This is a genomic window from Intrasporangium sp. Soil_C_50, assembly GCF_057656595.1.
The window spans coordinates 1-56269 of the sequence record NZ_JBDGKB010000005.1 but is presented as its reverse complement, the minus strand read 5'-3'; the positions used below and the strand labels follow the sequence as shown (position 1 = coordinate 56269).

54 protein-coding genes and 1 pseudogene (1 of these 55 cut by a window edge) are annotated in these 56269 nt (G+C 73.7%); 32 read left to right on the top strand and 23 right to left on the bottom strand.

Annotated features, from left to right (window positions below; translation table 11 throughout):
- From AC3A5R_RS13370 to AC3A5R_RS13360, 3 genes are all read right to left on the bottom strand, one after another.
- A protein-coding gene (locus tag AC3A5R_RS13370; RefSeq protein ID WP_487621253.1) for an MmcQ/YjbR family DNA-binding protein crosses the window boundary here: on the bottom strand, positions 1-195 show its beginning. 213 nt of this gene lie to the left of the window's left edge; the window shows 195 of its 408 coding nt (coding positions 1-195); the start codon lies at positions 193-195; its stop codon lies off the left edge, out of view.
- 20 nt (positions 196-215) lie between these two features.
- Entirely contained in the window at positions 216-935 is a 720-nt protein-coding gene (locus tag AC3A5R_RS13365; protein ID WP_487621252.1) for a DsbA family oxidoreductase, read from the bottom strand.
- A gap of 67 nt (positions 936-1002) precedes the next feature.
- On the bottom strand, positions 1003-1848 hold the full coding sequence (locus AC3A5R_RS13360; protein ID WP_487621251.1) for an alpha/beta fold hydrolase: 846 nt from the start codon (positions 1846-1848) through the stop codon (positions 1003-1005).
- 136 nt (positions 1849-1984) lie between these two features.
- Here AC3A5R_RS13360 and AC3A5R_RS13355 point away from each other — a divergent pair, with 136 nt between their 5' ends.
- Positions 1985-3679: an alpha/beta hydrolase gene (locus AC3A5R_RS13355; protein ID WP_487621250.1), complete on the top strand. Its 1695-nt coding sequence runs from the start codon at positions 1985-1987 to the stop codon at positions 3677-3679.
- Here AC3A5R_RS13355 and AC3A5R_RS13350 read toward each other — a convergent pair.
- Complete coding sequence (locus AC3A5R_RS13350; RefSeq protein WP_487621249.1) at positions 3663-3932, bottom strand: hypothetical protein; 270 nt, start codon at positions 3930-3932, stop codon at positions 3663-3665. The genes AC3A5R_RS13355 and AC3A5R_RS13350 overlap by 17 nt on opposite strands.
- Positions 3933-3955: 23 nt before the next feature.
- Between AC3A5R_RS13350 and AC3A5R_RS13345 the strand changes: the two genes are divergently transcribed.
- The 4 genes and pseudogenes from AC3A5R_RS13345 to AC3A5R_RS13330 all read left to right on the top strand — a co-directional run.
- Entirely contained in the window at positions 3956-5269 is a 1314-nt protein-coding gene (locus AC3A5R_RS13345; RefSeq protein WP_487621248.1) for a cation:proton antiporter, read from the top strand.
- A 77-nt stretch (positions 5270-5346) separates the two neighbouring features.
- A complete protein-coding gene (locus AC3A5R_RS13340) occupies positions 5347-6087 on the top strand; it encodes a dienelactone hydrolase family protein (protein WP_487621247.1) in 741 nt (246 codons plus the stop codon).
- Positions 6088-6171: 84 nt separating this feature from the next.
- Positions 6172-7917, top strand: coding sequence for an alkaline phosphatase D family protein (locus AC3A5R_RS13335; RefSeq protein WP_487621246.1), 1746 nt, complete (start codon positions 6172-6174; stop codon positions 7915-7917).
- 264 nt (positions 7918-8181) lie between these two features.
- A pseudogene (locus tag AC3A5R_RS13330) lies at positions 8182-8547 on the top strand (DUF4037 domain-containing protein); the annotation flags it as partial.
- A 204-nt stretch (positions 8548-8751) separates the two neighbouring features.
- Here the strand turns inward: AC3A5R_RS13330 and AC3A5R_RS13325 are convergent.
- Positions 8752-9816: a LacI family DNA-binding transcriptional regulator gene (locus AC3A5R_RS13325; RefSeq protein ID WP_487621245.1), complete on the bottom strand. Its 1065-nt coding sequence runs from the start codon at positions 9814-9816 to the stop codon at positions 8752-8754.
- A gap of 153 nt (positions 9817-9969) precedes the next feature.
- Between AC3A5R_RS13325 and AC3A5R_RS13320 the strand changes: the two genes are divergently transcribed.
- The 7 genes from AC3A5R_RS13320 to AC3A5R_RS13290 all read left to right on the top strand — a co-directional run bounded on the left by AC3A5R_RS13320 (position 9970) and on the right by AC3A5R_RS13290 (position 17189).
- Positions 9970-10842, top strand: coding sequence for an ABC transporter permease (locus AC3A5R_RS13320; RefSeq protein WP_487621244.1), 873 nt, complete (start codon positions 9970-9972; stop codon positions 10840-10842).
- 75 nt (positions 10843-10917) lie between these two features.
- The gene (locus AC3A5R_RS13315) at positions 10918-11946 is read left to right on the top strand and encodes an ABC transporter substrate-binding protein (protein ID WP_487621243.1); all 1029 of its coding nucleotides are present in this window, start codon (positions 10918-10920) and stop codon (positions 11944-11946) included.
- A 5-nt stretch (positions 11947-11951) separates the two neighbouring features.
- Positions 11952-12770: an ABC transporter ATP-binding protein gene (locus AC3A5R_RS13310; RefSeq protein WP_487621242.1), complete on the top strand. Its 819-nt coding sequence runs from the start codon at positions 11952-11954 to the stop codon at positions 12768-12770.
- Positions 12771-12843: 73 nt separating this feature from the next.
- Entirely contained in the window at positions 12844-14001 is a 1158-nt protein-coding gene (locus AC3A5R_RS13305) for a Gfo/Idh/MocA family protein (RefSeq protein WP_487621241.1), read from the top strand.
- Positions 13998-15179: a dihydrodipicolinate synthase family protein gene (locus tag AC3A5R_RS13300; RefSeq protein ID WP_487621240.1), complete on the top strand. Its 1182-nt coding sequence runs from the start codon at positions 13998-14000 to the stop codon at positions 15177-15179. Before AC3A5R_RS13305 ends, AC3A5R_RS13300 begins: the two co-directional genes overlap by 4 nt.
- 71 nt (positions 15180-15250) lie before the next feature.
- Positions 15251-16057: a sugar phosphate isomerase/epimerase family protein gene (locus AC3A5R_RS13295; RefSeq protein ID WP_487621422.1), complete on the top strand. Its 807-nt coding sequence runs from the start codon at positions 15251-15253 to the stop codon at positions 16055-16057.
- Positions 16058-16067: 10 nt separating this feature from the next.
- Complete coding sequence (locus AC3A5R_RS13290) at positions 16068-17189, top strand: glycerate kinase (RefSeq protein ID WP_487621239.1); 1122 nt, start codon at positions 16068-16070, stop codon at positions 17187-17189.
- Here the strand turns inward: AC3A5R_RS13290 and AC3A5R_RS13285 are convergent.
- Complete coding sequence (locus tag AC3A5R_RS13285; protein WP_487621238.1) at positions 17182-18462, bottom strand: PQQ-dependent sugar dehydrogenase; 1281 nt, start codon at positions 18460-18462, stop codon at positions 17182-17184. The genes AC3A5R_RS13290 and AC3A5R_RS13285 overlap by 8 nt on opposite strands.
- Before the next feature lie 220 nt (positions 18463-18682).
- Here AC3A5R_RS13285 and dnaK point away from each other — a divergent pair, with 220 nt between their 5' ends.
- From dnaK to AC3A5R_RS13255, 6 genes are all read left to right on the top strand, one after another.
- Positions 18683-20599 carry a molecular chaperone DnaK gene (gene dnaK, locus AC3A5R_RS13280; RefSeq protein WP_487621237.1) on the top strand — a complete coding sequence of 639 codons (1917 nt, stop codon included), beginning with the start codon at positions 18683-18685 and terminating at the stop codon, positions 20597-20599.
- The gene (locus AC3A5R_RS13275) at positions 20596-21258 is read left to right on the top strand and encodes a nucleotide exchange factor GrpE (RefSeq protein WP_487621236.1); all 663 of its coding nucleotides are present in this window, start codon (positions 20596-20598) and stop codon (positions 21256-21258) included. Before dnaK ends, AC3A5R_RS13275 begins: the two co-directional genes overlap by 4 nt.
- A 101-nt stretch (positions 21259-21359) precedes the next feature.
- Complete coding sequence (locus AC3A5R_RS13270; protein WP_487621235.1) at positions 21360-22391, top strand: DnaJ C-terminal domain-containing protein; 1032 nt, start codon at positions 21360-21362, stop codon at positions 22389-22391.
- Positions 22392-22437: 46 nt separating this feature from the next.
- Complete coding sequence (locus AC3A5R_RS13265) at positions 22438-22890, top strand: heat shock protein transcriptional repressor HspR (protein WP_487621234.1); 453 nt, start codon at positions 22438-22440, stop codon at positions 22888-22890.
- Positions 22891-23010: 120 nt separating this feature from the next.
- Complete coding sequence (locus tag AC3A5R_RS13260) at positions 23011-26175, top strand: ATP-binding protein (protein WP_487621233.1); 3165 nt, start codon at positions 23011-23013, stop codon at positions 26173-26175.
- A gap of 33 nt (positions 26176-26208) precedes the next feature.
- Complete coding sequence (locus AC3A5R_RS13255) at positions 26209-26508, top strand: ribonuclease E inhibitor RraB (RefSeq protein ID WP_487621232.1); 300 nt, start codon at positions 26209-26211, stop codon at positions 26506-26508.
- A gap of 20 nt (positions 26509-26528) precedes the next feature.
- On the opposite strand, the gene AC3A5R_RS13250 is transcribed toward AC3A5R_RS13255, so the two are convergent.
- On the bottom strand, positions 26529-26933 hold the full coding sequence (locus AC3A5R_RS13250) for a DivIVA domain-containing protein (protein WP_487621231.1): 405 nt from the start codon (positions 26931-26933) through the stop codon (positions 26529-26531).
- 152 nt (positions 26934-27085) lie between these two features.
- On the opposite strand from AC3A5R_RS13250, the gene clpB reads away from it, so the two are divergent.
- Both clpB and AC3A5R_RS13240 read left to right on the top strand, forming a co-directional pair.
- On the top strand, positions 27086-29647 hold the full coding sequence (gene clpB / locus AC3A5R_RS13245; RefSeq protein ID WP_487621230.1) for an ATP-dependent chaperone ClpB: 2562 nt from the start codon (positions 27086-27088) through the stop codon (positions 29645-29647).
- Between the two features lie 168 nt (positions 29648-29815).
- Positions 29816-30268: a hypothetical protein gene (locus tag AC3A5R_RS13240; RefSeq protein WP_487621229.1), complete on the top strand. Its 453-nt coding sequence runs from the start codon at positions 29816-29818 to the stop codon at positions 30266-30268.
- 273 nt (positions 30269-30541) lie between these two features.
- On the opposite strand, the gene AC3A5R_RS13235 is transcribed toward AC3A5R_RS13240, so the two are convergent.
- From AC3A5R_RS13235 to AC3A5R_RS13225, 3 genes are read right to left on the bottom strand one after another with little or no spacing between them, the layout of a single operon-like run.
- Positions 30542-31426: an ABC transporter permease gene (locus tag AC3A5R_RS13235; protein WP_487621228.1), complete on the bottom strand. Its 885-nt coding sequence runs from the start codon at positions 31424-31426 to the stop codon at positions 30542-30544.
- The gene (locus AC3A5R_RS13230; RefSeq protein WP_487621227.1) at positions 31419-32387 is read right to left on the bottom strand and encodes an ABC transporter ATP-binding protein; all 969 of its coding nucleotides are present in this window, start codon (positions 32385-32387) and stop codon (positions 31419-31421) included. The genes AC3A5R_RS13235 and AC3A5R_RS13230 overlap by 8 nt, the downstream gene beginning before the upstream one ends.
- Positions 32384-33601: a LolA family protein gene (locus AC3A5R_RS13225; RefSeq protein WP_487621226.1), complete on the bottom strand. Its 1218-nt coding sequence runs from the start codon at positions 33599-33601 to the stop codon at positions 32384-32386. Before AC3A5R_RS13225 ends, AC3A5R_RS13230 begins: the two co-directional genes overlap by 4 nt.
- 105 nt (positions 33602-33706) lie before the next feature.
- Here AC3A5R_RS13225 and AC3A5R_RS13220 point away from each other — a divergent pair, with 105 nt between their 5' ends.
- On the top strand, positions 33707-34357 hold the full coding sequence (locus AC3A5R_RS13220; protein WP_487621225.1) for a response regulator transcription factor: 651 nt from the start codon (positions 33707-33709) through the stop codon (positions 34355-34357).
- The gene (locus AC3A5R_RS13215) at positions 34354-35808 is read left to right on the top strand and encodes a sensor histidine kinase (protein WP_487621224.1); all 1455 of its coding nucleotides are present in this window, start codon (positions 34354-34356) and stop codon (positions 35806-35808) included. The genes AC3A5R_RS13220 and AC3A5R_RS13215 overlap by 4 nt, the downstream gene beginning before the upstream one ends.
- Here AC3A5R_RS13215 and AC3A5R_RS13210 read toward each other — a convergent pair.
- Positions 35805-36407 carry an HAD family hydrolase gene (locus AC3A5R_RS13210; RefSeq protein ID WP_487621223.1) on the bottom strand — a complete coding sequence of 201 codons (603 nt, stop codon included), beginning with the start codon at positions 36405-36407 and terminating at the stop codon, positions 35805-35807. The two genes, AC3A5R_RS13215 and AC3A5R_RS13210, sit on opposite strands and share 4 nt — an antisense overlap.
- Complete coding sequence (locus AC3A5R_RS13205) at positions 36404-37144, bottom strand: hypothetical protein (protein ID WP_487621222.1); 741 nt, start codon at positions 37142-37144, stop codon at positions 36404-36406. The genes AC3A5R_RS13210 and AC3A5R_RS13205 overlap by 4 nt, the downstream gene beginning before the upstream one ends.
- A 141-nt stretch (positions 37145-37285) precedes the next feature.
- On the opposite strand from AC3A5R_RS13205, the gene AC3A5R_RS13200 reads away from it, so the two are divergent.
- Both AC3A5R_RS13200 and AC3A5R_RS13195 read left to right on the top strand, forming a co-directional pair.
- The gene (locus AC3A5R_RS13200) at positions 37286-37993 is read left to right on the top strand and encodes an LppX_LprAFG lipoprotein (RefSeq protein WP_487621221.1); all 708 of its coding nucleotides are present in this window, start codon (positions 37286-37288) and stop codon (positions 37991-37993) included.
- A 20-nt stretch (positions 37994-38013) separates the two neighbouring features.
- On the top strand, positions 38014-39729 hold the full coding sequence (locus AC3A5R_RS13195; RefSeq protein ID WP_487621220.1) for an MFS transporter: 1716 nt from the start codon (positions 38014-38016) through the stop codon (positions 39727-39729).
- A 28-nt stretch (positions 39730-39757) separates the two neighbouring features.
- Here AC3A5R_RS13195 and AC3A5R_RS13190 read toward each other — a convergent pair whose 3' ends face one another.
- Positions 39758-42547: an AAA family ATPase gene (locus AC3A5R_RS13190; protein WP_487621219.1), complete on the bottom strand. Its 2790-nt coding sequence runs from the start codon at positions 42545-42547 to the stop codon at positions 39758-39760.
- Positions 42548-42908: 361 nt separating this feature from the next.
- On the opposite strand from AC3A5R_RS13190, the gene AC3A5R_RS13185 reads away from it, so the two are divergent.
- The 3 genes from AC3A5R_RS13185 to AC3A5R_RS13175 are packed head-to-tail and all read left to right on the top strand — an operon-like array spanning position 42909 to position 44282.
- Complete coding sequence (locus tag AC3A5R_RS13185) at positions 42909-43562, top strand: hypothetical protein (protein WP_487621218.1); 654 nt, start codon at positions 42909-42911, stop codon at positions 43560-43562.
- Between the two features lie 35 nt (positions 43563-43597).
- Positions 43598-43996 carry a GNAT family N-acetyltransferase gene (locus AC3A5R_RS13180; RefSeq protein WP_487621217.1) on the top strand — a complete coding sequence of 133 codons (399 nt, stop codon included), beginning with the start codon at positions 43598-43600 and terminating at the stop codon, positions 43994-43996.
- Positions 43911-44282: a GNAT family N-acetyltransferase gene (locus AC3A5R_RS13175; RefSeq protein WP_487621216.1), complete on the top strand. Its 372-nt coding sequence runs from the start codon at positions 43911-43913 to the stop codon at positions 44280-44282. The genes AC3A5R_RS13180 and AC3A5R_RS13175 overlap by 86 nt, the downstream gene beginning before the upstream one ends.
- Before the next feature lie 189 nt (positions 44283-44471).
- Here AC3A5R_RS13175 and AC3A5R_RS13170 read toward each other — a convergent pair whose 3' ends face one another.
- The 5 genes from AC3A5R_RS13170 to AC3A5R_RS13150 form a co-directional block, all read right to left on the bottom strand.
- Entirely contained in the window at positions 44472-44963 is a 492-nt protein-coding gene (locus AC3A5R_RS13170; protein ID WP_487621215.1) for an SRPBCC family protein, read from the bottom strand.
- Complete coding sequence (locus tag AC3A5R_RS13165; RefSeq protein ID WP_323096337.1) at positions 44960-45277, bottom strand: ArsR/SmtB family transcription factor; 318 nt, start codon at positions 45275-45277, stop codon at positions 44960-44962. The genes AC3A5R_RS13170 and AC3A5R_RS13165 overlap by 4 nt, the downstream gene beginning before the upstream one ends.
- Before the next feature lie 89 nt (positions 45278-45366).
- On the bottom strand, positions 45367-45720 hold the full coding sequence (locus tag AC3A5R_RS13160; protein ID WP_487621214.1) for a VOC family protein: 354 nt from the start codon (positions 45718-45720) through the stop codon (positions 45367-45369).
- Between the two features lie 48 nt (positions 45721-45768).
- The gene (locus AC3A5R_RS13155; protein WP_487621213.1) at positions 45769-46659 is read right to left on the bottom strand and encodes an alpha/beta fold hydrolase; all 891 of its coding nucleotides are present in this window, start codon (positions 46657-46659) and stop codon (positions 45769-45771) included.
- Positions 46656-47456: an exodeoxyribonuclease III gene (locus AC3A5R_RS13150; RefSeq protein WP_487621212.1), complete on the bottom strand. Its 801-nt coding sequence runs from the start codon at positions 47454-47456 to the stop codon at positions 46656-46658. The genes AC3A5R_RS13155 and AC3A5R_RS13150 overlap by 4 nt, the downstream gene beginning before the upstream one ends.
- 53 nt (positions 47457-47509) lie before the next feature.
- Between AC3A5R_RS13150 and AC3A5R_RS13145 the strand changes: the two genes are divergently transcribed.
- Positions 47510-48346: an SDR family NAD(P)-dependent oxidoreductase gene (locus tag AC3A5R_RS13145; protein WP_487621211.1), complete on the top strand. Its 837-nt coding sequence runs from the start codon at positions 47510-47512 to the stop codon at positions 48344-48346.
- A gap of 68 nt (positions 48347-48414) precedes the next feature.
- Positions 48415-48981, top strand: a complete 567-nt coding sequence (gene pyrE, locus AC3A5R_RS13140; protein WP_487621210.1) for an orotate phosphoribosyltransferase — start codon at positions 48415-48417, stop codon at positions 48979-48981.
- A gap of 30 nt (positions 48982-49011) precedes the next feature.
- Here the strand turns inward: pyrE and AC3A5R_RS13135 are convergent, their stop codons facing one another.
- The gene (locus AC3A5R_RS13135; RefSeq protein ID WP_487621209.1) at positions 49012-49704 is read right to left on the bottom strand and encodes a hypothetical protein; all 693 of its coding nucleotides are present in this window, start codon (positions 49702-49704) and stop codon (positions 49012-49014) included.
- Positions 49701-50006: a DUF1905 domain-containing protein gene (locus tag AC3A5R_RS13130; RefSeq protein WP_487621208.1), complete on the bottom strand. Its 306-nt coding sequence runs from the start codon at positions 50004-50006 to the stop codon at positions 49701-49703. Before AC3A5R_RS13130 ends, AC3A5R_RS13135 begins: the two co-directional genes overlap by 4 nt.
- Positions 50007-50215: 209 nt before the next feature.
- Between AC3A5R_RS13130 and AC3A5R_RS13125 the strand changes: the two genes are divergently transcribed.
- On the top strand, positions 50216-50956 hold the full coding sequence (locus AC3A5R_RS13125) for a LemA family protein (RefSeq protein ID WP_487621207.1): 741 nt from the start codon (positions 50216-50218) through the stop codon (positions 50954-50956).
- Between the two features lie 19 nt (positions 50957-50975).
- Here the strand turns inward: AC3A5R_RS13125 and AC3A5R_RS13120 are convergent, their stop codons facing one another.
- Together AC3A5R_RS13120 and AC3A5R_RS13115 are read right to left on the bottom strand one after the other, a co-directional pair.
- Positions 50976-51974 carry a TIGR03086 family metal-binding protein gene (locus tag AC3A5R_RS13120; protein WP_487621206.1) on the bottom strand — a complete coding sequence of 333 codons (999 nt, stop codon included), beginning with the start codon at positions 51972-51974 and terminating at the stop codon, positions 50976-50978.
- Between the two features lie 165 nt (positions 51975-52139).
- Positions 52140-52856 carry a DedA family protein gene (locus AC3A5R_RS13115; RefSeq protein WP_487621205.1) on the bottom strand — a complete coding sequence of 239 codons (717 nt, stop codon included), beginning with the start codon at positions 52854-52856 and terminating at the stop codon, positions 52140-52142.
- 109 nt (positions 52857-52965) lie between these two features.
- Between AC3A5R_RS13115 and AC3A5R_RS13110 the strand changes: the two genes are divergently transcribed.
- Positions 52966-53622: a TrmH family RNA methyltransferase gene (locus AC3A5R_RS13110; protein ID WP_487621204.1), complete on the top strand. Its 657-nt coding sequence runs from the start codon at positions 52966-52968 to the stop codon at positions 53620-53622.
- Between the two features lie 4 nt (positions 53623-53626).
- Here the strand turns inward: AC3A5R_RS13110 and AC3A5R_RS13105 are convergent, their stop codons facing one another.
- Complete coding sequence (locus tag AC3A5R_RS13105; RefSeq protein ID WP_487621203.1) at positions 53627-54853, bottom strand: citrate/2-methylcitrate synthase; 1227 nt, start codon at positions 54851-54853, stop codon at positions 53627-53629.
- Between the two features lie 121 nt (positions 54854-54974).
- On the opposite strand from AC3A5R_RS13105, the gene AC3A5R_RS13100 reads away from it, so the two are divergent.
- Positions 54975-56180 carry a citrate/2-methylcitrate synthase gene (locus tag AC3A5R_RS13100; RefSeq protein ID WP_487621202.1) on the top strand — a complete coding sequence of 402 codons (1206 nt, stop codon included), beginning with the start codon at positions 54975-54977 and terminating at the stop codon, positions 56178-56180.
- Positions 56181-56269: the final 89 nt, after the last annotated feature.

Genomic DNA, 56269 nt, shown 5'->3' with positions numbered 1-56269 from the left:
CAGGAGGGCCTGACGGTAGGGCTCGGGGTCGTGGTCGCCCTTGATCACCCCGCCGTAGACGGCGAAGACCTTGCGGGTGAAGAAGTTGGGGCGGCCGTGCGACACCCTCTCGTCGGCACCGGGCAGCGCGAGGCAGATGGTGCGCAGCCGGGTCAGGTACGGGTCGGCGTCCTCGTACATCGTCGGGTGGGCCATGGACCCACCGTAGGCGCCGGTCAGCGCCCGCAGGCGCCTCCGCACCCGCCGGCTCCGCAGCCACCACCGCACCCGGCGCCGGCCGCGACCGGCGCGCGATCGTCGTCACGGTGCTCCCACGCCGTGCGCAGCGCTTCGGCGAAGACCTCGACGGGCTGCGCCCCGGAGACCCCGTAGCGGCGGTCGAGGACGAAGAAGGGGACCGACTCGATGCCGAGCATCTTGGCGGTGGCCTCGTCGCTGCGCACGTGGTTGCCGTAGTCGTCCGAGTCGAGCATGACGCGGACGGCGTCGGGGTCCAGGCCGATCTCGGCCGCAAGACGCACCAGCGTGTCGCGGTCGCCGACGGCGAGGCCGTCGGTGAAGTACGCCCGCATGAGCCGCTCGTGCGCGGCGTCCGCGAGGCCCTGCTCCGCGGCCAGGTGCACGACCCGGTGGGCGTCGAAGGTGTTGCCGTACCGGGCCTGCTCCCAGTTGAACTCGAGCCCGACCCCCGCGGCGGCCGCGGCGAGCGAACGGTGCTGCTCGACCGCCTGCTCGCGGGAGGTGCCGTACTTGGCCGCGACGAGGTCGACGAGGGGCGCGTCGGACACGGGTTCGGCGACGCGGTCCAGCTCGAAGCTGTGCCAGCGCACCGTCACCTCGCCGGCGTGCTCGAAACCGGCGAGCGCCGCCTCGAGGCGACGCTTGCCGACGTAGCAGAACGGGCACACGATGTCCGACCAGATGTCGATCTCCACGGTCGTGCAACCTACCCCGGCGCCGGTCTCTTCCCCGCATCGCGAGCGTGGTCGCGATGCGGGCACGTCAGGCGGCCGAGGCCCGGGCGACGCTGCGCACGACCGCCGCAGCGCAGTCGGCCGCCCGCGTCTCGGGCAGCCAGTGGCCGGCGTCGAGCTCGACGAGCTCGTACGGGGCCTCGACGTGCTCGGCGGTGAGGTGCGCGGCGTCCGGGCCGAGGAAGGGGTCTCGGCGGCCCCAGACGTAGGTCGTCGGCACCCGGACGCGGTGGGCGGGCACGTTCGAGCGCCGCGCGGCCCGGTACCAGTCGATCGGGCCGGCGATGGCTGCCGGGGTGGCGAGCCGGTCGGCGTAGCGCCGGCGGTCCTCCTCGGGCAGCCCGCTGCGGCGCATGAGCGCCTCGAAGCGGCGGGCCATGACCTGCTCGGGCAGCCTCGGCAGCTGGAACGCGGCCATGTACCAGGAGCGGCGGCGCTGGTCCCAGCCGCCGCGCCAGGCGCGCCCGAGCGCGGCCGGGTGTGGGGTCGACAGGGCGGTGAGCGAGGCGACGCGCCCGGAGTGGTTGGCGGCGAGCAACCACGCGATGCCACCGCCCCAGTCGTGCCCGACGACGTGGACGCGCTCGCGGCCCGACGCGTCGACGAGCGCCAGCACGTCGGCGACGAGCTCCTCGAGGCGGTAGGCGTCGACACCCGTGGGACGCGCGCCGGGGGAGTAGCCGCGCTGGTCCGGGGCGAGGGTGCGCACGCCTGCCTCGTGCAGCACCGGCGCGACCGCACGCCAGCTCGTGCGGTCGGTCGGGAAGCCGTGCAGGAGGACGACGACCTCGCCACCGAGCGGCCCGGTGTCGTCGACGTCGAACCGGAGGCCGTCGCGGGCGAAGGTGCGGATGCGCTGGTCGTCGCGGCTCACCGGTCCATCCTGCCCCGACAAACCGGACCCGGCGCGACAGCCGGGCCCCGGGGAAGCCCCCGGCAGGCGGCGACTCAGGGGCGGGTCAGGGACAAACCCGAGGCGGGGCGGCCCACACGCGAAATACGCTGGAACCGTGCCCGACGCCACCCGTGACCTGCGACTGGGCCGCCGGTGGTGGCACCTGTCCCGCACCGGCCTGCTCTTCGGCGCCGCGTACTTCCTCATCTCGATGTCGCCGAGCCTGCTGCCGCGCACGTGGTACTACCAGGGCCTCATCAGCGGGCTCTGCGCGTCGGTGGGCTACGCGCTCGGTGTCCTCGTCGCCTGGGTCGTGCGCTCCCTCGCGCGGCTCATCGACCTGCGCGTGCACGTCAGCGGCGAGGCCCGGCACTGGATCCGCGTCGCCGCGCCGGTGTTCGGGACCGTCGCCGTCATCGGCATCACCGTGGCCAACGTGCGCTCGCAGGCCCGCACCGCGGCCGTGGTGCGCCTCGAGCCGCTCGACCCCCTCGACTGGGCGCTCGCCCTCGCGCTCGCAGCCGCGATCGCGGTGCTGTTCCTGCTCATCGCCCGCGGCCTGCGTGGCATGACGCACGGCCTGGCCGAGGCCGCCGGGCACGTGCTGCCCAAGGCCGTCGCGTCGATGATCGCCGTCGTCGTCGTGGCCACGGCCACGGCGTGGGTCACCGACAGCGTCCTGTTCCACCGCGGCCTCGACGCGTTCGCCGCCGTCGCCGCGAAGGTCAACGCCGAGGCGCCCTCGAACCGCCCCGCGCCGCGTTCGGCGCTGATGTCCGGCGGGCCGGGATCGTACGAGACCTACGCGAGCCTCGGTTACCAGGGGCAGATGTTCGTCACGAGCGCGCCCACGGCACAGGAGATCTCAGCGGCGACGGGACGCGACGCCGTCGATCCGATCCGCGTCTACGCCGGGCGCACCGGCGACCGGACCATCGACGACGTCGCCGACGCCGTGGTGCGTGAGCTGCGGCGCACCGGGGCCTTCGACCGCAAGGTGCTCGCCGTCATCACGACCACCGGCACCGGGTGGGTCGACGACTGGTCGGCGCAGTCGATCGAGTACCTGAGCAACGGCGACTCCGCCATCGCCGCGATGCAGTACTCCTTCCTCCCGAGCGCGCTCGCCATCCTCACCGACCGCGACACGCCCCGAGCGGCCGGCACGGCCCTCTTCGACAAGGTGTACGCGGTCTGGAAGACCCTCCCCGAGGGGCACCGGCCACAGCTCGTCGTCGGCGGCGAGTCGCTCGGGTCCTACGGCGGCCAGGGGGCCTTCCGCGACGAGGCCGACATGCTCGCGCGGGCCCAGGGCGGGGTGTGGGTCGGCACGCCGAGCTTCACCGGCATCGCCGCGAGCCTCACCGCCCGACGCAACGAGGGCTCGCCCGAGATCGTCCCCGTCGTCGACGACGGCCTGCACGTCCGCTTCGCGGCGAGCGGCGACCAGCTGACGCACGACTACTACGGGCGTCCGTACGGCGCCTGGGACTTCCCGCGGTTCGTCTACGCACAACACCCGTCCGACCCCGTCGTGTGGTGGAACCCGGCGCTGCTCGGCGAGCAGCCCGACTGGCTGCGCGAGCCGCGGGGACGCGACGTCAACCCGGACGTCACGTGGATCCCGTTCGCCACCTTCTGGCAGCTGACCACCGACATGGCGGTCGGGCACGACCCGCCCGACGGGTTCGGGCACCGCTACGGGGCTGAGCTCGTGCCGGCCTGGGGGTCGGTGCTCGGTGGGTCGCCGACCGACGACTACTCCCGCCTCATCGCGGGGATCCAGAAGACCGTCAACCGCGTGGCGTGACCGGGGCGGGGTGGCCCGGGCTGCCGAGACCGAAGCGCGCGACGTGGTGCCAGACGCGCTTGAGGGTCTGTGGGTCGTGCTCGCCAGTCGCGGCGGCATCGCGCACGACGCGTGGCATCAGGACGCCGTCGACAGCGACGCGCTCGCCGAGCGCGACCACCTCGGCCCCGCGGTAGTCCGGGTGGGCCCGCAGCACCTCGACCGGCAGTGCGGAGCTGCCTCCTCGGGCACGTCGGGCTGGGGTGTGGGCCACTGCGCCACGACCGAGGTGCGACGATGCGTCGTGTGTCGGCGAGTGCGGTGTACCTCATCCTCGGGCTCGCCCTGCTGCTCGCCGCCGTGCTGCCGACGGCCCTCGAGCGGTACGCCGTGTCGGCGCCCATGGTCCTGCTGGCGCTCGGGGCCGTCATCGGCCTGCTGCCGCTGCCGGAGGGCCTCGTCCTCGACCCCGTCGACATCCGCGCCCAGGTCGAGCACGTCACCGAGCTGACCGTCCTCGTCGCCCTCATGGGCGTGGGTCTCGCGCTCGACCGGCCGCTCAGCCTGCGTGACCGCACCACCTGGCGTCGCTGGTCGCCGACGTGGCGGTTGCTCGTCGTCGCGATGCCGGTGACGATCGCAGCGGTGGCGCTGCTCGGGTGGGGCCTCGGTCTCGCGGCGCCGGCCGCGCTCCTGCTGGGCGCGGCCCTGTCGCCGACCGACCCGGTGCTCGCGGGCGACGTGCAGGTGGGCGGGCCGCACGTCGATGCCGACTCAGAGGGGCTCGAGGAGGTCGACGAGGCCGACGAGGTGCGCTTCGCGCTGACGTCGGAGGCCGGTCTCAACGACGGCCTCGCGTTCCCGTTCGTGCACGCCGCGGTCTTCCTCGCGGCCCTCGGCCCGGTCGGTGGCTGGATCGGCGGCTGGGTCGCGTGGGACCTGCTCGGCAAGCTGGCGATCGGCGTCGCGATCGGCATGGGCGTCGGCTGGCTCCTCGCGAAGGTGGCGTTCCGCTCGCCGCGGCGCTCGCTGCGCCTCGCCGAGCAGGGTGAGCCGCTGCTCGCCATCGCGGCCCTCGTCGCGACCTACGGGCTGAGCGAGGTGGTCGGGGGCTACGGGTTCGTCGCGGTCTTCGCCTGCGGCATGACGATCCGGGCGGCCGAGCGCGGTCACGAGTACCACCGGGCGATGCACGAGGTCGTCTCCCGCCTCGAGCGGCTGCTCACCCTCGTCGTCCTCATGCTCCTCGGCATGGGGATGACGAACGGGATGCTGTCGGAGCTCGACTGGCGGGGCGCCGTCGTCGCCGTCGCGATCGTCCTCGTCGTCCGGCCCGTGGCGGGCTGGCTGGCCCTGTCCGTGCGGCCCCGACCCGTCGACAAGCCGGGGGGCCTCGAACCGGCCGAGCGGCGGGCGGCGGCGTTCTTCGGGGTCCGCGGCATCGGCACCCTCTACTACCTCGCGTGGGCGGCCGGCGAGCACGCCTTCCCCGAGGAGCGGTGGCTCTGGGCCACGGTCGCGGCGACGATCGCCCTGTCGGTCCTCGTCCACGGCGTCCTCGCGACACCGGTGCTGCGCCGCCTCGAGGCGCGTCGGGAAGCACGGAGCTGACGCGTCGGGCCACGTTGTCGCGCTGTGTCGCGCGCCGGGCCTCCCCAGCGCCCAGCCACGCCTGATAGGACGGGGCCATGGGCACGATGACCGAGTTCCCCGAGCACGAGCTGTCCGCCTACCGCGCCGACCCCGAGGGCGACCCGCGTGGCGCGGTGGTCGTCGTGCAGGAGATCTGGGGCCTGACCGACCACATCACCGACGTCGCCGACCGGTTCGCGGCCGAGGGCTACGTCGCCCTCGCCCCGGACCTGCTGGCGCACGTCGGCCTGACGGCCGAGGTCGGCAGCCGGATCTTCGCACTGAACAACAGCGCGAGCGAGCAGGAGCGCCTCGCTGCCCAGCCGCAGCTGCGGGAGGCCACGACGCCGGCCCGGCAGCCGGAGTTCGCGGCGTGGGCGGTCCCGGCGCTGCGCGGCGTCGTCGACGCGCTCCTGAGCGAGCCGGGCATCGACGGACGCGTCGGCGTCGTCGGGTTCTGCTTCGGCGGCACGTACGCCTTCGCGCTGGCCGCCGCCGACGACCGCGTCCGGGCAGCCGTCCCCTTCTACGGCACCTTCCCCGAGCACGCTGACCCGGCGACGATCGCCTGCCCGGTGCTCGCCCTCTACGGCGAGGACGACCACCGGATCACGGACGGGGTGCCCGACCTGGAGGCGCGCATGGATGCGGCGGGCGTCGACTTCACGGCACGCGTCTACCACGGCGTCGGGCACGCGTTCTTCAACGACGACGCGCCGTCGCGCTACAACGCCGACGTCGCCGCCGACGCGTGGCAGCGCACCCTGGCCTTCCTCGGCGAGCACGTCGGCCGCTGAGGCGCGTCGTCCGCCCGGAGCGCCACCGCGATCTCCTCGGCGCTTCCCGCCCGTGGGCGTGCGGCAGGGGGTAAGCCTGTCTCCATGAGCCCCTCGTCGAGCGAGAAGACCGCACCCGCGCCGAGCGCCCCGACCGAGTCGGGCACGCTCTACCCCGCGTCCCCGCTCGTGATCGGGCCGATGCTGCGCTTCGCCGGCGAGACCGAGGCGACGGTGTGGGTCGAGACCGCCGGCCGTGCGACCGTCACGGTGCGGGCGGGCGACCGCGCGTGGTCGGCGCCCACGTTCATCGTCAAGGGGCACCACTACGCCCTCGTCGTCGTCGACGGCCTCGACGCGGGTGACTCCTGGGAGTACACCGTCGACGTCGACGACGCCCGCGTGTGGCCGCCGGACGACGACCACCGGTTCCCCGCGCCGCGGATCCGCACCATCGACCGTTCCCGCCCGACGCGCCTGCTCTTCGGGTCCTGCCGCACGAGCGTGCCCCACGACGCCGAGGGCAACGCGTCCAACGGCGTCGACGCGCTCCGCACGCTGGCGCTCGCCCTCGCCGAGGGCACCGAGGCGTGGCCCGACCTCATCGCCTTCCTCGGCGACCAGGTCTACGCCGACGAGACCTCGGAGGCGATGCGGGAGTTCATCGCCTCGCGGCGCTCGCTGGAGGAGCCTCCGGGAGAGGAGATCAAGGACTACGAGGAGTACTGCCACCTCTACCGGCTCGCCTGGTCGGACGAGGCGAACCGCTGGTTCTTCTCGACCGTGCCCAGCTGCATGATCTTCGACGACCACGACATCCGCGACGACTGGAACACGTCGTGGTCGTGGCACGAGGAGATCAACCGCACGCCGTGGTGGCACGAGCGGCTCATGGGCGGCCTCGCGTCGTACTGGGTGTACCAGCACATCGGCAACCTCTCGCCGGCCCAGCTGGCCGAGGACGAGATCTACTCGACCGTCCTGGCCGCCCAGGGCTCCGACGGGGAGGAGCTCGACGTCACCGAGCCGCTCTTCGACCTCGTCCGACGCGTCGACCGGCACCCCGAGGTCTACCGCTGGAGCTACCGGCGCGACCTCGGCGACTCGCGCCTCGTCGTCGTCGACTCGCGCGCCGCACGCGTCCTCGAGCCGGAGCGCCGCTCGATGCTCGACGCCGACGAGGAGAGCTGGCTCGACGACCAGCTGACCGGCGACGTCGACCACCTGCTCATCGGCACGTCGCTGCCCTTCCTGCTGCCACCGGGCCTGCACGACTTCGAGGCCATCGACGAGGTCCTCGCGAGCAGCGGCGCGCACAACCGCGTCGTCGCCGGGCTCGCCGAGAAGAGCCGCCAGTCGGTCGACCTCGAGCACTGGGCGGCCTTCAACGACGGGTTCGTCGAGGTGTTCGACATGGTCATGGACGTCGCGCGCGGCAACCGCGGCCGGGCGCCCGGGTCGATCACCTTCCTGTCCGGGGACGTGCACAACTCCTACGTCGCCGAGGTGGCCGACGCCGGGCAGTACGGCGCACGGTCGCGGATCGTCCAGGCCGTGTGCTCGCCGATCCGCAACCCGATGCCGCGGGGGATCCGCGTCATGATGTCGCTGTTCGCGCGCGGGCTGGTGCGGCCGATGCGCTTCCTCGCCGACCACTCCAAGCGCGTGCCCGACCCGAAGTACCCGTGGCGGGTCACCGACGGGCCGTGGTTCGACAACTGCCTCGCCGAGCTGACCGTCCAGGGCCGCGACCTCGCGATCGTCTGGCGGGGCGGGGTCGTGCGCGACGGCGACGACGCACACCCGCGGATCACGACGGTCGGCAGCGTCCGCCTGCCGGCGCGCGCCTGAGGCCCGGGCGTGGCCGACGAGGTGGCCCGGCGCGTCACCATCGCGCGGCGAGCCGCGCAGACATGGACCGCGAACCCGGACGTCGCCGCCGCCCTCGTCGCCGGGTCGGTGGCCCGCGGCCGGGCCGACGCGCTGTCCGACGTGGAGCTCGACGTGTACTGGCTGCGGCCGCCGACGGCAGCCGACCGGCGTGCCGGCGTCGAGGACGCGGGGTTCACCCGCGTCTACGCCGAGGAGGACGAGCACGAGTGGGCCGACGGCGTCATGGTCGACGGCGTCAAGATCGACGTCAGCGGCTTCCTCACGACGACGATCGACGCCTACCTCGACCGGGCGCTCACCGGCGACACCGAGGCCGAGCTGCAGGTGCGGGCCACAGCGGTGCTCGACGGCATCCCGCTGCACGGCCACGACGTCATCGACGCGTGGCGCGCCCGCCTCGCCGCCTACCCCGAGGCGCTGGCCGTGGCCCTCGTCGAACAGGGCCTCGACCTGCGCTCGCGCGAGCGGCTCGAGATGCTCGCGGAGCGCGACGACGTCTTCCTGCTGCACCGCGACCTCGTCGACGACGTGCAGGGCGTGCTCGACGCGCTCTTCGGCCTCAACCGGGTCTGGATGCCGAACCCGTTCCACAAGTGGCTCGACTGGGAGGAGACCCTGCTGCCGCACCGTCCCGAGCGTCTCGCCGAGCGCACCGGTCACTGCTCGTCGCACCGCCGCACGAGGCGGTCGAGCTCGTCGGCAGCCTCGTCGACGACACGTACCGCCTTGCGGCACAGCATGTCCCGTCAGCCGATCTCGAGCCGCTGCGGGAGGCCTTCGAGCTGCGTCGCGTCACCGGCTGAGCGGCAGGCGGGTGCTCTCTCGCAGCACGACGGTCGCCTCGAACGGGACGACCGACGCGCTCTCGCCCGGGGCGGCGAGGGCGAGGCGGGCGGCTGCCGTGCCCATGCCGTGCAGGTCGAGGTGGACGGTGGTGAGCGACGGGGTCGTGTCGCGCAGGGTCTTGATGTCGTCGAAGCCGGCGACGCCGACGGCGCCGGGCACCGGCACGCCGCGGTCGCGACAGGCCGCGAGCACGCCGAGGGCCATGACGTCGGAGACGGCGAGGATGCACAGCGGCCGGGCCGGGTCGAGGTCGACACGGCCGAGGAGGTCGGTGGCGCCGGCGTAGGCGCCGTCGCGGGTGAAGTCGGTGTCGACGCGGGGGAGCAGCTCGACGGCGCCCGAGCCGCTGTCGGGGTGGAGCGCCTTGGCGTGCTTGCGCACCTCGGCCTCGAAGGCGTCGGCGCGGTCGGCCGACGTGCGCAGCCAGCGGGGACCGGCGACGACGACGAACCGACGGTGGCCGGCATCGACGAGATCACGAACGAGCTGCCTTGCGCCGGAACGGTTCTCGGGAACGACGGCGGAGAACCCGGGTAGAGGCTGGCCGACCAGGGCGACGCGTCCGCCGTTCTGCTCGTAGGCGGTGCAGAGCGCCAGGAGGCGCTCGGTGGCCGACGCGGGGGCGCTGCGGCGCGAACCCGCGAGGACGATCGCCTCGGTGCGGTGCGCCGCGAACGACTCGATCGCCGCGCACTCGAGGTCGGGGTCGCGGTTGGTGCAGGCGAGGAGGGTCTGCTTGCCTGCCACCTGCGCCGTGGCCTGGACGCCCGCGGCGATGGTGGCGAAGTACGGGTCGTCGATGTCGTGCACGACGAGCCCGACGAGCGCGGTGGAGGACCTCGCGAGCGCCTGGGCCTGGGCGTTCGGGACGTAGCCGAGCTGCTCGGCGGCGGCGCGCACGCGCTCGGTGATGTCCTCGCGCGGGTGGCGGGACGACCGGTTGAGCACGCGCGACGCGGTCGCGAGCGACACCCCCGCGAGGGTCGCCACCTGCTGAAGCGTCACTGCCACGTCCTCGACCTCCTTGGCGTCGTGTGGGGAATCTAGGGCATCGAGCCGGGAGGGTGACGGACCGTTGACACCTCCCGAGCCCGGACCTACAGTACCGGAAAGCGCTTTCCGCAGCAGGTTCGACGGACGGCGCAGCGACCAGGAAGGACAAGGATGTCTCCGCACGCCGCACTCGACGAGCGGCCCGGAACCGCGACGACCGCGACCCGGGCGCCCGCGCCACCCCGCGCCGAGAACCCCGTCGCCCGCAGCCTCACCCGCTCGTGGCGCCCCATCGCGTTCGCGGTCGTCGCATTCGCCCTCTGGTGGGTCATGACGGCGACCGGGCTGCTGCCGCCCTACCTCGTGCCCTCGCCGGCCGAGACGTGGGCGGCCTTCGCCGACAACCTCGGCTACTTCGCGTCGAACACGTGGGTCACGGTGCTCGAGACGCTCATCGGCTTCGCCATCGCGGTCGTCGTCGGCGAGGCGGTCGCCATCGCGATGGTCTACTCCCCGAACCTCGAGCGCACGATCTACCCCGTCGTGCTCTTCGCCCAGGTCATCCCGAAGATCGCCATCGCGCCGCTGTTCGTCGTGTGGCTCGGCTTCGGGGTGGGGCCGAAGATCATCGTCGCCGTGCTCATGGCCTTCTTCCCGATCGTCATCTCGGGACTCGCCGGCCTGCGCGACGTCGACCCCGAGGTGCTCGAGCTGACCTCGACGATGGGCGCCGGCCGCTTCAAGGTCTTCCGCAAGATCCAGTTCCCGGCGTCGCTGCCGCAGCTCTTCTCCGGGCTCAAGGTCGCGGCGACCCTCGCGGTCACCGGCGCCGTCGTCGGGGAGTTCGTCGGCGCCAACTCCGGGCTCGGCTACGTCATCCTCCAGGCCAACGGAAACGTCGACACCGCAAGCCTCTTCGTCGCCCTCATCATCATGTCGCTCGTCGGCGTGCTGATGTTCGCCGCGATCCAGCTCATCGAGCGCCTCATCATCCCGTGGCACGCCTCGCAGCGCGGCCTCGGCAGCAACACCGTCCAGCTCTAGGTCCGACCCCGGCGCCCGACAGGGCCCGCACCCGACAACGAAGTCAGCGAACATTCGCGAACAGGAGTGGTTCCCATGCAGCTCACCCGACGACGTGCGGTGGCCTTCGTCACCGCGGCCGCGGCCGCCTTCGCCCTCGGCGCCTGCGGCGACGCGACCGGCGGCGCCCCCGGCGGATCCGGTGGCGGCACCGACGTGACCCTGATGCTCAACTGGTACCCGTACGGCGAGCACGCGCCGTTCTACTACGGCGTCGACAAGGGCATCTTCGCCAAGCACGGCATCAACCTGACCATCAAGGCCGGCCAGGGCTCGACGAAGACGGCCCAGGCCGTCGGCGCCGACCAGGTGGACTTCGGCTGGGCCGACACCCCAGCCGTCCTGTCGAACATCGACAAGGGCGTCAAGATCAAGAGCCTCGGGGTGTTCCTGCAGACGACGCCCTCGGCCGTGCAGGTCTTCGCCGACAGCGGCATCAACACCCCGGCCGACCTCAAGGGCCGCACCATCGCCGTCTCGGCCGGCGACGCCCCGACGACGACCTTCCCGATCTTCCTGAAGAAGGCCGGCCTGCAGGAGAGCGACGTCAAGCAGCAGAACCTCGACGCCGCCGGCAAGATCGCCGCCGTCATCAGCGGACGCGTCGACGGGCTCATCGGCTTCGCCCACGACCAGGGCCCGACCATCGCGGCCAAGAGCGGCAAGGAGATGCGCTACCTGCGCTACTCCGACGTCGGCCTCAACTTCTACAGCAACGGCCTCATCGCCTCCGACGCGACGATCGGCTCCAAGGCCGACCTCGCCAAGAAGATGGTCGCCGCCACGAGCGAGGCGTTCGCCGCCGCGGAGAAGGACCCCGAGGGCGCCGTCGCCGCGATGGCGGGCAAGGACCCGCAGATGCCGAAGAAGGACGTGCTGCTCGAGCAGTGGAAGCAGACGATCACCCTGCTCCACACCAAGAGCACCCAGGGCCAGGCGCCCGGTGTCGACGCCGACGCCGACTGGGACTCGACGATCCAGGTGCTGTCCTCGGCCGGTCTGCTCGGTGCCGCCAAGGAGCGGAGCTCGTACTACGACAACGCCTTCCAGCCGGCAGGGGAGTGACCACGGTGTCCGCGACGATCACCGACCCAGCCCGCACCGGGCCGCCGGCCGCGGCGCACGCCCTCGAGGTCCAGGACCTCCACATCCGGTTCGCGTCCAAGCGTGGCGAGGTCACGGCCATCGAGGGCATCGACCTCACCGTCGAGCGCGGCGAGTTCGTCAGCATCGCCGGGCCCTCCGGCTGCGGCAAGTCGACGCTCCTCAAGGCGGTCGCCGGCCTGACGCGCCCGTCCCGTGGAGAGGTCGTGCTCAACGGCACCCGGGTCTCCGGGCCCCGGCCCGACATCGGCTACGTCTTCCAGCGGGCGGCGCTGCTCGAGTGGCGCACCGTCGAGGGCAACATCCTGCTGCAGGGCGAGATGCGTGGCATGGCCCGCGACAAGGCCCGCTCCCGAGCGCGCGAGCTCATCGCCATGACCGGCCTGGAGGGCTTCGAGGGCGCGCTGCCGCACGAGCTGTCCGGCGGCATGCAGCAGCGGGTCTCGCTGTGCCGGGCGCTGCTCCACGAGCCCGAGGTGCTCCTCATGGACGAGCCCTTCGGCGCCCTCGACGCCCTGACGCGCGAGCGGATGAACGTCGAGCTGCACCGCATCTGGGCCGAGACCGGCACGACGGTGCTCCTCGTGACGCACTCCGTGCCCGAGGCCGTGTACCTCGCGAACCGGGTCGTCGTCATGAGCCCGCGACCCGGGCGCGTGCTGCGCGAGCTCGACGTCGCCCTGCCGCGCCACCGCGTGTACGCCGAGACGATGGCCGATCCGGTGTTCCAGGGCCTCACGACGACGGTGCGCGAGCTGCTCGGCACGTCGGGCGAGGTCGACTGACCCGCTCCTGCTCGACACGCCTCCTCGTCGCACCCGCCCGTCACGCCTCCCCGCCACGACCGAAGGACCCACCATGCCCGAAAGCCCCAAGACCCTGCGGATCGCCCTCAACGGCGTCACCGGCCGCATGGGCTACCGCCAGCACCTCGTGCGCTCGATCCTCGCCATCCGCGACGAGGGCGGCCTCGAGCTGCCCGACGGCTCCCGCGTCGGCGTCGAGCCGATCCTGCTGGGCCGCAACGCCGAGAAGCTCGCCGAGCTCGCGGCCCGCCACGGCGTCGACGAGTGGTCGACCGACGTCGACGCCGTGCTCGCGGACGACAGCGTCGACATCTACTTCGACGCGCAGGTCACCTCCCGACGCGTCGACGCCCTGACCCGCGCCATGCGCGCCGGCAAGCACGTGTACACCGAGAAGCCGACCGCCGAGACGGTGGAGGAGGCGCTCGGCCTCGCCACGGTGGCCCGAGAGTCGGGCGTCGTCGCCGGCGTCGTCCACGACAAGCTGTACCTGCCGGGCCTCGTCAAGCTGCGGCGGCTCGTCGACGAGGGCTTCTTCGGCCGGATCCTCTCCCTGCGTGGGGAGTTCGGCTACTGGGTTTTCGAGGGCGACCTCCAGCCGGCCCAGCGGCCCAGCTGGAACTACCGCTCCGAGGACGGCGGCGGCATCGCCGTCGACATGTTCTGCCACTGGAACTACGTGCTCGAGGGCATCCTCGGTCCGGTCCGCGCCGTCACGGCACGCACCGCCACCCACATCCCCGAGCGCTGGGACGAGCAGGGCCAGGCCTACGCCGCCACCGCCGACGACGCCGCCTACGGCATCTTCGAGATCGGCGACGGGATCATCGCCCAGATCAACTCCTCCTGGGCGGTCCGGGTGTACCGCGACGAGCTCGTCGAGTTCCAGGTCGACGGCACGCACGGGTCGGCCGTCGCCGGCCTGCACCGGTGCGTCGCCCAGCCGCGCAGTGCGACGCCGAAGCCGGTGTGGAACCCCGACCTGCCCGAGACGCAGTCGTTCCGCGAGCAGTGGATCGACATCCCCGACAACGCGGTTCCGGTCAACGGCTTCCGCGCGCAGTGGGAGGAGTACCTCAGGGACGTCATCGCGAGCCGCCCGCACCGCTACGACTTCCTCTCGGGCGCCCGCGGCGTGCAGCTCGCGGCGCTGGGTCTCGAGTCGTCGGCGACGGGCCGCCGCCTCGAGGTGCCGGAGCTCGCGCCGTGACCCGCCTCGTCGTGCCGACCGGGTCGGGCGGCAACCGGGTGCTCGAGCTGGCCGGCCCCGGCGACTGGATGCGCCCCGACGGGCCGATCAGCTCGCGCGTCGCCTACGCGGCGGCGCACGTCGTGCCGAAGGTCCTCGCCGACAGCACGCCCGGTACGCCGGCGGACGTCGACTGGGACGCGACGCTCGAGCTGCGCCGTGACCTGTGGTCGTGGGGCCTCGGCGTCGCCGAGGCGATGGACACCGCCCAGCGCGGCATGGGCCTGGACTGGGCGGCCACCCGCGAGCTCGTCGAGCGATCGGCCGCCGAGGCGCAGCGCGTCGGGGGCCGGATCGCCTCCGGCGCCGGCACCGACCACCTCGACCCGGCCCGGGCCACAGCCGACCGTGACGGCCTCGACGCGGTCGTCGCGGCCTACACCGAGCAGGTCAAGGTCGTGGAGGCCGCGGGCAGCGGCGTGATCCTCATGGCCTCGCGCGCCCTGGCCCGCGCGGCCACCTCGCCCGAGAACTACCTCCGGGTCTACGAGGAGGTGCTCGACGCCGCGTCCGGACCCGTCATCCTGCACTGGCTCGGCGAGATGTTCGACCCCGAGCTCGCCGGCTACTGGGGCAGCCGCGACCTCGACGCCGCCACCGACACGTTCCTGGACCTGCTGTCCCGCAACGTCGCCCGCGTCGACGGCGTCAAGGTGTCGCTCCTGGACGCCGACCACGAGCGACGCCTGCGCCGCTCGCTGCCCGACGGCGTCCGGCTCTACACCGGCGACGACTTCAACTACCCCGAGCTGGTCTGCGACGACGAGGACGGCGTGCACTCCGACGCGCTCCTCGGCATCTTCGCGGCCATCGCGCCCGCGGCGTCCACCGCCCTGCAGGCCCTCGACCTCGGTGACGACGCCACGGCCCGCAGGGTGCTCGACTCGACCCGCGACCTCGGGCGGCACGTCTTCGCGGCGCCGACACGCTTCTACAAGACGGGCATCGCCTTCCTCGCGTGGGTCAACGGCCGGCAGCCCGGCTTCCAGATGGTCGGCGGCCTGTCGACCGGCCGGTCGGTGCTGCACCTCGTGCGGGCGCTGGAGCTCGCGGAGGAGGCCGGTCTCGTGGTCGACCCGGACCTCGCGGCCCGGCGCGTCACCGCGTGGCTCGCCGCCAACGGGTGGGAGGCGCCGTGAGCCAGGCCATCGAGACGGTTCGTGCCGTCGACGCGAGACGCTCTGCGCCGCAACGGCTCTCGCTCAACACCATGACGACGCAGCGGCTCTCCTTCGACGAGTCCGTCGACCTCGCGCTGCGGTTCGACGTGCCCGCGCTCGGCCTGTGGCGCGACAAGGTCGAGGAGGCGGGCCTCGACACGGCGGCCCGTCGTCTCCGCGAGACGGGCTTGCGTGCCTCCTCGCTGTGCCGCGGCGGGTTCTTCACGGCTGCCGACCCGGACGCCGTGGCTGCCGCGCTCGCGGACAACCGGCGGGCGATCGACGAGGCGGCAGCGCTGGGAGCCCCCGAGCTCGTCGTCGTCGCCGGTGGGCTGCCCGAGGGCGACCTCGACCTGCTCGCGGCCCGGCAGCGGGTGGCCGACCGCATCGGCGACCTCGCGCCGTACGCGTCGGAGTGCGGCGTCCGCCTCGCGCTCGAGCCGCTGCACCCGATGTTCGTCGCCGACCGCGCCGTCATCTCGACGCTCGAGCAGGCCCTCGACCTCGCCGCCGACCACGACCCGGCCGCCGTCGGCGTCGTCGTCGACACCTTCCACGTGTTCTGGGACCCGGCCGCCGAGGCGATGGTCGAACGCGCCGGGCGCGAGGGCCGGATCAGCTCCTACCAGGTGTGCGACTTCAACCTCCCGATCCCCGAGGGGGCGCTGCTGTCGCGCGGGATGATGGGCGACGGCCACATCGACTTCGAGCGCTGGACGCGTGCCGTGACGCGGGCGGGTTACGCGGGCGACATCGAGGTCGAGATCTTCAACGCCGACATCTGGTCGCGCGACCCGGCCGAGGTGCTCACCCAGATGCGGGAGCGCTACGACGCGCTCGTCGCGCCGTGGCTCTGACGTGATACCGGTGACCAGCCGGCCGCTGCGCGTCGTCGTCGCACCCGACTCCTTCAAGGGCAGCGCGTCCGCGCCCGAGGTGGCGGCCGCGCTGGTCCGCGGCTGGCTCCGGGCCCGACCCGCCGACGAGGTCGTCGAAGTGCCGATGGCCGACGGCGGCGAGGGCACGCTCGACGCGGTCCTCGCCTCCGAGCGGGCCGTCGTGCACGTCGAGACGGTGCGCCTGCCCGGTCGTCGCGAGCACCGCGCCCGCTGGGCCACGGTCGGCGACCGGGCCGTGGTCGAGCTGGCCGAGTGCTGCGGCCTGCCCCTCGTCGGCACCGGCGACCCGGGCGGCGCCGACACCGACGCCCTCGGCCGGGTGCTCGCCGCTGCCCTCGACGTCGGCGTGGCGGAGGTGACGCTCGCCGTGGGCGGCTCGGCGTCGACCGACGGCGGCAGCGGCGCACTGCGCGCCCTCGGCCTGCGCGTCCTCGACGCGTCGGGCGGGGACGTCGGGCCGGGCGGGCTCGGGCTGTCCGCGGCGACGCACGTCGACGCGAGCACACTGCGCCCGGCCCCTTCCGACGGCGTCACGATCCTCTGCGACGTCACGGCACCGCTGCTCGGCCCGGCGGGCGCGGCCCACGTGTTCGGGCCGCAGAAGGGGGCCTCGCCCGAGCAGGTCGTCACGCTCGAAGCTGCCCTGGCCCGGTGGCACGCCGTCCTCGAGGGTGACGCGGACCAGCCGGGAGCCGGCGCGGCCGGGGGCACCGCCTACGGGTTCGCGACGCTCTGGGGCGCGGTGCTACGGCCCGGAGCCGCCGCCGTCGCCTCGCTCGTCGGGCTTCCCGACGCCGTGGCGGGTGCCGACGTCGTCGTCAGTGGGGAGGGCCGCTGGGACGAACAGTCGCTCACCGGCAAGGTGGCCGGTCACGTGCTGGGGCTCGCGGCCGCCGCCGGTGCGCGCGGCGTCGTCGTGGCCGGTGACCTCGCCGCGCCCCTTCCTGCCGGAGTGACCGGGTGGTCGCTCGTCGACGCGGCGGGCGGTTTCGACGCCGCCCGGTCCGACGCGGTTCGCTGGCTCGAGGCCGTCGGCGAGCACGCCGCAGGGGCCGTCGCGACCGGCGACCGCGAGGCCCGGGTCAGCTGACGCGCAGCACGAGGATCCGGTCGTCGCCGGCATTCGGCGAGGTGCGTCCGTCGCGGTTGCTCGTCGTCACGAGCAGCGTCCGGTCGTCGATGGCAAGGACGCTGCGCAGGCGGCCGTAGCGGCCGTCGAGGAACGCCTGCGGGGCGCCGGCCGTGGTCGCGCCGTCGAGCGGCACCCGCCACAGCCGCTCGCCCTTGAGGCCGCCGAGCCAGGCCGACCCGGCCGCGATGGCGATCCCGCTCGGTGAGTTCGCGTCCGGGTTCCACTGCACGACGGGCGACACGATCCCCGGCTGGGACGTCTTTCCCTCGGTCTGGGGCCAACCGTAGTTGCCACCCTTGCGGATGAGGTTGAGCTCGTCGTGGAGGTGGTCGCCGAACTCCGAGGACCACAACCGCCCGGAGGCGTCCCACACGATGCCCTCGACGTTGCGGTGTCCGTAGCTCCACACGAGCGTGCCGAACGGGTTGCCGGGAGCCGGCCGGCCCGCCGTGGTCAGCCGCAGGATCTTGCCGCCGAGCGACGAGCGGTCCTGTGCCAGAGAGGGGTTGCCGGCCTCGCCGGTCGTGGCGTAGAGGTAGCCGTCGGGGCCGAAGGCGAGGCGACCGCCGTTGTGGTGCACCCCGTGCGGGATGCCGCGCACGATGACGTGCAGTGCCCCGAGCTGCTGCCCAGCGGGCGCTGTGGCGTCGTAGGTCATCGTCGCGATGCGGTTGTCGTTCGCAGTGGAGTAGTACACGAAGAGCGTTCTGTCCGAGGCGAACCGGGGGCTCACTGCGATGCCGAGCAGCCCTGCCTCGCCCTGCTGGTCGACGTTCGACACGACGCCGGGCACGCGCCCGACGCTCGTGACGCGTCCGGTGGACAGGTCGATGCGCCGGACGCGTCCGTCGTCACGCGTCGTGACCAGGACGGCTGTCCGGTCGGCTAGCAGCGCCAGGCCCCACGGCACGTCGAGACCGGTGGCGAGGGTGCGCAGCACCGTCACCGATCCGGTCGGTCGGCCCGCGCGCGAGGTCGCCGACGGGGTGGGGGTCGGTACGGGCCCGGTCGTGGTCGGTGTCGTCGCGGCCGGCGACGTCGAGGATGCGGTGCTCGTCGGGACGGAGGAGGTGGAGGTCGCGACGGCACCGGTCGAGGTCGTCGTCGCTGTCGGGCCGCCGGACGAGCAGGCGGTGGTCCCGAGGACGCCCACGATCGCGAGCCTGCCCAGCGCCCGACCGGCTGCCCGTCGGCCACCGTGCCGGGGACCGCTCGTCCTCGTCAGGGTCATCGCCCGTCCACCTCGCCGCTCGGCTGCCCCGCTCGTGCTCCCGACGGTACCCACGGCACCTGTGGATCCGCGCGCGGGAACAATCGGCATGACCACGGAGTTGAGCCAACCAGACGCAAGATTTGCGAGCGCGGCTTTGACAACGACGGGCCCGCTGGCGCAGATTGAGCGAGGACCTGTCAACCGGACCAGAGCATCACCAGAGCATCAAGGAGTCACCATGGCACGTGCGGTCGGAATCGACCTCGGCACCACCAACTCGGCCGTCTCCGTCCTCGAGGGCGGCGAGCCGACGATCATCGCGAACGCCGAGGGCGGTCGCACGACCCCGTCGGTCGTCGCCTTCAGCAAGAACGGTGAGGTGCTCGTCGGCGAGGTCGCCAAGCGCCAGGCCGTCACGAACGTCGACCGGACGATCCGTTCCGTCAAGCGCCACATGGGCACCGACTGGCGCTCGCCCGAGATCGACGGCAAGACCTACACGGCGCAGGAGATCAGCGCCCGCATCCTCCAGAAGCTCAAGCGCGACGCCGAGTCCTACCTCGGCGAGACCGTGACCGACGCCGTCATCACCGTGCCCGCGTACTTCGACGACGCCGAGCGCCAGGCCACCAAGGAGGCCGGTGAGATCGCGGGCCTCAACGTCCTGCGCATCGTCAACGAGCCCACCGCGGCCGCGCTCGCCTACGGCCTCGACAAGGGCAAGGAGGACGAGCTCATCCTCGTCTTCGACCTCGGTGGCGGCACGTTCGACGTGTCCCTCCTCGAGGTCGGCAAGGACGCCGAGGACGGCTTCGCCACGATCCAGGTGCGCGCCACCAACGGCGACAACCACCTCGGTGGCGACGACTGGGACGACGTCATCGTCCAGCACCTCATCACCCAGGTGAAGAACAAGACGGGCCAGGACCTGTCCAAGGACAAGATCGCGATGCAGCGCCTCCGCGACGAGGCCGAGCGCGCCAAGAAGGAGCTCTCCACCGCGACGAGCACCAACATCTCGGCGCAGTACATCTCGATGACGCCCGAGGGCCCGATCCACCTCGACGAGAACGTCACCCGCGCGCAGTTCGAGCAGATGACCAAGGCGCTGCTCGACCGCACCAAGGCCCCGTTCCACAAGGTCATCGAGGACGCCGGCATCAAGGTGTCCGACATCGACCACGTCGTCCTCGTCGGCGGCTCGACCCGCATGCCCGCGGTCGCGGCCCTCGTCAAGGAGATGACCGGCGGCAAGGAGCCCAACAAGGGCGTCAACCCCGACGAGGTCGTCGCCATGGGCGCGAGCCTGCAGGCCGGCGTCCTCAAGGGCGAGCGCAAGGACGTCCTGCTCATCGACGTCACGCCGCTGAGCCTCGGCATCGAGACCAAGGGTGGCCTGTTCACCAAGCTCATCGAGCGCAACACCGCGATCCCGACGAAGCGCTCGGAGATCTTCAGCACCGCCGACGACAACCAGCCCTCGGTCCTCATCCAGGTCTTCCAGGGTGAGCGCGAGATCGCCCAGCACAACAAGTCGCTCGGCACCTTCGAGCTGACCGGCATCGCGCCGGCCCCCCGCGGCGTGCCGAAGATCGAGGTCACCTTCGACATCGACGCCAACGGCATCGTCAACGTCAGTGCCAAGGACCAGGGCACCGGCAAGGAGCAGAAGATGACGATCACCGGCGGCTCGGCCCTGTCCAAGGAGGAGATCGACCGGATGGTCAAGGACGCCGAGGCGCACGCCGAGGAGGACCACAAGCGTCGCGAGCAGGCCGAGGTGCGCAACCAGGCCGAGCAGCTCGTCTTCTCGACCGAGAACTTCCTCAAGGAGTCCGGCGACAAGATCCCGGCCGACGTCAAGACGCCGGTCGAGGAGTCGCTCGCCGACCTCAAGGCCGCGATCGCCGAGGGCTCCGAGGCCACGGCCGAGGACGTCAAGGCCAAGATCGAGGACCTCAACACCAAGTCGCAGGCCATGGGCCAGGCGGTCTACGCCTCGGAGCAGGCGAGCGCCGCCTCCGCCGGCGCCCCGGGCGCCGACGGCACGGGTCCCGACGGGGCCCACTCGGGTTCGGCCGGCGCGGACGCGTCCGACGACGACGTCGTCGACGCCGAGGTCGTCGACGAGGACGAGGCCAAGGACGCCAAGTGACCGAGTCCGCCCCGAACCCACAGGCCGAGGGCGCCCAGCCCGGCGCCGGCGGGCCCGAGGTGACGGACGCGCAGGGTGCCGGCGGCGAGTCCGCCGGCACCCCCGGCGCGGGCGCCCGGGGCCACCACACGTACTACGAGGGTGGCCCCGGCGCCTCGTCCGAGCCCGGTGGCGACGACGAGTACGACCACGGCTCGGAGTCCGCCACCGAGCGGGAGGCCCTCGCGCAGGAGGACGCGCTCGCGGCGTCCTACCTCGCCGACCTCCAGCGTCTGCAGGCCGAGTACGTCAACTACAAGAAGCGCGTCGACCGCGACCGCGAGGTCATCCGCCACACCGCGGTGGGCAGCGTCGTCGAGTCGCTGCTGCCGGTGCTCGACGACATCCACATGGCCCGTCAGGCCGGCGACCTCGCCGGCGGACCCTTCGCGGCCATCGCCGACAAGCTCGAGGCGACGCTCGGCCGTTTCGGCGTCGAGCGCCTCGGCGAGGCGGGCGAGGAGTTCGACCCCAACGTGCACGAGGCCCTCATGCACGTCGAGGCCGAGCTGCCCGAGGGTGCCACGGGCACGACCGTCGTCCAGGTGCTCCAGCCGGGCTACCGCATCGGTGACCGGCTCGTCCGCGCCGCCCGGGTGTCGGTTGCCGACCCCGCGTGAGCGCCACGCCGCGCCGACGCCCCACGCGTCGGCCGGCATCGATGATGATGTGAGGACCGCAGCGGATCGCGTGCGGCCGCAGCAGGAGAGGCAGGTGCGCCATGGCTAGCCAGGACTGGTTCGAGAAGGACTTCTACGCGACCCTCGGCGTCGCCCAGGATGCCGACGCTGCCGCGATCAAGAAGGCCTACCGCAAGCTCGCCCGCGACCTGCACCCCGACCACAACGTCGGCGACACCAGGGCCGAGGAGCGCTTCAAGGAGATCGGCGAGGCCTACGCGGTCCTGTCCGACCCCGAGCAGCGCCGCGAGTACGACGCGATCCGCGCCATGTCGCACGGGGGCGCCCGCTTCACCGCGGGCGGCCCCGGCGGCGGGGGCGCCGGGTTCGAGGACATCTTCTCCGCCTTCGGCGGGGCGGCTGGTCCCGGCGGCACCCGCGTCCGCTTCGGCGGGGGTGGTGCCGGTGCCGGCCAGCCGAACCTCGAGGACATCCTCGGGCAGATGTTCGGCGGCGGCGCCCCGGGTGGTGCGGGCGGCTTCGGCCAGCAGTACGGCGGCTATGGCGCGCCGGCCGGCCCGCGACCCGGCGCCGACGTGCAGGCCTCGACGAGCATCGGCTTCCGCGACGCCGTCGAGGGCTCCACGGTGACGCTCAGCTCGCCCGACCTCGGCCGGCTCAACGCGCGGATCCCCGCCGGTGTCAAGGACGGCCAGAAGATCCGCCTCCGCGGCAAGGGCCGTCAGGGCGAGGCCGGCGGTCCCGCCGGCGACCTCATCCTCACGGTGACCGTCGAGAAGCACCCGGTCTTCGGGCGCGACGGCGACAACCTCACCGTCGACCTCCCCGTCACCTTCGCCGAGGCCGCGCTCGGGGCCACCGTCCCGGTGCCGACCCTCGACGGCGGGCAGGTCAAGGTGCGCATCGCGGCCGGCACCCCGAGCGGGCGCGTCCTGCGCGTCAAGGGCCGCGGCGTCCACCGCGGCGAGCACACCGGCGACCTCCTGGCCAAGGTGCAGGTCGTCGTGCCGCAGCGGCTCACCGACGAGGCCCGCGCCGCGATCGAGACGATGGCTGCGGCCGAGGACGGCCAGGACCCCCGCGCCGACCTCTTCCGCCGGGCCCGGGCCTGACGCCGGACGGCCCACCCGAGGGCACGACGAGGAAGGAGCGGTGAGCATGGCACGCAGGAGCGCACGCCCCGCAGGGCACGACGACGACGCGCCCGTCTTCGTCATCTCCGTCGCGGCCGAGCTGGCCGGGATGCACGCGCAGACGCTGCGCCAGTACGACCGCCTCGGGCTCGTGACGCCGTCGCGGACCCGGGGCGGTGGGCGTCGCTACAGCACCCGCGACGTCGAGCTGCTCCGCGAGGTGCAGCGCCTCTCGCACGAGGGCGTCTCGCTCGTCGGCATCCAGCGCATCCTCGACCTCGAGAACCACGTGACCGCGCTGCAGTCCAGGGTCGAGGAGCTCGCGGCCGACCTCGAGCGCACCCGGGCGGCCCTGCACGCGAGCACGCGGTTCTTCGCGGTCGGCCCGCGCGGCGAGGCCGTCCCGATGCGTCCCGGGCAGCGCCCGCCGCGCACCGCCGCCTCGCAGGCGCTCGTCGTCTGGCGTCCTCAGCACTGACGCGACAGGGCCAGCGGCGCGTCCGCGCCCGTTTGGCAAGCCCGGGGTGAGGTGCAAGGATTGCCGGGCCTCCAGCCACGCGGGCACTGGCTGTGCCATGCCCAGGTGGAGGATCTTCTCTTGACCCACCCGCTCGACCCGACGACGTCGTACGGTGTTCCCGACCCTGCCGGAGCCGGCGAGACGTGGGAGCAGATGCCGAGGCTCGTGCTGCCCGAGACCGATCTCGGGCGTCTCTTCGCAACCGTCGACTGGGCGGCCACCGCGCTCGGCCCCGTGGACACGTGGCCGGCCGAGCTCGTCAGCGTGGTCAACGCGGCGCTGGCGCAGCGGTTCCCCATCCTCGTGTGCTGGGGTCCCGAGCTGCTCATGCTCTACAACGACGCCTACCGGGTCCTGCTCGGCGACGAGAAGCACCCGGCGGCTCTCGGCCTGCCGGTGCGCGACGTGTGGCCCGAGGTGTGGGACGTCATCGAGCCGCGGTTCACCGAGGTGACGACGACGCGCGAGCCGTCGTGGGACGAGGACCAGCTGCTCGTCGTCGATCGCAACGGCTTCCTCGAAGAGGCCTACTTCACGTGGTCCTACAGCGTCGTCAGCGGTTCCGAGGGGGAGGTCGCCGGGATCCTCGACATCTCGACCGAGACGACGAGCAAGGTGCTGGCCGAGCGGCGCGCCTCGATCGTGTCGCGGCTCGGCGCGGCCCTCGGCGGCGCCGCCACGATCGAGGACGTCGAGCGGCTGGCGCTCGGGATCGTGCGCGAGAACGTCAACGACCACGCGTCCGTCGACCTCGTGGTGGACCCCGTCGAAGCGGCGGACGCGGTCGACGCGCCGGGCGCTCCCGCCGGCCACGTGCACGTCGTGCCGGTCGTCGAGCCCGGCCGCGACGAGGCGAGCGCCTCGCTCGTCTTCACCGCCAACCTGCGGCGCCCGTGGGACGAGCAGCTGCAGGCCTACGTCGAGCTGTGCGCGTCGCACGTCGCCGCCGCCTTCGCCGGGGTGCGCCGCCTCGACGACGAGCGGCAACGGGCCGAGGCCCTCGCCGAGCTCGACGCCGCCAAGAGCGCCTTCTTCACCAACATCAGCCACGAGCTGCGCACCCCGCTGACGCTCATCGCCGGTCCCGTCGAGGACGCCCTCGACGAGCCCGACCTCGAGCCGGCCGTCCGGCGCCACCTCGAGCTCGTCGGCCGCAACGCCGAGCGGCTGCGGGTCCTCGTCGACCAGCTGCTCGACATCACCCGCATCGACGCCGGCCGGGTCGAGCCGCACGTCGTCGAGACCGACGTCGCCGAGCTCGTGCGCGGCCTCGCTGCCAGCTTCCGCCCCGCCGTGCACCGCGTCGGGCTCACCTTCGCCACCGACGTGCCCGACCTCGGCCGTCCCGCCTGGGTCGACCGCGACATGGTCGAGCGGATCGTGCTCAACCTGCTGTCCAACGCCCTGAAGTACACGCCCACGGGCGGGGTCGAGGTGACCCTCCACGCGCTGGAGGACGGCTTCGAGGTGCTCGTCACCGACTCCGGGATCGGCATCCCGGCGGCCGACCTCGCGTCGGTCTTCGAGCGGTTCCGGCAGCTGCCGCGCACCGACGGCGCGCGCTCGCGGGAGGGCGCCGGCATCGGCCTCTTCCTCGTGCGCCAGCTCGCCGAGCTGCAGGGCGGCCACGCCTGGGTCGACTCGGTCGAGGGCATGGGCAGCACGTTCGGCGTCCGCCTCCCGTGGGGTCGGCCCCCGGAGGGCGTCGAGCCGGCGAGCCCGTCGATCACGCCGCGCGCCGTCGAGTCCTTCCTCGTCGAGGCCCAGGGCTGGGACGCCGGGGCCGACGCGCCCCTCGACGACGCCATCGTCGCCGCCCTGCCGGCCGAGCCCGGTCTCGCGCCGGTCAACGGCGTCGAGGTGCAGCCCGACGAGCGTCCCCTGCTGCTGCTCGCCGAGGACAACGGCGACATGCGCGCCTACCTCGCGGAGGCCCTGGCCGACCGGTACGAGGTCGTCACCGCCCGCGACGGCGTCGAGGCCCTGAAGGCGGCGCGGTCACGCCGGCCCGACCTCGTCCTCGCCGACGTCATGATGCCGCGGCTCGACGGCCTCGGCCTGCTGCAGGCGCTGCGCGACGACGACGTGCTCGCCGACCTCCCCGTGGTCATGCTGACCGCGCGGGCCGGCGACGAGGCGAGCGTCACCGGCCTCGTCCGCGGCGCCGACGACTACGTCGCCAAGCCCTTCGAGATGCGTCACCTGCGGGCTCGCCTGTCCGCCAACCTCGCCCGTTCCCGCGAGCGCGCCCGCGACGCCGCGTGGCGCCGCGCCGTCGTCGCCTCGCTGCACGAGCCGCTGGCCGTGTTCGAGCCCGGCGGACGGGTCGTCTCGCTCAACGAGGCCTTCACCCGCACCTACGGTTGGAGCCTCGAGGACGGCCCCATCGAGCTGCCCCACCCGTGGACCGTCGAGGGCGCCACGACGGCCGCTGGCCGCGTCGAGCGCATCCTCGCCTCGAGCGGCACGGTCGAGGAGTCGCTGGCGATCGCCCGCAGCGACGGCAGCCGCGCGCAGGTGTCGATCACCTCGTCGGTCATCCCGGCCAGCGGCATGCACCCGGCCCTCGTCGTCAGCGTCGTGCGCGACACGACCCTGCAGCACGAGGCCGAGCAGCGCCGCGCCCGCGCTGCCGCGCTCGTCTCCGAGCTGCGCTCGGCGGAGGACCTCGAGACGGTCGTGTCCGCGGTCGTCACGGGCTTCAGCATCCTCTTCGACGGCATCGCGACGCTCCAGCTGCCCGGGCGCTCCGCCGCCGAGCGGCTCTACTTCAAGCCGCACGGCCCGACGCCCGCCGCCGAGCTGCACCCGCTCACCCGCGCCGTGCTCACGACCGGTGAGCTGCCGGGCGGGCAGGACGCGCGCGACGAGGCGGCGCCGGGGATCCTCTTCGAGCCGGCCGGGCCCGACTCGCCGGTGCGGGTCTGGGTGCGGTTCCGGGCACCGCGCGCGGTCTCGGCCGACGAGCGGATCGCCGGCGACCTCATCGCCCAGCTGCTGGCCCAGGCCGTCGACCGGGTCGCGGCGCGGCAGGACCGCGACAGCAAGGAGGCCCAGCTGCGCCAGGCCATCGAGAGCCACCGCCTCATCGGCCACGCCGTCGGCGTGCTCATCGAGCGGCACCGGATCACCTCGGTCCAGGGCTTCGAGATGCTGCGCCAGTCCTCGCTCAACCGCAACATCAAGCTGCGCGAGCTGGCCCAGCGCGTCGTCGAGACGGGCCTCGACCCCGTCGACGCCTGACGCCCGGCGCCTGGCCCTCCGTACACTCGCGCCGTGGAGCACGTGGACCCCGACGCGGCCGATGCGCCCGACGAGCTCGACGAGCTCGACGAGCTCGAGCACCTCCTCGTGCTGCCCGAGCGCGACGTCGCGGAGGAGGTCGCCGATCAGCTCGCGGCCGAGGGACTGCCGCACGTCCGCGTCGTGCGCGAGGCGCTGGCCGGTGAGGACGACTCCGAGGACCACGAGTGGGCGGTCCACGTGCGCACGCCCGACGACCCGGCCTGGGCCGAGCGGCTCACCGAGCTCGCGGAGGCCCACGACGGCTGGTACGACCCGGACCCGGGTGCTTGAGGAGGCAGCCGAAAAGCGCCTCAGTCGCCGCGGACGGCGCGGGTCAGGCGCCCGAGCAGTCCCGGTTTCGGCTCGACGATCGCCGACGGGAGGTCGACCGATGCAGGCGACGCGTCGGCGCCGTCCCACGCGTCCGCCGCCGGCGTGCTTCTGACGGGTCCCGCTCCGGGCGTGCCGAGCGTCTCGACGACGTGCTGCAGGGCGTCGTCGACGTCGACCATGTCGTAGCCGCGGCGGAACGACGTCGTCGTGAAACGGGCCCCGTCGACCGACGCCGCCACGGCACCCGCGGGCTCGTCGGAGTGCAGCCGAGCCACGACCCGCTCGAGGAACTCGTCGACCTCGCGTTCGTCGTAGCCGGGTCGCATCTGGGTGGTTCGGAAGCGCGCTCGGCGCAGCTCGTCGGCAAGGGTCCCGCGGTCCATGCCCCGAGCGTAGGGTCGGAGGCGGCAGGCGGAGACCTGAGTGTCGTCCGGCTGGTCCACGCGCGCACGAAGTTGAGCGGAATACACTCAACTGTGTCGCAGTTGTCCCCAGTGAACCGACCGCTTCATCCCCGCACGTCACAGGAGAACGCATGGACCTTCAGCTGACCAACAAGGCTCAGGAGGCCTTCGCCCAGGCCGCGACCACCGCGACCGGCAAGCACCACCCGAACATCGAGCCGGCACACCTGCTGCTCGCGTTGGCAGCCCAGTCCGGCACCACGACCCCCGCGCTCCTCACGGCCGGGGGCTCGTCGGTGGTCGCCGCCACGACTGCCGCCGAGAAGGCCATGGCGGCCCTGCCGCAGGTCACCGGCGGCACCCAGCAGCCCCAGCTGTCGCCGACCGCGGCCCGCGTCATCCAGCAGGCCCAGCAGTACATGACCGCGATGGGCGACACGTTCGTGTCCACCGACCACCTGCTCCTCGCGCTCGCCCGCACCGGCCAGTTCGGCCTCGACGCCGACGCCGTCGAGAAGGCCATCCCCGAGCTGCGCGGCGGCCGACCGGTCACCTCCGACAACCCCGAGGGCACCTTCGAGGCGCTCGCGAAGTACGGCACCGACCTCACGGCCCGCGCCCGCGAGGGCAGGCTCGACCCCGTCATCGGTCGTGACGCCGAGATCCGCCGCGTCGTGCAGGTGCTGAGCCGCCGCACGAAGAACAACCCCGTCCTCATCGGCGAGCCCGGCGTCGGCAAGACCGCCGTCGTCGAGGGCCTCGCCCAGCGCATCGTCGAGGGCGACGTGCCCGAGAGCCTGCGCGACAAGACCCTCTACAGCCTCGACCTCGGCGCGATGCTCGCCGGCGCGAAGTACCGCGGCGAGTTCGAGGAGCGGCTCAAGGCCGTCCTCGAGGAGATCCAGGGCAGCGACGGCCAGATCGTCACCTTCATCGACGAGATCCACACCGTCGTCGGGGCGGGCGCCGGCGGTGAGGGCGCCATGGACGCCGGCAACATGCTCAAACCGATGCTGGCCCGCGGCGAGCTGCGCCTCGTCGGCGCGACGACGCTCGACGAGTACCGCCAGCACATCGAGAAGGACGCCGCGCTCGAGCGACGCTTCCAGCAGGTCTTCGTCGGCGAGCCGTCGGTCGAGGACACCATCGCCATCCTCCGCGGCCTCAAGGAGCGCTACGAGGCGCACCACAAGGTGACCATCGCCGACTCAGCCCTGGTGGCGGCGGCGAGCCTCTCCGACCGCTACATCAGCGGTCGCCAGCTGCCCGACAAGGCGATCGACCTCATCGACGAGGCCGCCTCGCGGCTGCGCATGGAGATCGACTCCAGCCCCGTCGAGATCGACGAGCTGCGCCGTGCCGTCGACCGGCTGAAGATGGAGGAGTTCGCGCTCGAGCAGGAGACCGACGCCGCGTCGCGCGACCGCCTCGAGCGGTTGCGTCAGGACCTCGCCGACCGCACCGAGGAGCTCGCCGCGCTCAACGCCCGGTGGGAGGCCGAGAAGTCGGGCCTCAACGCCGTCGGCGACCTCAAGGCCCGAGTCGAGGACCTGCGCACCCAGGCCGACAGACTCCAGCGCGAGGGCGACCTCGGCGCCGCGTCGAAGATCCTCTACGGCGACATCCCGACCCTGGAGAAGCAGCTCGCCGAGGCCCAGGAGCGCGAGGAGTCGGCCTCGACCTCCGACGAGGCGCCGATGGTCAAGGAGGAGGTCGGCGCCGACGACATCGCCGACGTCATCTCCGCGTGGACCGGCATCCCCGCCGGGCGCCTCCTCGAGGGCGAGTCGGAGAAGCTCCTGCACATGGAACAGCACATCGGCGCCCGCCTCATCGGGCAGGCCGAGGCCGTGCGCGCCGTGTCCGATGCCGTCCGTCGCACCCGCGCCGGCGTCTCCGACCCCGACCGGCCGACCGGCAGCTTCCTCTTCCTCGGCCCCACCGGGGTCGGCAAGACCGAGCTGGCCAAGAGCCTCGCCGACTTCCTCTTCGACGACGAGCGCGCCATGGTGCGCATCGACATGTCGGAGTACTCCGAACGGCACGCGGTGGCCCGCCTCATCGGCGCGCCGCCCGGCTACGTCGGCTACGAGGAGGGCGGCCAGCTCACCGAGGCCGTGCGGCGCAGGCCGTACTCCGTCGTCCTGCTCGACGAGGTCGAGAAGGCCCACCCCGAGACCTTCGACATCCTGCTGCAGGTGCTCGACGACGGCCGCCTCACCGACGGCCAGGGCCGCACCGTCGACTTCCGCAACGTCATCCTCGTGCTGACGAGCAACCTCGGCTCGCAGTACCTCGTCGACCCGATGCTCTCCCCGCAGCAGAAGCGCGACGAGGTCATGGCGGTCGTGCGCACGGCGTTCAAGCCCGAGTTCCTCAACCGGCTCGACGAGGTCGTCGTCTTCGACGCCCTGAGCCAGGACGACCTCGCCCACATCGTCGACCTGCAGGTACGGGCGTTCGCGGCGCGCCTCGGCGACCGGCGCATCGCGCTCGGGGTCACCGACGCCGCGCGGCGCTGGCTGTCCGAGCGTGGCTACGACCCGGCCTACGGTGCCCGGCCGCTGCGCCGGCTCGTCCAGCGCGAGATCGGCGACCGGCTGGCCCGCAGCATCCTCGCCGGCGAGGTGCACGACGGCCAGACGGTCACCGTCGACCTCGACACCTCCGGCGACCAGCTCGTCCTGTCCTGACCCGTCACCGGTCTACCCGATCCGGGCCCGCCGACGCCGCAGCGTCGGCGGGCCCGTCCGTTCTGTCCCGCGAGTCCGGGGGAAACCCCGACATGCACGGGCCATGGCGCGGAAACTCTTGCTACGAGGGCGAATCGCCGAAACCCTCGGAAAGCAAGAGGTGCACAGATGCACACGAAGTTCGCAGCCGGGACAGGGGTGGCGCTGCTGCTCACCGCCTCCGGCCTCGTCGCCGCGTCGCCCGCCACGGGCGCCGCGCTACCGCCGAAGACGTCGTTCACGGTCCGCACCTCGTTCGTGTCGGACCCGAGCGACATCGTCGGCGCCAACGGACCGTGGTCGGACTGCACGACGGTCTCGAACCTGTCCAACGTCGCCAACCAGGTGTCGCCGACGAAGGTGCAGTTCAGCGGCGAGAAGGCCGTGCACTGCGCGAGCGGCGACGTCGTCATCCACTACGACGCCGTGACCAACGTCAACGGCGCGCCCCGGACCTCGGGGACGTGGTCGGTCGTGTCGTCGACGAAGCCCGACCTCGTCGGTGGTGCCGGCACCGTCGTCGGCGAAGGCCGGGGCTGCGATGCGTGCATCGTCGACACGTTCACCGGACGCGTCTACTGACGCCCGGAATGCCCCGACCCCACCCCTCTCCTCCATCGAGTGAGCACGCAACCTCACGCGTCCCTTCCGTTCCCATCGAGTGAGCACCGAACCTCACGCGTCCCTTCCGTTCCCATCGAGTGAGCGCTGAACCTCATGCGTCACACGCGTGGTGTGACGCGTGGGACCACGTGCTCACTCGATGGGGGAAGGGGAAGGGAGAGGCGGGTGGGGTGCGTGTGACGACGTGCTCACTCGATGGGGGAAGGGAGGGGTCGGTGGGGAGGGTGTGGGTCAGCTCGTGACGTCCTTGCCCGAGAACCGTGCCCAGGCGAGAAGCCAGAAGATCACGGCGTAGGCGAGGTCGACCCAGAGCCCGCGGGCGACGTTGTCCCAGAGGGGCGGGTCGCGCAGCAGGTCGCCGAACGCGCCCCACTGGTCGACGAGCAGCCACGGGTGCAGCCACGAGATCTGCGGCACCGAGTCGGCGATCCACGACAAGATCGTGAAGATCATGAGCGCGACGGTCGCCGCGAGCGGCTGCTCGGTCAGGGTCGAGATGAACAGGCCCACCGCGCCGAGGGCCGCGAGCCCCGCCGCGACGTAGAGCGCCACGAGGACGACGCGCCAGACCGCCTCGCCGAAGCCGATCTGGGTGCCCGACAGGGTCGTCATCGGCCCGGTGCCGAAGAGGGCGATCCCGGCGAGCGCGCCGGCCACCGTGACGACGGCGACGCCCCAGAGCGCGCCGACGACGAGCGAGGCGAACTTGACGGCGAGCAGCCGGGTGCGCCCGACCGGCACGGTGAGCAGGTAGCGCAGCGTGCCGAGGTTGGCCTCGCCGGCCACCGAGTCGCCGGCGAGCATCGCGATGGCGAGCGGCAGGAACAGGCCCATCTCGACGCCGAGCGCCGCGAGCGGCACGAAGAGCCCGTTCGAGGTGATCGAGGACAGGAAGTCCGGGCCTCGACCGGCCCGCGGCGTGGAGATCCGCACGGCCACGGCCATGAGGACCGGCACGGCGGCGAGGACGAGCAGGCCCATCTGGTTGCGGCGTCGACCGCCGATGAGCGCGAGCTCCGACCAGAGCAGCCGCGTCGAGAGCAGCGTCGACACGGAGAACGGGCGACGCGCCGGTGGTGCCGCGGCGGACGGTGACGGGGTGACGGACTCAGCCACTGACATCGAAACCCTCCCCGGTGAGTGCGACGAAGAGGTCCTCGAGGCTCGGGCTCGTCACGGTGAACTCCTTGACGCCGACGCCGCCCTGCACGAGGGCCGCGACGATCTTCTCGGGTGCCACGCCGTCGGGGATGCCCCGCACGCCGCCGGCCGCCGGCTCGACGGACTGCACGCCGAGCTCCTTCATGATCCGCGCGGCCTCCTCCGGCTGCTCGGTGACGACGCGCGCCACCGGGGCCGCGCCGCCGCGCACCTGGGAGCTCGAGCCCTGGGCGACGAGCCGGCCCTCGCTCATGACGCCGAGGTGCGTGCACATCTGCTCCACCTCCGAGAGCAGGTGGCTCGACACGAAGACGGTCGTGCCGTCGGAGGCGAGGGAGGACACGAGGTGGCGCACCTCCCGGGTGCCCTGCGGGTCGAGGCCGTTGGTGGGCTCGTCGAGCACGAGCAGCTCGCGCGGGACGAGCAGCGCCGCGGCGATGGCGAGGCGCTGGCGCATGCCGAGCGAGTAGGCGCGGTAGCGCTTGTCGGCCGCGGCGAGCAGCCCCACCCGGTCGAGCGCGGCGTCGACGCGGGAGCGCGTGGTGCGCGGGTCGGCCGTCAGGTCCGCCGCGTCGAGGCGACGCAGGTTGGCCCGGCCGGACAGGTACGGATGGAACGCCGGCCCCTCGACCAGTGCGCCGACACGAGGCAGCACGAGCTGGGCAGACCCCGGAACCGGCTGTCCCAGAAGGCTGCTCGTGCCCGACGTTGGGCGGATGAGCCCGAGCAGCATCCGGATCGTCGTCGTCTTGCCGGAGCCGTTGGGCCCGAGGAAGCCGTACACCGAGCCGCGCGGCACCTCGACGTCGATGCCGTCGACGGCCGCCCTGCCCCTGAACCGCTTGGTCAGGCCCCGGCTCGCGATCGCGAGGTCGCGGTCGCGAACCGGGTCGGCCGTCGTCAGGGCGTCGGTCACTTCGCCGCCAGGGCGGCGAACAGGGCGTCGGGCCCGACCGCGCCGACCGCCACGCGTCCGTCGTCGGTGACGACGGCCGAGAACAGCGTGCCTTCGAGGACGTGGCCCGAGCCCCACGTGCCGGACACCGCCGGCAGCGCCTTGAGGACCGTCTCGAGCTGCTTCGCGGTGCTCGACCCGGCACCCGAGCCAGCGCCCGCGCCCGAGCCCGAACCCGAGCCCGAACCCGAGCCGGTGGGCATCGTCGCCACGACGACGGTGCTCCACCCGGAGCCGACGACCCGCGTCGCACCGGCGGCCTTCGCCGCGGCGGCCATCTGCTCCTTGGAGGGGGCCGGGTTGGTGCCGGCCGCGCCCTTGGGGGCGAGCGCGTCGGACTGGGTCACCGACGTACCGGCGGGAGGCGTGAAGGTGAACTGCCGGGCCTCGGGCTTCGAGAAGTCGACGGCCGTGAAGCCGACCTCGAACGCCGGGTTGGACAGCTTCGTCGAGTAGACCTGCACCCGCAGCGGCACGTGCTTCTCCGCGTCGATGGCGATGCGCACCGACGCGATGCGGGTGGCCTTGTCCTTCGGGGTCAGGACGAGCTCGTAGGCCGAGCGCCCCGCGACCGACGCCGTGCCGGAGGTCGTCACGGTCGTGTCCTTGCCCATGACGGCGAGGGCCGTGGCGGCCGCCTCGTCCGGGGTCCTGGGGACGCCGGCGGGGAGGCTGGGGCTCGGGTGCGGCAGTGCGGTCTTGGCATCGCCCGAGCCGAGGGTGTGGTGGACGGCCGTCTTGTCGGCGCTCGACCACAGCCAGAGGTCGGTGCCGTTGCGGATGACGTCGGACTCGCCGCTCGTGCCGACGAGGGCGAGGCGCTGACGCGTCGGGCCGTCGACCCAGATGCGCCACGTGTGCGTGCCCGAGACGAGCGAGGCGAGCGAGCTGCCCGCCGCGCCGCCGGCACCGGCCGCGCCCCCACCGGCCGGGCCGCCTCCTGTGAGGCCGGGCAGCGACGGGATGCCGAGGTCGGAGGTCTGCACGACGGTGCCGGACAGGCTCGACACGTCGGCGGAGCGCACGTCGGCGAGCAGCTGCATCGCCGTGCGGGGCGGCAGTCCGGCGTCCGCGGATGCCGTCTGGTTGATCGTCAGGGCCGCGACGCCGATGACGCCGACAGCGGCCGCGGGCAGGCCCCAGCGCGCGGCGGGGTGTTGCGTGAAGATGCTCATGGAGCCATCGTGCGACGGGCGGGCTGAGAACCGGCTGAGAACCCCTCCGGCGTGGGGTCGCCCGCTCGGCCGTGCCCGACGCGTCGGGCGTGGCAGGGTGGCCGTGTGCGGGTGCTGCTGGTCGAGGACGAGGCGCGGATGGCGTCGGCGCTCGTGCGCGGGCTCGGCGCGGAGGGCTTCGTCGTCGACCACGTCGCCGACGGCGTCGCGGGGCTCGAGGCGGCCCGGTTCGGCGGCTACGACGTCGTCGTCCTCGACATCATGCTGCCCCGGATGTCGGGCTACACCGTGGTGCGGACCCTCCGCGAGGAGGAGAACTGGGTGCCCGTCCTGCTCCTCACCGCCAAGGACGGCGAGTACGACGAGGCGGACGGCCTCGACTACGGCGCCGACGACTACCTGACCAAGCCCTTCTCCTTCGTCGTCCTCGTCGCCCGGCTGCGGGCGCTGCTGCGCCGCGACCCCGCGCCGCGCCCCGTGATGCTGCGCCGCGCCGGGGTCACCCTCGACCCCGCCACCCGACGCGTCGAGGTCGAGGGCGCCGAAGTGGCCCTCGCGCCGCGGGAGTTCCTCCTGCTCGAGCACCTGATGCGGGCCGATGCCGCCGTCGTGCCCAAGGACGAGCTGCTCGACCGGGTCTGGGGCGGGGGGGAGGACCCCAACGTCGTCGAGGTCTACGTCGGCTACCTGCGGCGCAAGCTCGGCCGGGAGCGCATCGAGACCGTCCGCGGCGCCGGGTACCGGATGGCGCGGTGAGCCCGGCCCGCCCCGACCCAGGGCCGCACCGGCTGAGGGGCCGGTTCGCCCGGCTCGGTCTGCGCGGGCGCCTCATGCTCCTCGGGCTCGTCGGCGTGGCCGGGGCGCTCGTCATCGGCGGGGTCCTGTTGTACGTCGTCCTCACCGGTTCGCTGTCGCGCTCGGTCGGGTCGGCGGCCCGGGCGAGCGCCGAGCAGGTGGCCCTGCTCGTCGACGCCGGACGCGTGCCCGACCCGGTGCCGGTGTCGGGCGCGCAGGTGCTCCAGGTGCTCGACGCGCAGGGCCGGGTCGTCAGCGGCTCGGTGACCGCCGACCGGCTCACCGCCCTCGTCACCGACGACGAGCGGCGGCGGGCCCTGGCCGGCGAGTCGGTCGTCGTGCCGGGCAGCCGTTCGGGACTCGCCGGTCAGCTGCAGGTCGCCGCCGTTCCCGCGGGACCGGCGACCGCCCAGGGCCGCGCCTACACCGTCGTCGCCGCGGCGCCGACCGCCGACATCGAGCAGAGCGCGCGGACCGTGCGGCTGCTGCTCCTCGCGATCTTCCCGCTCCTGCTTGCGGCGCTCGCCGTCATCGCGTGGCGGGTCATCGGTGCCGCGCTCGCGCCGGTCGAGGCGTTGCGCCGCGGGGCCGAACGCATCGACGACGCGTCGTCGGAGGGGGAGCGGCTGCCCGTCCCGCCGAGCGACGACGAGGTCAGCGCGCTCGCGACGACGCTCAACGCCATGCTCGACCGCATCGCGACGGCCCGGCGCAAGCAGCGGGCGTTCGTCGCCGACGCCGCCCACGAGCTGCGCAGCCCCCTGGCGAGCATGCGCACCCAGCTCGAGGTGGCGCAGCGGTTGGGGGAGGGCGGAGACCTGCCGGCCGACGTGCTGCCCGACGTCGAGCGGCTCGCCGTGCTCGTCGACGACCTGCTCCTGCTCGCCCGCGCCGACGACGGCGCGGCCCTTTCGACCGCCTCGACCGGGGCGGCGTCGAGGACGTCGACAGTGTCAACGGTCGACGTCTCCGCCCTGGTGCGCGACGTCGCGGCCCGCTACGGGTCCGCGCGCGTGCCCGTCCGGGCCCGGCCGGGGCCGGGCGGCCGTCCGGCCCCGGCCCGGGTCGCCCCGGAGGACCTGACGCGCGCGCTCACCAACCTCGTCGACAACGCGGTGCGCCACGCCCGGACCGCCGTGACGCTCGAGGCGTCACTCGTCGGCCACCGGGTCGAGGTCGTCGTGACCGACGACGGCCACGGCATCCCCGACGCCGACCGCGAGCGCGTCTTCGACCGCTTCACCCGGCTCGACGAGGCCCGTGACCGCGACAGTGGCGGCACGGGCCTCGGCCTCGCCATCACCCGGGCCCTCGTGCGCCGCTGGGGTGGGGACGTGCGGCTCGAGGACGCCGGGCCGGGTGTTCGTGCCGTCGTCAGCCTCCCGGCCGGGGGCCGCGCCGGCCGCGGCTAGTACTGGAGCGTGAACAGCTCGGCTTCCCAACCGAACTCGCGGGCCGCGTCGACGTTGTCGCTCCGGTCGTCGGTGAACCAGACGTCGCCGGGCGGCAGCTGCCGTCCGAGGTCGCGCTCGAGCACGGCGTGCGCCGCGGCGAACGCGGCCGGGTCGGGCTTGGCCACCCCCAGCTCGGCGCTGTTGACGACGCCGTCGAAGAGGTGGGCGAGGCCCAGCAGCTCCAGCTCGCGGGGTACGAGGTCGGTGCCGTTGGTGAACAGGTAGGTGCGGTGGCCACCGGCGCGCAGGGTCTCGAGCCGCTCGACCGAGTCCGGCACCGGCGAGCCACGGTGGGCGCGCCAGGCCTGCATGTGCTCGCGCACGCGATCCGGCTCGGGCACGACCTCCTCGAGGGCCGCACAGATCGAGGCGTACCACTCGTCGAAGGACCGCTGGCCGGTGATCGTGGGGATCAGCAGGTCGGGCCGGAAGGCCGTCGCCGCCACCGCACCGCCCGGGAGGCCGAGCGCCGTCTCGATCATCGGGTCGGCGTCGCCCGCGGAGAAGTCGCGGACGACGCCGTCGAGGTCGAAGACGTAGGCGGCGTGCTCCCTCACGCCCGGGTGCCGCGCTCGGTCGCCGGCATCTCGGTGGTGGCGTCGCCCGGCGCGTCGTAGGCGTCGCCGGTGCTCGGGTCGGTGCTCGGGCGGGTGCTCGGGTCGGTGCGCTCGTCGGTCCGCTCGTCCGGGTACTCGCCCGTCCCGTCGCCACGGGTCGGGACGCGTCGGCCGGTGCGGGTCTCCGGCGGGCGCGGCACCGAGCCGGCCGAGGCGCCCCCGGCCGGTTCGTCGGACCACCGGGCCGTGCCGTCGGCGACGTTGCCCTCGGCGCGGCCCGTCACGACGTCGGCGCGCGAGGGACCCTCGCGGTCGCGCCATTCGGCCTCACGGCGCTCGAGCTCGGACTCGCGCGTGTCGAGGCCCTCGTGCCGGGCGGCCAGCTGGTCCTCGCGGCGTCGGAGGTCGTCGTCGCGCAGGCCGGCCTCCTCGAAGCGACGCTCGTGCTCCAGGCGGTCCGACTCGGCCTGGTCCTGCACCTCGGCGAGACGAGAGGCGTCACGCTCCTCGCGCTTCGCGCGCGAGCGGCGGCGGGCCGACCTGGCCAGCAGCGCCCATCCGAGAGCGAAGAGCAGGAGGGCGATCGCACCGTACGCGACGAGCTCGATGGCCGAGGCGTTGCGCGAGAAGCCGAAGGCGGTGACGGTGAGGGTCGCTGCGGTCGACCGGGCTGCCACGAACGCGGTGGCGCCGGCGCCGATCCCGAGCAGCAGGAGGACGACTCCCAGGAGGGCCATGGTGTGCTCCTTCGTCTGGACGACGGGTAGGTCCCGCCGTCGGGGTCCATCGACCCTAGCCATACCCGCTTCCGCGTCGCCGTGCCGAGTTGCGCCGAGTTGCGCCGAGTCCGGCGATCTCGACCCGTTAGCCTGACGCGCATGCTCGCCACCCGAAGGATCGCCGCCGCCGTGCTGTCGGCCCTCTGCGTCGTCGCCGCCGCGTCGTGCTCGAGCGGCGACAGCCCCGGGCCCGCCGAGACGTCGCTGTCCCCTGCCCAGCGGCTCGCCGCAGCGAAGACCAAGGTCGACGCCGCGTCGTCGGTGCACCTCGCGCTGACGAGCTCGGGCCTGCCCGACGGGGCGAGCGGCATCGTGTCTGCAGACGGCTGGGGTGCCCACCCGCCGGCGTTCAAGGGCACGTTCAAGGTGGCGCTCAAGGGCATCCAGGCCGACGCCGAGATCACCTCGGTCGACGGCGAGGTCTACGCGAAGCTCCCGCTCGTGCCCGGCACGAACAAGATCGACCCCAAGGCGTTCGGCCTGCCCGACCCGGCCACGCTCTTCTCGACCGACCAGGGCCTGACCACGCTGCTGACCAAGACCCAGAACCCGACCGTCGGCAAGCAGGTGCGCCAGGGCGCCGACGTGCTGACCACCGTCAACGGCACGCTGCCCGGCGCGGCCGTCGTCGACCTCTTCCAGATCGGCGACCGCACCGGCAGCTACCAGGTGGCCTACGGGCTCACCGACGCCCAGGAGCTGCGCACCGTCACGCTCACCGGGCCGTTCTTCGGCGCGGGCACGAGCTCGACGTACACGCTGGCCCTGGACAAGTACGGCCAGCCCGTCACCATCACCAAACCCTGAGCCGGGCCGGACACCTCCCCGTGCCAGCATTGCCGCCCCGCCACAGGCTCGCGCTGCTCGCCGTCGCATCCGCGGCGGTCGCGCTCGCGGCCGCCGACACCTACGTCGTCGTCCTCGCGCTGACCGACATGATGGCCGGCGTCGGCATCGGCATCGACGCGCTCCAGAGGGCCACCCCGATCATCTCGGGGTTCCTGCTCGGCTACGTCGCGGTGCTGCCCCTCATCGGGCGCCTGTCCGACCTGCTCGACCGGCGTCGGATCCTGCTGGCGTGCCTCGTCGTCTTCGTGGTGGGCTCGGCCGTCACGGCCCTCGCCACCGAGATGCCGGTCCTCGTCACCGGCCGCGTCCTGCAGGGCATCGGCGGTGGCGGCCTCGTGCCGGCGACCCTCGCGCTCGTCGCCGACCTCTGGCCCGCCGACCGGCGCGGCACCCCGCTCGGCGTCGTGGGCGCCGTTCAGGAGCTCGGCTCGGTGCTCGGGCCGGTGATCGGCGCCGTGATCCTGACGTGGCAGGGATGGCGGGCGATCTTCTGGGCGAACGTCGCCGCCGGGCTCGTGCTGTGGGTCGTGCTCCGCCTGCTGGGGCGGGGGAGCCCGACGCCGGCGACGCCCACGCGCCGGTCGGCCGGCGGACGCCTCGTCACCGTCGTCGCCGCGCTCGTCGCGGTACTCGGCCTCCTGGCCGTCGGGCTGGCGCTCGCGGCCCCCGAGTCGCTCGTCACCGACGTGCAGCTCGGTCTGCCGTTCGTGCCGTTCGCCGGCACGTCGAAGGTGCTGACCCCGATCGGGGTCACCGGCCTCGGGCTCGTCCTCGTGATGGGGGTCCTCACGGCGCCCCGTTGGTGGCCCGTGCTGCGCCGCGCCGACCTCGTCGGAGCATCGCTCGTCGCGGTCGCCCTCGGCACCCTCGTGCTCACCTTCGCCTCGTCCGACCCGGAGAAGGAGGTCGTCGGCCCGCTCGGCTACCGCCTCCTGCCGGTCGGCGCGCTGGCCCTCGTGCTGCTCGTGGTGTGGCACCGCGTCGCCCGCAACCCGCTCGTGCCCCGTGGCGTCGTCGGCTCACGCGGGCTGCGGGCCTACCTCGTCAGCCTGCTCGTCGGGGCGGCCCTCGTCGCGGTCGTCGTCGACGTTCCGCTCCTCGCGCGCCTCACCGACGAGTACGACGAGACCGGCGCGGCCCTCGTGCTCGTCCGCTTCCTCCTCGCGGTGCCGGTGGGTGCGCTCCTCGGCGGTTGGTCGTTGCGGCGGCTCGGCGACGGTGCCGTCGCGGCCGCCGGGCTGGCGCTCGCGGCCGCCGGCCTCGCGCTCATGTCGCGGTGGACGCTCGAGTCGGTCGTCGACCCGGTGCCGACGACGCTCGTCCTCGTCCTCGTCGGCCTCGGCGTCGGTCTGGCGCTGGCGCCCGTCAACGACGCCGCCCTGGCCGACGCGCCGTCGGACGCCCACGGCGTCGCGAGCTCGCTCGTCGTCGTGGCCCGGATGGTGGGGATGGTCGTCGGGCTCGCCCTGCTCACCTCGATCGGCCTCGCGCGGTACTACGAGGCGGTGCGGCACCTGCCCGACCCGCTCGACACCCAGGCACTCCTCGCGGCGGGGGTCGTCCAGGTGCAGACGGTCTTCCTCGGGGGAGCGGTGGCCGCCGGCGTCGCGGCCCTCGTCGCGGCGACCCTCGGCACCACGCGCACCCGCGCCCGGTCCGCGACCGCGGCCGACCCGCGGCCCGTGGGTCTCTGACCGACCGCCTCTGCCGCGGCTCCGGGTCTCAGGGCTCGGGCTGTGTCGCGCGCAGCTGTTGGGCGACGAGCTGGGTGCGGGAGCGGATCCCGAGCTTGCGGTAGATGCTCGCGAGGTGGAACTCGACGGTGCGCACGGACAGGAGCATCTCGGCGGCAACCTCTCGGTTGCTCAGCCCGCCCGCCACGAGTCGTGCGACGACCGATTCCTGGGACGTCAGGGACTCGCGGGGTCCGTGGGGCCGGTCGGCACCCGCGCCGGGACGAGCCCGGTGGTCGACATGGGCCGGCGTGCACGCGGCGAGCTGAGCCCTCGCCTCGGGCAGGTAGGCGTCCGCTCCGAGCTGCTCGAGGGCGGCCACCGCCCGCGACAGCCTCGGGACCGCGCCTGCGGCGTCACCCCGCGCCCGGTGCTGGGTGCCCGCCCGGAGCGACGCGAGCGCGGCGTCGAGCGGCATCCCGCACTCGGCGTAGACCTGTGCCGCGAGGGCGAGGTCCACCTCGGCCTCCTCGGCGCGTCCGTGGGACGCCGCGAGGACCCCGCGGGCGTGCCGTGCCTCCGCCAGGCTCGAGCGGCGGCCCGTCCGCATCGCGATCGCCTCCAGCGTGTCGCACAGGTCACCGGCGCGCCTGAGGTCGCCGGTTCGCGTCAAGGCCTCGACGTAGCGGGCGACCCACTGGAACGCCCCGGCCAACCAGGCCCCGGACGTCGGCGGTCGTCGCGCGAGCCAGGCGCCCGCGTCGAGGACCGACGCGTCGTCACCGGCGGCGTGGTGGACCTGGACCGCGGCGACCTGCGCGTAGACCTCTCCCGACCTCCCGCCGTGGGGCCCCGCCGCCACGGCGCGTTCCAGCCGGTCCCGGGCCGCGTCGATCTCTCCCCGCAGTGCAGGCGCGAACGAGGCCAACGCGTGGATCACCGCCAGGGCCCAGTTCTCCTCGAGCATCTCGGCGTTGGCGAGGGCCCGGTCCAGGTACAGCGTCGCGTCGGCCCAGTTGCCGCAGCGGTTCTCGAGCATGCCGAAGTTGGCCAGGGTGACGGATGAGAGGTAGTAGAGGTTGTGCCGGCGGGCCGCTGCGGCGGCTCCCGCCAGGGCGGTGCGCGCCTCGGCAGGGCGGTCGAGGTGGGTCAGGGCGAGGCCGCGGATCGCCTCCTGGGTGATCCGGTGCGGCTCGGGTGGGCCGGTCGGGGGGCCGAACAGCCGGAGCGTGGCCTCCGGGTCACCCTGCAGCAACAGGCCCGCGCCCCACGCGGCCCGGGCCGCCTCCCGATCGAGGAGCCCGCCGCGTCGGGTGGCGAGCGCCGCCCATCGCGCGGCCTCGACGGCGTTCTCGCCGACGAGCTCGAGCTGCGCCATGAGCAGGGCGGCCCCGGCCCGGGCCCGCGCGTCCTCGCTCTCGACGGCGAGACGGGCCCCCTCCCGGGCCTGCTCGAGGTCGCCGCGCAGCCAGGCGAGCGAGGCCGTCAGGAGGGCGCGGTAGCCGCTCGGCGGGCGCGCCCCCTCCTCGAGCAGAGCGAGCGCGACTCCCTGGAAGCCACCGGCCAGCGCGGTGTGGGACGCCTCGAGCAGCAGAGCGTCGCGGTCCGACGGCGTCGGCGTCAGGGCGGCGGCGTGGTGGATCCAGCCCGACGCCTCGAGCAGGGCACCGCCGGCGGCGAGCGTGCGGCCGTGGTCGAGGACGCGCGCGGCCAGGTCGGGGTCGGGCCCGGCCGCGCAGGCGACGAGGTGGCGCAGCTCCTCGCCGGGCGAGGGCGCGGTGGCTGCCGCCGCGCGGTGCAGCTCGTACCGGCGTCCGAAGGGCAGGGACTCCTCGATGGCCGGCGCCATGACCGGGTGGGTGTAGGCCATCGTCACGAGCGGCGGCGCCCCGGTGCACTCGACGAGCCCCGATGACAACGCACCGTCGAGCGCGTCCCACACGTCCCCGACGCCGGCGAGCGCGGCGACCCGGGCGACCGGCTGCTCGGTGGCGAGCACGGCGAGGCCCTCGAGGAGTCTGCGTGCGTGGGGCGCGCACCGTTGCACCTGCTCGTCGAGAGCTGCGGCGAGCGTCGGTGAGGTCGGCAGGCCGGTACCGGGCGAGATGCCGTGCGCCGACACCTGTCCGGCCACCGACCGGATCCACAGCGGGTTGCCCCGGGTCGCGTCGTGCAGGGCACGGAGGCTCACGGGGTCCAGCCGGCGGCCCGTGACCGCCAGCGCGAGGTCACCGGTCTGCTCGACCGTCAGCCCGTCCACCTCGAGGTGGGCGCCGGTCGGGTCGGTCGCCAGCCGGGTCACGCCGGCCGCCGACGCCGGGAGCTCGTGGTCGCGCGCCGTGCACAGGACGAGGACCCGGTCGTGCCGGAGACGGCGAGCGGCGAAGCCGATGGCGGTGAGCGAGGCCGCGTCGGCCCAGTGCAGGTCGTCGAGGAAGACGACGCCTGCTCGGCTCACGCCCTGCGTGTTCTCGAAGGCCGCGAGCAGGGCGAGACCGACGTCGAACAGCCCCCGCGGCCCGCCGTCCCCGCTCGAGGAAACGGGTGAGGAGCGGGTCGAGGAGCTCGCGGAGCCGGGCGAGGGCCTGGCCGTGGAGCCGTCGAGCAGCTGGTCGACGGTGGCGAGGTCGACATGCCGGTCGTCCGGGTCGATCCTGACCCGGAGCAGCGACCGCGGGCGGGCCCGGCCGAGCCAGTGCTCGACGAGCCGCGACTTGCCGACGCCCGCTTCGCCGGTGACGAGCACGACCTGCGAGCGACCCTGATCGGCCGACCGGAGGGCGTGGTCGAGAGCCGCCAGCTGCTCGGTCCGACCTTGGAAGTCTCGGCCTACTTCCACGCTCGGATCATGGCACTCGCGGCGTTCGCGCGTGCCCGGAGTTGCGCAACTCGGCGACGAGGTGGACGGTCCAAACCCGGCCTCTCCCGGACGTTTCGGCGGCGACCGGCCGGCCACGAGCTGGTCGAGTGACGCGCCCGAGCCCGCGCAACCCCGTGGTTCCACGGATGTCGTGCTGCGCGAATCCCCCTACCGTCGAAGAGTGCCCGTTGCGCCCGGTGCGTCACGCCGGTGGCGGGAGGGGGCCGGCCTGAGGGACCGGGCGCCGGGCGCCGACACGATCCGCGATGGGTCGCCGGCCAGGGGGTGGTCCTGTGGCAGAGCCTGTGGGAGTCCGTGTCTCATGTGGGGAGGCACGGCGATGAGAGAGGTCCTCGCCGTCCTCGCGATCCTGCTCGGCGCCGCCGGCGTCGTGGTCGCCGCGGCCCGTGCCGTGTCCGCCCGACGGACCCCGGCGCCGGTCCCCGGGGCGAGCCCCCGTCCCGGTGCCCTGCACGGGGTGCTTGCCGTCGCCGGCGTGGCCCTCCTCGTCCTCGGCGTCGGTGTCGTCGTCGCTCCCGACACCGAACCGGTGGCCGTGCGGTCCGCCCCGGCGCCCGCCCACTCGCGTGGGCGGCAGCCCACGCCGATCCCGACGCCGTTCGACACCTCTCCCGCCGGGGCGTACCGGCGGCTGGTCGACGCGTACTGCGCCGGGGTCGGCGTGGTCCTGATGACGCCCGCGGACGCGTCCCGGACGAGCATCCACGCGGCACTTCGCGCCAGCGCCGCCTCGTTCGAGGACCTGGCCGACGTGCTCGACGGCGTCGAACCCCCGCCGCGCCTCCTGAACCGGCACCACCGGCTGGTCACGGCGGTCCGCCGGACGGATCGCATCCTCACCGACGCCGACGCGCAGCTGAACGTCGGCGCCATGGCGAGCTTCGCTCGGCAGCTCGACCAGCTGGGTCGCTCGGTCACCGAGCTCGACCGACAGGCTCGCGGCCTCCAGCTCCCGCACTGCCGACCGGCCTGACGGACCCGAGGGGGCGACTCGGCTAGGTTCGCCGGGTGGACCTTCGACCCCTGGACGTGACCGACGACGCCGCGCTGACGCAGGCCTACGACGTCGAGTGCGCGGCGCTGCAGGCCGTTCGCCGGGGATGGGTGCCGCTGGGCACGCAGGCGCGCATCGCGGCATGGCAGACGCCCGGCGGCTGGCGCACGTCCCTCGTCGGCGCCTTCGACGGTGACTCGCTGCTCGGCTTCGCCAGCGCCGCAACGGCCGACGACACCCCCGACACGATGTGGGTCGACGTGTACGTCCACCCGGTCCACCAGCGCCGAGGCCCCGAACGGCGACCTCGCCTGGGCACCGACACCGGTGTCGGAGCAGGAGTACGCGGAGGAGATCGCGCTCTGGACGGTGCAGGGCCGCACCGCCGTCGAGTCGGTGGCCCTCGACGGTGACGGCGCCGTGGCGGCCTGGACCTGCCTGCTGCTGCCGGCGGCCGACTCGCCCCGCGCCGCGCAGGTCGAGGGCACGCTCGTGCTCGGCCCGCACCGGGGTCGCGGTCTCGGCCGGGCCGTCAAGGTTGCCTCGTTGCGCGCCGCTCGAGCCCGTCGGGCCGGGCTGCGCGTGCGCACGAGCAGCGACAACCAGAACGTCTGGATGCACGCCGTCAACCGCGCGCTCGGCTTCGTCCCGGTCGAGTCGGAGGTGCTCCTGCAGAAGCGGCGGGTCGAGGAGGTCTGACCCCGTCCATCCGCTGTCCATCCGCTCTGCATTGCTCCGTGTCACGGGCCATCCGGACGCGTGACGGGCCCGGTACGACCGCGCCCGACTGACTGGCGCGTGTGGTGGAGCAACGCAGAGCAGACGGCGAAGCCCCTGGGTCGCGGGAGGATGCTGGGGTGTGGCAGGTCAGACGGGCGACGTCGGGCGTCAGCCGACCGCCAGCTCCTCGTAGGTCGGGAAGAGCTCGCGCCAGCGTGCGCTCATGTCGCAGCGGTCGCCCCCGGCGAGGGAAGCGGCGAGGTCCTCGAGATGCACCTGCCAGCCGGCCCCGTACGCGGCGAGCTCGCCGGCGGGCAGGCCGCGCTCCTCGATGACGAGCACCGTGCGGTCGCCGGCGGGCGTCAGGGTCGCCTCGATGGCGTGCTCGTGCGACTCCCCGTCCTCCGTCGTCCGGACGACGAGGCGCCGCGGCGGCTCGCACACCTCGACGCGTCCGGCGCCCTCCCATCCGCTCGTGAACCGCGCGCGGAACGCGCCGCCGACGCGGAGGTCGCCCGACACGTCCGCGATCCACCGAGCGAGCCGTTCGGGGTCGGTGCAGGCCTCCCACAGGTCCTCGATCCGGGTGTCGAAGACGTCCTCCACCCGCACCGAGCCCTGGTCGGCCCCGGTCCGCTGCAGCGTCCCGATGATCCTCATCGTCGTGCCCTCTTTCCCCTGGCGATCTCCGTGTGCAGTGCGTCGATGCGGTTCTGCCACAGCGCCCGATAGCCCTCGAGCCACTCGTCGACCTCGACGAGCGCCTGCGGTCGGAGGCTGTAGATCCGACGCTGGGCGTCCTGGCGGACGTCGACGAGGCCCGCCTCGCGCAGCACGCGCAGGTGCCGCGAGACGCCCGGTTGGCTGATGGGCAGGGCCTGGGCCAGCTCGCCCGCCGTGGCCGGGTGGTCGCGCAGGATCCCGAGGACCGTGCGCCGGTTACCGTCGGCCAGCGCGTGCAGCACCGCATCCATGCCAGCAATTTAGCCAGTCAGTTAAATAACCACAAGGCCATGCAGAGCGCCGGGTCGCGCGGGCGGTCGTGAGCGGTGCGGACACAGGGTCAGGAGGGCTGCCAGAGCTCGATGCGGTTGCCCTCGGGGTCGGTCACCCACCCGAACCGGCCGATGCCGTCCATCTCCTCGGTCTCCTCGGCGACGTCGGCTCCTCGCGAGCGCAGCTGGGCGAGCATCGCGTCGAGATCGGCCACCCGGAAGTTGAGCATGATCCGTTGCTGCGAGGAGCCGAGGTAGTCGCTGTCGCGCTCGAACGTCGCGAAGACCGTGGGGCCGGGCTGCGGCATCCAGACGCCGTGCTCATCGAGCTCCAGCCCGAGGCCGTCGCGGTACCAGGCGGCCAGGGCCTCCGAGTCGGTCGCTCTCAGGAAGATCCCGCCGATGCCGGAGACGCGTTCCATGGCCGACAGCCTCCCACGCCGGCCCGACCCGCGGAGCGGCTCGACGCGTCAGGCGGAGGCGGGACGGGCGCGCATCTCGGCGAGCAGGTCGCGGACCTCGTCGGCGACGACGTCGGTCGCCTCCCAGGGCAGCATGTGGCCGGCGTGCGGCAGCTCGGTGAAGGTCGCGTGCGGGAGCGCGACGCGCAGGGCGTGCGCCCGCGCCACGGGCATGAGTGGGTCGAGTCGGCCGGCGACGATGCCGACGCGGACGCGCTCGAGCCCGAGGAAGCCGGCGCGCTGGTCGGCGGTGAGCAGCGCGCCGTAGAAGGCGCCGAACGTCGCGAGCTTCGTCGCGGCGACCTGGGCGCGGGCGGTCTCGACCGCAGCGGGGTCGGGGTTCTCGCCGAAGAGGCCACCGACGAGCGCGCGGATGCGTCCGTTGCCGCCGGGCGGGAGGGGAAGCCCCCGCGCGGCCATCCGCATGACGGCCGCCTCGCCGGTCCGCTCGCCGAGCGCGACCCCGGAGGACGCCGTCGCCACGAGCAGGGCCGCCCGAACCCGGGTGCCGAAGAGGTCCGGGCGCTGCTCGGCCAGGGCCATGACGGTCATGCCGCCCATCGAGTGCCCGGCCAGCACGACGGGTGAGGCCGCCGGCACGACGGTCCGCAGCACGGTGTCGAGGTCGCGGCCGGTGTGCTCGACCGACAGCGAGCCCATCTCGGCGCGCCGCAGCCCGATCGTCGAGCGGCCGTGCCCGCGCTGGTCCCACAGCACGATGCGCACGGGTTCGTCGGCGAGCTCCTCGACGACCGGCAGCCAGCTCTCGTGGTTGACGGCCCAGCCGTGGGCGAGCACGAGCGTCGGGGCGTCGGGGGCGAGGTCCGGGTGGGCGTGGGTGTGCACCGACAGCACGGCGCCGTCGGGCGTGACGATGCCGCGACGGTCGTGGCGCCTCACGCGTCCACCCCCTCGACCTCGAAGACGACCGGGGCGTGGTCGGAGGCCCCCTTGCCCTTGCGCTCCTCGCGGTCGATGGCGGCGCCGACGACGCGTCGGGCCAGGGCCGGCGAGCACAGCGCGAAGTCGATGCGCATGCCCTGGCGCTTGGGGAAGGGCAGCTGCGTGTAGTCCCAGTACGTGAAGGTCCCCGGCTCGGACGTGTGCGGCCGCACGACGTCGGCGAACCCGGCGTCGACGACACCCTGGAAGGCGGCACGCTCGCCGGGGGAGGTGTGGGTCTTGTCGGCGTAGTACTCGACGCTCCACACGTCGGCGTCGGTCGGGGCGATGTTCCAGTCGCCGAGCAGGGCGATCTGCGCGTCGGGGTCGGTCGCGAGCCACCCGCGTCCGGCCTGCGCGAGCGCACCGAGCCAGTCGAGCTTGTACGTGAGGTGCGGGTCGTCGAGCGAGCGGCCGTTGGGGATGTAGAGCGACCAGATGCGCACGCCGCCGCACGTGGCGCCGATGGCGCGGGCCTCCGGGGCCACCGGGTCGCCCCAGCCGGGCATGCCCTCGAAGCCGACGGTGACGTCCTCGAGGCCGACGCGGGAGACGATGGCGACGCCGTTCCACTGGTTCAGGCCGTGGTGGGCCACCTCATACCCGAGGGCCGCGAACCGTTCGAACGGGAACTGGTCCTCGCGGGCCTTCGTCTCCTGGATCGCGAGCACGTCGACTCCGGTGCGCTCCAGCCACGCCTCCACCCGGTCGATGCGGGAGCGGATGGAGTTGACGTTCCACGTGGCGACTCGCATGGTCGGACACCCTAGAGGGACAAGGCAGCCGCGTGGTGCCTAGGGTGTGCCGCATGACCGAGCCCACAGCCGCCGACGCGTCCAGCCCGACGCCCTCGACGCCTTCGACGCCTCCGACGCGTCCCACCGCCCTCGTCACGGGTGCGAGTGCCGGCATCGGGCGCGAGTTCGCGGTCCAGCTCGCCGGACGGGGCCACGACCTCGTCCTCGTGGCCCGGGACACGGCCCGGCTCGAGGAGCTCGCCGGTGTGCTGCGGCGCGGGGGAGCGGGCGTCGAGGTGCTCACCGCCGACCTGTCCGACCGCGAGGCCCTCCGGCGCGTCGCCGACCGCCTGTCCGACCCGGACCGGCCGGTCGACCTGCTCGTCAACAACGCCGGCTACGTTCTGCGCGGCCGGTTCCTGCGCAACGACCTCGCCGACGAGGAGCGGATGTTCGACGTGCTGACGCGGGCAGTCCTCGTGCTGTCCCACGCCGGCGCACGGGCCATGGTCGAGCGCGGCCACGGCGCCGTCGTCAACGTGTCGTCGGTGGCCGGCTGGCTCGCCTCGGGCACGTACTCGGCGGCCAAGTCGTGGGTCACCGTCTTCACCGAGGGGCTCGCGGGCGACCTCGCCGGCACCGGCGTGACGGCCACGGCTCTGTGCCCGGGCTTCACCTCGACCGAGTTCCAGCAGCGCGCCGGCATCTCCAGCCCCGGGCCGAAGTTCATGTGGCTCGACGCGCACCGGCTCGTCGCCGACTGCCTCGACGACGTCGCCCGAGGCCGCGTCGTGTCGGTGCCCGGCCTGCAGTACAAGGCCGTGTCGACCCTGCTGCGCGTGCTGCCGCGTCCGCTCGTGCGCGCCCAGCTGCGCAGCACGAAGCTGCCGAGCCGCCGCGGCGACTGAGGCCGGGCGGTCGACCCGTGCCGTGACCCCGGCGTCGGCCTCCGCCGGCGGGCCCTACCATCGAGGGCGTGACCGAGACGCCCGACATCGCCACCGCCCGCGCCCGCCTCCTCGAGATCATCAAGGACAAGGCCATCGTCCACGGACGCGTCACGCTGTCCTCGGGCAAGGAGGCCGACTACTACGTCGACCTGCGCCGCATCTCCCTCGACGGCGAGGCCGCCCCGCTCGTCGGCGTCGTCATGCGCGACCTCGTCAAGGACCTCTCCTTCGACGCGGTCGGTGGCCTGACGCTCGGCGCCGACCCGGTCGCCACCTCGATGCTGCACGCCGCGTCCGCCGCGGGCGAGCGGCTCGACGCGTTCGTCGTGCGCAAGGCGGGCAAGGCCCACGGCCTGCAGCAGCGCATCGAGGGCCCCTCGGTCACGGGCCGCGACGTGCTCGTCGTCGAGGACACGACGACCACCGGCGCGTCGCCGCTCGAGGCCGTCAAGGCGGTCCGCGAGGACGGCGGCAACCCCGTGGCCGTCGCGACCATCGCCGACCGCGCCACCGGCGCCGGCGAGCGCATCACCGACGAGGCCGGCGTCGAGTACCGCTTCGTCTACACCCTCGAGGACCTCGGGCTCGCCTGAACCGGAGTCGGTTTCGTCGGCCTCACACCGTCAGGCGCTGCGGCCTGCCAAGGGACTGCCGACCTGGACGGGGTACCCGCGCCGCAACGCGTCGAGGCTCGATGGTGGGGTGATGACGGTGGCCGTGCCGCGCCCCGGGCGCGTCACGAACCCCTCGGCCGACGCGTAGGAGTTGTCGGCGCGCCACGGCACGAGGGCGTCACCGGCGACGCGGGCCGGGCCGGCGTCGAGCAGGACGAACGCACCGTCGGGCAGGTCGGCCCACGGGGCGGCGTGCAGCCGCCGGGTGCGGTGCCGGGAGTCCCAGCGCTCCTCGTGCAGGAGCCGGTCGAGCTCGGGCGCCGCGAGACGCTCGGCCCCGAGCCCGGCCGCGACGAGGTCGCGGAACCGCACGTAGTCGGCCCGTCGGCACTCGGCGCACGGCCGGTGCCCGGCGGCGAGCGCCACGGCCTCGTCGAGGAAGAAGAGCGGCGTGTAGTGGCCGGGGTGCCACTGGTCGACGCGACGGTCGCGGAACTCGAGGACGCACGTGATCCACGCGCGGCCGACGTGGTGGCGGCGCACCTGACGAGTGCCGGCGCCGTCGTGCAGCCGGCCCCGGTTGCCCGTCCACGACCCGCGCCCGGGCGCCGCGACGACCTCGCCGAGCGGCGTCACCCGGTTGGCCGCGGGCGCCTGAGTCTGCCCGGCGGCGGCGCCGACGCGACCGGCGTCCGGCCTCACTCGAGCACCTCGAGGTGCACGTCGGCCGGGTCGCCCTCACCGAGGCCCTCGGTCCGGCGCACCGCCTGCTTCATCGGCAGCACGTAGGCGCCACGGGACGCGTCGGGGAAGATCGACGTCGACCAGCTCGACCCGCCGACGGTGACGCGCACCCGCACCGACCCGAACCCACGGGGCGGCCGCGGCCGCTCGCGGACCCGCTCGGAGGCCTCGGGCGGCACCGTGACGAAGAACCAGCCCGTCTGCGCCTCCCACCGCCACAGCTCGGCGGTGAAGTCGAGGGCGAGGGGAGCGTCGTCCATGACGGCAGCGTACGGACGCCCGCCGACACGGCTCGTGGGACGCGTCGGGCCGGTGGAACGCGGCCGGCGCGCGCCGCGTCGCAGCACCGGTGCCGACCGGCCGTACCTCGTCGGAGGCGGCCGGACCGGCGGGACCCACCGGTCTAGGATCGGTGCCACGGACCGTCACGCCCTGACGCCCTCACGCCTCACGCTCAGTGGAGAACCTCATGATCATCGTCTGGATCCTGCTCGCGCTCGTCGTGCTCCTCGGCATCTGGGGCGTCGTCAGCTACAACGGCCTGATCCGCCTGCGCAACCGCGTCGAGGAGGGCTGGCGCCAGATCGACGTCGAGCTCAAGCGTCGTCACGACCTCATCCCCAACCTCGTCGAGACGGTCAAGGGCTACGCCGCCCACGAGCGCGGCACCCTCGAGGAGGTCATGCGGGCCCGGTCGGCCGCGATGTCCGGCTCGCCCTCGCCGGCCGAGGCCGCGCAGGCCGAGGGCGCGCTGAGCCAGGCGCTCGGGCGCCTCATCGCCGTCGCCGAGGCCTACCCCGACCTCAAGGCAAACCAGAACTTCCTCTCGCTCCAGCAGGAGCTGTCGAGCACCGAGGACCGCATCGCCTCGTCGCGCCGCTACTACAACGCGCTCGTGCGCGACCTCAACACCAAGGTCGAGTCGGTGCCCTCGAACGTCGTCGCGAACATCGCCGGCATCAAGCGCGCCGAGTACTTCGAGACCCCCGCCGCCGAGGCCGCGGTGCCGAACGTCTCCTTCGGCGACCAGGCTCCCGGCACGTTCGGCTCGGCCCCCGGTGGCCCGGGCGCGCCCGCCGTCGGCGGGTCCACGCAGCCCGGCGCGGTCGCCGGCCCCTCGACCCAGCCCGGCGGCCTCCCGCAGGCCGACGCCCCCGCCGACGTCACGGCGCCCGACCCGACCGTCGACCGCACGCGACCCGACGCCTGAACCTCACTGGCCAGGCGCGTCAGCCCTTGACGTAGGACAGCTTCTCGCTGACCCTCCCGTCGCGCAGCCGCACGACGTCCACCCCTCGCACGTGCCCGGGGGAGCCGTCCTCCTCGACCCAGTCGAACCGCCAGCGCAGCACCCCGCGGTCCCCGGCGACGAAGGACTCCTCCTCGGTGAAACGCGGGTCGCGCGTACCACCGAACAGGTCCTTCCACACGGCCCGCACGGCGTCGGCACCCTCGTGACGCATCCCGTCGGGGGCCGGGCCGGTGGCCTCGAAGACGCAGTCCGGCGTCATGAGTTCCATGATCGCGTCGACGTCGCCGCGCCCGAACGCCGCGACGAACGCCGCGAAGGCGGCGTGCACCGGCCCCCACGCGGCGTCGCGCCCGAAGCGCGCGAGCAGGTCGGCACCCGGGACGCCGGTCATCGTCCGGCGCGCGCCCACCGCGCCGACCGACCGGTAGAGCTCCTCCCGCTCGTCGAACCACGTCGAGACCGCGGTCACGAGCCACACGTCGAGGGTGGTGTCGCCGCCCGTCGCCGCGGCGAGGTCCCAGCCGTGCACGACGTGGTCGGCAAGCAGCTGGCGCACGTACTCGTCCATCGACTCGGTGCCGTAGGACAGGTTCACCGTCCCGGCGCTCGGCAGGGTCGCGGCGACGACGTCCTGGGCCTCCGAGGCGGCGTGGGTGGCGGCCGCGACCGGGTCGGCGCCGAGGACGTCGCCGTCGTAGCGGCTGCCGACCTCCTCGATCGTCGCGCCCTCCATGAGCGGGACGGTCCAGAGGTCCTCGCCGGTCACGTGGTTGACGAGGTCCCGGACCGTCCAGGCCGAGCACGGCGTCGGGCGGTCCCAGTCATCGGGGCCCAGCGCGGCGACCCGGTCGGCCCAGCCGCGGACGCTGGCCCGGTAGAGGCTCGACAGGTCGGTCTGGCCGGTCCCGCCGAGCGCGTCTTCACCGCCCCCCGTGGGCGCGGCCCCGCGCGTCGCTCCGGCGTCGTTGGTGTCCATGTCGGCCTCCGTCCACCCCTGCACCGACCAGTCTGCTCCGGCCGGCACGGCGGCGTGCCGGGTTCGACGCAACCGCGGCCCGGGCCGCGAGCTCGACGGCTCCGCGGCGGCTCAGCGGCCGCTCAGTGGCGGCTCAGTGGCGTCGCGGTCCGGACACCGGACGGGTCAGCGAAGGCGGTCCTGGGACCCGCTGGGGGCGTCGCTCGACTCGCTCGCGGCCTCGCCGATCTCGGCCGCGACCTCGCGAGCCTCGCGCCGGTGCTTGACGATCTCGATGGCCATCGGGATGACCGACACCAGCACGATGAGCAGGACCGCGTACTCGATGTTCTTCGTCAGGCCCGGGAAGACCTGGCCGAGGAAGTAGCCGAGCAGGGTGAGGCTGACGACCCACGCGACGGCGCCGACGGCGCTCCAGCCGAAGAACCGCCGGCGGTGCATCCGCCCGATGCCCGCGACGACGGTGATGAAGGTGCGCACGATCGGCACGAAGCGGCCCAGGACGAGGGCGCGGTTGCCGTACTTGTCGAAGAACACGTTCGTCTTGTCGAAGTTCGCGGTGTTGATGAAGCGGCCCTGGCGTTTGTAGAGCGGCCGGCCGACCCCGCGCCCGATCTCGTAGCCGACGACGTTGCCGAGGAAGGCCGCCGCGGACAGGGCCGCCATCGCGACGAAGAGGTTGATGTGCACCTGCCCGGTGGCGATGAAGAGACCGACCGCGAAGAGCAGCGAGTCGCCGGGGAGGATCGGGAAGAGCAGCCCGCACTCGACGAAGACGATGATGAGCGCGATCGCGAAGAACGCGGTTCCGTACTGCTGGAGCAGGTACGTCGGGTCCATCCACTTCGGGCCGAGGGCGGAGGCGGCGGCGAGTGCGTGCATGCGCCCAAGGGTAGGCGGTGCGATCCGGATCTCCTCAATCCGCGCTGTGCCCCTCCTGTGCGCGCACACGCCCGTCGGCGCTGCGACCCACCGCTCGTAGACTCGGTCGGTGCCCCACGAGCCCCGCGACCCCACGGTGCCTGCTGCCGGAGTAGCTGCCGAGGTTGGTGTCGGTCCCTGGCCGGGGACGTGGCCGAAGGGCGCGCACTGGGACCCCGAGCTGCTCGCCCACGGCGACCGCCGCAACGTCGTCGACGCCTACCGGTACTGGCGCCACGACGCGATCGTCGCCGACCTCGACACCCGCCGGCACGACTTCCACGTGGCCGTCGAGAACTGGGGCCACGACTTCAACATCGGCTCGGTCATCCGCACCGCCAACGCCATGGGCGCGCGGGCGTTCCACATCGTCGGCCGCCGGCGCTGGAACCGGCGTGGCGCCATGGTCACCGACCGCTACCAGCACGAGCACCACCACCCCGACCCCGACGCCCTCGTCTCCTGGGCGCGCGAGGCCGGGCTCGCGCTCGTCGGGATCGACAACCTGCCCGGCTCGCTGCCCCTCGAGACCTACGACCTGCCGCGCGGTTGCGTGCTCGTCTTCGGCCAGGAGGGCCCGGGTCTCAGCGAGCCCATGCGGGCGGCGTGCGAGGTGGTGCTGCACATCGAGCAGTTCGGCTCGACCCGTTCGATCAACGCCGGCGCCGCCGCGGCAGTGGCGATGCACGCCTGGGTCCGCCGCCACGTCTTCGACCAGCGCCCCTGAGCCTTCAGGCGGAGGGGTCGCGGCCGCGCCAGCGCAGGGGCTCCTCGGCGTACTCCTCGACGACGTGCGCCGCGACGCCGAACGAGCGGGCCACCTGGAAGAGCACCTCGCCCGCGGCCGCCGGCAGCCCGAGGGCGTGCAGCGCGGCGGCGCTCGCGAGGTCGATATTCGGCAGCGCGCCGGTGCGCTCGGCGACGACTGCCGCCAGCGCCTCGACGCGCTCGACGACGGGCTCGGCGCCCGGCAGCCGGCGCACCCGGTCGAGCACGACCTCCGCCCTCGGGTCGCCGTCGGGGTAGAGGAAGTGCCCGAAGCCGGGCACGACGCCGTGCGTGCGCAGCGCTCGCGCCACTGCGTCGGACGCGTCGGACGCGACGGACGTGCCGGACGCGTCGGCGAGGAGGGCGTGCGCGGCGACAGGAGCGGCCCCGTGCAGAGGGCCGGCCATCGCGGCATAGGCGGCCACGAGGCAGTCGTGCAGGCCGGCGCGGGTCGACGCGGCCACCCGGGCCGCCACGGTCGAGGCGGTGAGGCCGTGGTCGAGGAGCGTGACGAGCAGGACACCGACGACGTCGGACGCGTGGGGCGCCGGCTCGCCGCCGAGCGCGGTGAGCGTCAGGTCGGCGAGCGGCTCGAGCGCCGACCCGGCCCGCGTCCGCGCACCGCCGGCGAGCGCGACGGCGCCCGCTACGACGGCGGGTGCGGCCGAGCGCACCCGTTCGGGGTCGGTGTCGCCGGCGAACGGGTCGGACGCCGCGAGCAGCTGCACGGCGACCGGCAGGCGACGCTCGAGCGGGAGGTGGACGAGTGCACGGGCTGCCGGACGCGTCGCCTCGGTGAGGTGCGGCATCCGCGGCAGTGGCACGTCGACGTCCGAGAAGTGCTGCGCTGCAACGGAACCGAGGACCAGGCCGGCGGCGCGCTCGACCGATCCCGCATCGACGGCGTCGTCGAGGGGCACGCCCCGGTAGCGCAGCTCGCCCTCCACCTGGCTGCTGACGCCGGTGGCCACGGTGCGGAACCGCAGCACCGACTGGGGCGTGCCGACGGCGCGCGTGGCCGAGACCATGGCCTCCACCTGGGCCCGGTCGAAGAGGCTCTCCTGCTGGCCCGGACGCCGCTCGCTGCGTAGGAGCCCGCGGCTGACGTAGGCGTAGAGCGTCGCGCGCTTGACGCCGAGGCGCTGGGCGGCCTCGGTCGTCGTGATCCACGGGCTGCGCGATGCGGTCACTGGTCCTCCTCGGGTGCGGATGACGCGGTCGGTGTTGACTCGATCAACGTTGACCGGATCAACATTGACGATGTTGATCAACATGGCTGAGGGTGACGAGTGAACCCGAGAGGAGCACGCCATGTCCACCCACGCCCCAGCCTCGAAACCCTCGGCATCGCCCGCGCCGACGCCGGCCGGTTTCGTCCTCGTGCCGCCCGGCCTGTCCAAGGTCGTCGTCACCGACACCGAGATCGGCGACGTCCGCGGCGACGAGGGCTTCTTCCACTACCGCCAGTACTCGGCCGTCGAGCTGGCCGAGGCCGTCGGCTTCGAGGAGGCCTGGCACCTGCTCTTCCACGGCCACCTGCCCTCCGCCGCCGAGCTCGACGCCTTTCGCGCCGAAGCCGGCCGCCTGCGCGTCCTGCCGCCGGCGCTCGCCGACCTGCTACCCGCGATCTGCGCGACGACGACCGACTCCCTCCAGGTCTTGCGCACCGCGTTGTCGGCCTGGGGCGGCATCACCGGCCAGCGCCTGCTCTACGACGCCGGCGAGGACGAGCGGCTCGCCTCGGCCATGGCCGCCGTCGCGGTCACGCCCACGATCCTCGCCGCGTCGCACCGGATCCGGCGTGGCCTCGACCCGGTGCCGGCCGACCCCGACCACGACCACGCCACCGACTACCTGCGCATGGTCACCGGCTCGCTGCCCACCGATCGCGACGCGCGCGCTGTCGAGCAGTACCTCGTCGCGACGATGGACCACGGCTTCAACGCCTCGACCTTCACCGCACGGGTCATCGCGAGCACCGGGTCCGACCTCGCTGCCTGCCTCGTCGGCGCCATCGGCTCGTTCGCCGGTCCCCGGCACGGCGGCGCCCCGAGCCGCGCGCTCGAGGCCCTCGAGAAGATCGGCACGCCCGACCGCGCCGAGCCGTGGGTGCGTGAGCAGGTCGCGAGCGGCGCCCGGATCATGGGCTTCGGCCACGCCGTCTACCGCACGCACGACCCCCGCTCGGAGATGCTCAAGGCCGTCGCGCGGCGCTGGGACGACCCGCTCGTCGACTTCGCGATCGGTGTCGAGGCGACGATCGAGCGGGTCCTGGCCGAGCTCAAGCCGAACCGCCCGCTCTACGCCAACGTCGAGTACTACGCGGGGGTCGTCATGCGGCTGGCCGGCCTCGAGCCGAGCATGTTCACGCCGACCTTCTGCGTGGCCCGAGCCGTGGGCTGGACTGCGAACGTCCTCGAGCAGGCTCGCGACCCGAAGATCATCCGGCCCGCGGCCCGCTACGTCGGCCCGCCGCCCCCGCAGCCCGTGCCGACCCGCACTCCGGCCACCGCCTGATCCGGGCCGCCCCCTAGGTGTACTCGGCCAGCAGGTTGGTGACACCTCGGCGTTGACGACGAGGAGAACCTCCGGGTGAGGTGAGGAGT

Bases quoted from the DNA above. Each gene is read 5' to 3' on its own strand.
- AC3A5R_RS13345 (WP_487621248.1), top strand. From the start codon at position 3,956: ATGCGTCGTGTGTCGGCGAGTGCGGTGTACCTCATCCTCGGGCTCGCC.
- AC3A5R_RS13340 (WP_487621247.1), top strand. From the start codon at position 5,347: ATGGGCACGATGACCGAGTTCCCCGAGCACGAGCTGTCCGCCTACCGC.
- AC3A5R_RS13335 (WP_487621246.1), top strand. From the start codon at position 6,172: ATGAGCCCCTCGTCGAGCGAGAAGACCGCACCCGCGCCGAGCGCCCCG.
- AC3A5R_RS13320 (WP_487621244.1), top strand. From the start codon at position 9,970: ATGTCTCCGCACGCCGCACTCGACGAGCGGCCCGGAACCGCGACGACC.
- AC3A5R_RS13315 (WP_487621243.1), top strand. From the start codon at position 10,918: ATGCAGCTCACCCGACGACGTGCGGTGGCCTTCGTCACCGCGGCCGCG.
- AC3A5R_RS13305 (WP_487621241.1), top strand. From the start codon at position 12,844: ATGCCCGAAAGCCCCAAGACCCTGCGGATCGCCCTCAACGGCGTCACC.
- AC3A5R_RS13295 (WP_487621422.1), top strand. From the start codon at position 15,251: ATGACGACGCAGCGGCTCTCCTTCGACGAGTCCGTCGACCTCGCGCTG.
- AC3A5R_RS13285 (WP_487621238.1), bottom strand. From the start codon at position 18,462: ATGACCCTGACGAGGACGAGCGGTCCCCGGCACGGTGGCCGACGGGCA.
- dnaK (WP_487621237.1), top strand. From the start codon at position 18,683: ATGGCACGTGCGGTCGGAATCGACCTCGGCACCACCAACTCGGCCGTC.
- AC3A5R_RS13270 (WP_487621235.1), top strand. From the start codon at position 21,360: ATGGCTAGCCAGGACTGGTTCGAGAAGGACTTCTACGCGACCCTCGGC.
- AC3A5R_RS13265 (WP_487621234.1), top strand. From the start codon at position 22,438: ATGGCACGCAGGAGCGCACGCCCCGCAGGGCACGACGACGACGCGCCC.
- AC3A5R_RS13250 (WP_487621231.1), bottom strand. From the start codon at position 26,933: ATGGACCGCGGGACCCTTGCCGACGAGCTGCGCCGAGCGCGCTTCCGA.
- clpB (WP_487621230.1), top strand. From the start codon at position 27,086: ATGGACCTTCAGCTGACCAACAAGGCTCAGGAGGCCTTCGCCCAGGCC.
- AC3A5R_RS13240 (WP_487621229.1), top strand. From the start codon at position 29,816: ATGCACACGAAGTTCGCAGCCGGGACAGGGGTGGCGCTGCTGCTCACC.
- AC3A5R_RS13225 (WP_487621226.1), bottom strand. From the start codon at position 33,601: ATGAGCATCTTCACGCAACACCCCGCCGCGCGCTGGGGCCTGCCCGCG.
- AC3A5R_RS13205 (WP_487621222.1), bottom strand. From the start codon at position 37,144: ATGGCCCTCCTGGGAGTCGTCCTCCTGCTGCTCGGGATCGGCGCCGGC.
- AC3A5R_RS13200 (WP_487621221.1), top strand. From the start codon at position 37,286: ATGCTCGCCACCCGAAGGATCGCCGCCGCCGTGCTGTCGGCCCTCTGC.
- AC3A5R_RS13185 (WP_487621218.1), top strand. From the start codon at position 42,909: ATGAGAGAGGTCCTCGCCGTCCTCGCGATCCTGCTCGGCGCCGCCGGC.
- AC3A5R_RS13170 (WP_487621215.1), bottom strand. From the start codon at position 44,963: ATGAGGATCATCGGGACGCTGCAGCGGACCGGGGCCGACCAGGGCTCG.
- AC3A5R_RS13165 (WP_323096337.1), bottom strand. From the start codon at position 45,277: ATGGATGCGGTGCTGCACGCGCTGGCCGACGGTAACCGGCGCACGGTC.
- AC3A5R_RS13160 (WP_487621214.1), bottom strand. From the start codon at position 45,720: ATGGAACGCGTCTCCGGCATCGGCGGGATCTTCCTGAGAGCGACCGAC.
- AC3A5R_RS13150 (WP_487621212.1), bottom strand. From the start codon at position 47,456: ATGCGAGTCGCCACGTGGAACGTCAACTCCATCCGCTCCCGCATCGAC.
- AC3A5R_RS13145 (WP_487621211.1), top strand. From the start codon at position 47,510: ATGACCGAGCCCACAGCCGCCGACGCGTCCAGCCCGACGCCCTCGACG.
- AC3A5R_RS13130 (WP_487621208.1), bottom strand. From the start codon at position 50,006: ATGGACGACGCTCCCCTCGCCCTCGACTTCACCGCCGAGCTGTGGCGG.
- AC3A5R_RS13125 (WP_487621207.1), top strand. From the start codon at position 50,216: ATGATCATCGTCTGGATCCTGCTCGCGCTCGTCGTGCTCCTCGGCATC.
- AC3A5R_RS13120 (WP_487621206.1), bottom strand. From the start codon at position 51,974: ATGGACACCAACGACGCCGGAGCGACGCGCGGGGCCGCGCCCACGGGG.
- AC3A5R_RS13115 (WP_487621205.1), bottom strand. From the start codon at position 52,856: ATGCACGCACTCGCCGCCGCCTCCGCCCTCGGCCCGAAGTGGATGGAC.
- AC3A5R_RS13100 (WP_487621202.1), top strand. From the start codon at position 54,975: ATGTCCACCCACGCCCCAGCCTCGAAACCCTCGGCATCGCCCGCGCCG.